The 57,671-nt window shown below is 62.3% G+C and carries 38 protein-coding genes (2 of these 38 running past the window's edge); 20 read left to right on the forward strand and 18 right to left on the reverse strand.

The window, feature by feature from the left end:
• Positions 1 to 338, reverse strand: the 5' portion of a protein-coding gene (locus ACI5KX_RS05785) for a peroxiredoxin (RefSeq protein ID WP_406809728.1). The gene continues 319 nt to the left of window position 1, outside the view; only the first 338 of its 657 coding nucleotides appear in the window; its start codon is at positions 336 to 338; its stop codon lies beyond the left edge, outside the window.
• Positions 339 to 412: 74 nt separating this feature from the next.
• On the opposite strand from ACI5KX_RS05785, the gene ACI5KX_RS05790 reads away from it, so the two are divergent.
• The 5 genes from ACI5KX_RS05790 to ACI5KX_RS05810 are packed head-to-tail and all read left to right on the forward strand — an operon-like array spanning position 413 to position 4,397.
• Positions 413 to 1,345 carry an MBL fold metallo-hydrolase gene (locus ACI5KX_RS05790; protein WP_406809729.1) on the forward strand — a complete coding sequence of 311 codons (933 nt, stop codon included), beginning with the start codon at positions 413 to 415 and terminating at the stop codon, positions 1,343 to 1,345.
• Complete coding sequence (locus ACI5KX_RS05795) at positions 1,342 to 1,791, forward strand: YeeE/YedE family protein (protein WP_406809730.1); 450 nt, start codon at positions 1,342 to 1,344, stop codon at positions 1,789 to 1,791. Before ACI5KX_RS05790 ends, ACI5KX_RS05795 begins: the two co-directional genes overlap by 4 nt.
• A complete protein-coding gene (locus ACI5KX_RS05800) occupies positions 1,791 to 2,204 on the forward strand; it encodes a DUF6691 family protein (RefSeq protein ID WP_406811325.1) in 414 nt (137 codons plus the stop codon). The genes ACI5KX_RS05795 and ACI5KX_RS05800 overlap by 1 nt, the downstream gene beginning before the upstream one ends.
• 2 nt (positions 2,205 to 2,206) lie before the next feature.
• Positions 2,207 to 2,623, forward strand: coding sequence for a TIGR01244 family sulfur transferase (locus tag ACI5KX_RS05805; RefSeq protein WP_406809731.1), 417 nt, complete (start codon positions 2,207 to 2,209; stop codon positions 2,621 to 2,623).
• 16 nt (positions 2,624 to 2,639) lie between these two features.
• The gene (locus tag ACI5KX_RS05810; RefSeq protein WP_406809732.1) at positions 2,640 to 4,397 is read left to right on the forward strand and encodes a SulP family inorganic anion transporter; all 1,758 of its coding nucleotides are present in this window, start codon (positions 2,640 to 2,642) and stop codon (positions 4,395 to 4,397) included.
• A 7-nt stretch (positions 4,398 to 4,404) separates the two neighbouring features.
• On the opposite strand, the gene ACI5KX_RS05815 is transcribed toward ACI5KX_RS05810, so the two are convergent.
• The gene (locus ACI5KX_RS05815; protein WP_406809733.1) at positions 4,405 to 4,761 is read right to left on the reverse strand and encodes a hypothetical protein; all 357 of its coding nucleotides are present in this window, start codon (positions 4,759 to 4,761) and stop codon (positions 4,405 to 4,407) included.
• A 710-nt stretch (positions 4,762 to 5,471) separates the two neighbouring features.
• On the opposite strand from ACI5KX_RS05815, the gene ACI5KX_RS05820 reads away from it, so the two are divergent.
• The 6 genes from ACI5KX_RS05820 to ACI5KX_RS05845 all read left to right on the forward strand — a co-directional run bounded on the left by ACI5KX_RS05820 (position 5,472) and on the right by ACI5KX_RS05845 (position 24,956).
• Positions 5,472 to 18,365: a DUF5801 repeats-in-toxin domain-containing protein gene (locus ACI5KX_RS05820; RefSeq protein WP_406809734.1), complete on the forward strand. Its 12,894-nt coding sequence runs from the start codon at positions 5,472 to 5,474 to the stop codon at positions 18,363 to 18,365.
• Between the two features lie 73 nt (positions 18,366 to 18,438).
• Positions 18,439 to 19,116: an OmpA family protein gene (locus tag ACI5KX_RS05825; RefSeq protein WP_406809735.1), complete on the forward strand. Its 678-nt coding sequence runs from the start codon at positions 18,439 to 18,441 to the stop codon at positions 19,114 to 19,116.
• Between the two features lie 16 nt (positions 19,117 to 19,132).
• Positions 19,133 to 20,533 (forward strand): TolC family protein, encoded by a 1,401-nt coding sequence (locus tag ACI5KX_RS05830; RefSeq protein WP_406809736.1) that lies wholly within the window; start codon positions 19,133 to 19,135, stop codon positions 20,531 to 20,533.
• 33 nt (positions 20,534 to 20,566) lie between these two features.
• Positions 20,567 to 22,702 (forward strand): type I secretion system permease/ATPase, encoded by a 2,136-nt coding sequence (locus ACI5KX_RS05835; RefSeq protein WP_406809737.1) that lies wholly within the window; start codon positions 20,567 to 20,569, stop codon positions 22,700 to 22,702.
• On the forward strand, positions 22,699 to 23,694 hold the full coding sequence (locus ACI5KX_RS05840; RefSeq protein WP_406809738.1) for a cell wall hydrolase: 996 nt from the start codon (positions 22,699 to 22,701) through the stop codon (positions 23,692 to 23,694). Before ACI5KX_RS05835 ends, ACI5KX_RS05840 begins: the two co-directional genes overlap by 4 nt.
• On the forward strand, positions 23,691 to 24,956 hold the full coding sequence (locus ACI5KX_RS05845) for an HlyD family type I secretion periplasmic adaptor subunit (protein WP_406809739.1): 1,266 nt from the start codon (positions 23,691 to 23,693) through the stop codon (positions 24,954 to 24,956). Before ACI5KX_RS05840 ends, ACI5KX_RS05845 begins: the two co-directional genes overlap by 4 nt.
• Positions 24,957 to 24,969: 13 nt before the next feature.
• Here the strand turns inward: ACI5KX_RS05845 and ACI5KX_RS05850 are convergent, their stop codons facing one another.
• Positions 24,970 to 25,896, reverse strand: a complete 927-nt coding sequence (locus ACI5KX_RS05850) for a transglutaminase-like cysteine peptidase (RefSeq protein ID WP_406809740.1) — start codon at positions 25,894 to 25,896, stop codon at positions 24,970 to 24,972.
• A 167-nt stretch (positions 25,897 to 26,063) separates the two neighbouring features.
• Here ACI5KX_RS05850 and ACI5KX_RS05855 point away from each other — a divergent pair, with 167 nt between their 5' ends.
• A complete protein-coding gene (locus ACI5KX_RS05855; protein WP_406809741.1) occupies positions 26,064 to 29,708 on the forward strand; it encodes a hydantoinase B/oxoprolinase family protein in 3,645 nt (1,214 codons plus the stop codon).
• Complete coding sequence (locus ACI5KX_RS05860; protein WP_406809742.1) at positions 29,705 to 30,916, forward strand: Nramp family divalent metal transporter; 1,212 nt, start codon at positions 29,705 to 29,707, stop codon at positions 30,914 to 30,916. The genes ACI5KX_RS05855 and ACI5KX_RS05860 overlap by 4 nt, the downstream gene beginning before the upstream one ends.
• Here ACI5KX_RS05860 and ACI5KX_RS05865 read toward each other — a convergent pair whose 3' ends face one another.
• Positions 30,917 to 32,818 (reverse strand): hypothetical protein, encoded by a 1,902-nt coding sequence (locus ACI5KX_RS05865; protein WP_406809743.1) that lies wholly within the window; start codon positions 32,816 to 32,818, stop codon positions 30,917 to 30,919. It abuts the gene before it with no gap.
• A gap of 338 nt (positions 32,819 to 33,156) precedes the next feature.
• Here ACI5KX_RS05865 and ACI5KX_RS05870 point away from each other — a divergent pair, with 338 nt between their 5' ends.
• Both ACI5KX_RS05870 and ACI5KX_RS05875 read left to right on the forward strand, forming a co-directional pair.
• Positions 33,157 to 35,121 (forward strand): TIR domain-containing protein, encoded by a 1,965-nt coding sequence (locus ACI5KX_RS05870; protein ID WP_406809744.1) that lies wholly within the window; start codon positions 33,157 to 33,159, stop codon positions 35,119 to 35,121.
• Positions 35,122 to 35,150: 29 nt separating this feature from the next.
• On the forward strand, positions 35,151 to 35,426 hold the full coding sequence (locus ACI5KX_RS05875; protein ID WP_406809745.1) for a hypothetical protein: 276 nt from the start codon (positions 35,151 to 35,153) through the stop codon (positions 35,424 to 35,426).
• Between the two features lie 84 nt (positions 35,427 to 35,510).
• Here ACI5KX_RS05875 and ACI5KX_RS05880 read toward each other — a convergent pair whose 3' ends face one another.
• Positions 35,511 to 37,493 carry a serine protease gene (locus ACI5KX_RS05880; RefSeq protein WP_406809746.1) on the reverse strand — a complete coding sequence of 661 codons (1,983 nt, stop codon included), beginning with the start codon at positions 37,491 to 37,493 and terminating at the stop codon, positions 35,511 to 35,513.
• A 124-nt stretch (positions 37,494 to 37,617) separates the two neighbouring features.
• On the opposite strand from ACI5KX_RS05880, the gene ACI5KX_RS05885 reads away from it, so the two are divergent.
• Entirely contained in the window at positions 37,618 to 38,334 is a 717-nt protein-coding gene (locus ACI5KX_RS05885) for a hypothetical protein (RefSeq protein ID WP_406809747.1), read from the forward strand.
• Here ACI5KX_RS05885 and ACI5KX_RS05890 read toward each other — a convergent pair.
• Entirely contained in the window at positions 38,331 to 38,909 is a 579-nt protein-coding gene (locus tag ACI5KX_RS05890; protein WP_406809748.1) for a hypothetical protein, read from the reverse strand. The genes ACI5KX_RS05885 and ACI5KX_RS05890 overlap by 4 nt on opposite strands.
• A 117-nt stretch (positions 38,910 to 39,026) precedes the next feature.
• Between ACI5KX_RS05890 and ACI5KX_RS05895 the strand changes: the two genes are divergently transcribed.
• Complete coding sequence (locus tag ACI5KX_RS05895; protein WP_406809749.1) at positions 39,027 to 39,410, forward strand: thiol-disulfide oxidoreductase DCC family protein; 384 nt, start codon at positions 39,027 to 39,029, stop codon at positions 39,408 to 39,410.
• A gap of 79 nt (positions 39,411 to 39,489) precedes the next feature.
• A complete protein-coding gene (locus ACI5KX_RS05900) occupies positions 39,490 to 40,656 on the forward strand; it encodes an alpha-hydroxy-acid oxidizing protein (protein WP_406809750.1) in 1,167 nt (388 codons plus the stop codon).
• A gap of 8 nt (positions 40,657 to 40,664) precedes the next feature.
• Here ACI5KX_RS05900 and ACI5KX_RS05905 read toward each other — a convergent pair whose 3' ends face one another.
• A complete protein-coding gene (locus ACI5KX_RS05905; RefSeq protein ID WP_406809751.1) occupies positions 40,665 to 41,258 on the reverse strand; it encodes a hypothetical protein in 594 nt (197 codons plus the stop codon).
• Between the two features lie 463 nt (positions 41,259 to 41,721).
• The gene (locus ACI5KX_RS05910) at positions 41,722 to 43,173 is read right to left on the reverse strand and encodes an NAD-dependent succinate-semialdehyde dehydrogenase (protein ID WP_406809752.1); all 1,452 of its coding nucleotides are present in this window, start codon (positions 43,171 to 43,173) and stop codon (positions 41,722 to 41,724) included.
• A 306-nt stretch (positions 43,174 to 43,479) separates the two neighbouring features.
• Between ACI5KX_RS05910 and ald the strand changes: the two genes are divergently transcribed.
• Together ald and ACI5KX_RS05920 are read left to right on the forward strand one after the other, a co-directional pair.
• The gene (gene ald / locus ACI5KX_RS05915; RefSeq protein ID WP_406809753.1) at positions 43,480 to 44,562 is read left to right on the forward strand and encodes an alanine dehydrogenase; all 1,083 of its coding nucleotides are present in this window, start codon (positions 43,480 to 43,482) and stop codon (positions 44,560 to 44,562) included.
• A gap of 146 nt (positions 44,563 to 44,708) precedes the next feature.
• Complete coding sequence (locus tag ACI5KX_RS05920) at positions 44,709 to 45,407, forward strand: alternative oxidase (protein WP_406809754.1); 699 nt, start codon at positions 44,709 to 44,711, stop codon at positions 45,405 to 45,407.
• Positions 45,408 to 45,417: 10 nt separating this feature from the next.
• Here ACI5KX_RS05920 and ACI5KX_RS05925 read toward each other — a convergent pair whose 3' ends face one another.
• The 10 genes from ACI5KX_RS05925 to ACI5KX_RS05970 form a co-directional block, all read right to left on the reverse strand.
• Positions 45,418 to 46,428 carry a fumarylacetoacetate hydrolase family protein gene (locus ACI5KX_RS05925; RefSeq protein WP_406809755.1) on the reverse strand — a complete coding sequence of 337 codons (1,011 nt, stop codon included), beginning with the start codon at positions 46,426 to 46,428 and terminating at the stop codon, positions 45,418 to 45,420.
• A 16-nt stretch (positions 46,429 to 46,444) separates the two neighbouring features.
• Complete coding sequence (gene maiA, locus ACI5KX_RS05930; RefSeq protein WP_406809756.1) at positions 46,445 to 47,080, reverse strand: maleylacetoacetate isomerase; 636 nt, start codon at positions 47,078 to 47,080, stop codon at positions 46,445 to 46,447.
• A gap of 111 nt (positions 47,081 to 47,191) precedes the next feature.
• Complete coding sequence (locus tag ACI5KX_RS05935; RefSeq protein ID WP_406811326.1) at positions 47,192 to 48,370, reverse strand: acyl-CoA dehydrogenase; 1,179 nt, start codon at positions 48,368 to 48,370, stop codon at positions 47,192 to 47,194.
• Between the two features lie 89 nt (positions 48,371 to 48,459).
• A complete protein-coding gene (gene ggt, locus ACI5KX_RS05940) occupies positions 48,460 to 50,271 on the reverse strand; it encodes a gamma-glutamyltransferase (RefSeq protein WP_406809757.1) in 1,812 nt (603 codons plus the stop codon).
• 26 nt (positions 50,272 to 50,297) lie between these two features.
• Entirely contained in the window at positions 50,298 to 52,235 is a 1,938-nt protein-coding gene (gene acs, locus ACI5KX_RS05945; RefSeq protein WP_406809758.1) for an acetate--CoA ligase, read from the reverse strand.
• A gap of 69 nt (positions 52,236 to 52,304) precedes the next feature.
• Positions 52,305 to 52,661: a response regulator gene (locus ACI5KX_RS05950; protein ID WP_406809759.1), complete on the reverse strand. Its 357-nt coding sequence runs from the start codon at positions 52,659 to 52,661 to the stop codon at positions 52,305 to 52,307.
• A gap of 82 nt (positions 52,662 to 52,743) precedes the next feature.
• The gene (locus ACI5KX_RS05955) at positions 52,744 to 53,328 is read right to left on the reverse strand and encodes a helix-hairpin-helix domain-containing protein (protein WP_406809760.1); all 585 of its coding nucleotides are present in this window, start codon (positions 53,326 to 53,328) and stop codon (positions 52,744 to 52,746) included.
• A gap of 123 nt (positions 53,329 to 53,451) precedes the next feature.
• A complete protein-coding gene (locus ACI5KX_RS05960; protein WP_406809761.1) occupies positions 53,452 to 55,080 on the reverse strand; it encodes a vWA domain-containing protein in 1,629 nt (542 codons plus the stop codon).
• Between the two features lie 116 nt (positions 55,081 to 55,196).
• Entirely contained in the window at positions 55,197 to 56,696 is a 1,500-nt protein-coding gene (locus tag ACI5KX_RS05965) for a lipopolysaccharide biosynthesis protein (protein ID WP_406811327.1), read from the reverse strand.
• A gap of 50 nt (positions 56,697 to 56,746) precedes the next feature.
• Positions 56,747 to 57,671 carry the 3' portion of an NAD(P)H-dependent glycerol-3-phosphate dehydrogenase gene (locus ACI5KX_RS05970; protein WP_406809762.1) on the reverse strand. It continues 71 nt past the right edge of the window, so only the last 925 of its 996 coding nucleotides appear in the window; its start codon lies beyond the right edge, outside the window — the gene reads right to left on this strand; its stop codon occupies positions 56,747 to 56,749.

The raw sequence follows: 57,671 nt of genomic DNA on the forward strand, positions 1-57,671 counted from the left end.
AACGTGGGATCTTCGACGATGGGGAAGCGCACTTCGATATCGAACCTGTCGCGGATCATGCGCAGCCATGCGAAATGCGCAAACAGGCTGTCGACCGAAAGCGCCATGAGCGCGCAGTCTCGCATATCGAATTCGCTGGCGGCCTTCGCCAGTTCGATAAACTCGGTGGTACACACCGGTGTGAAGTCGGCCGGATGGGAGAACAGGATCAGCCAATTACCGCGAAAATCGGAAAGCCTCACCGGGCCAACCGTGCTTCGCGCCTCGAAGTTGGGCGCGGTGTCGCCGATCCGTAAGCCTGCGGCTTGAGGGTGGGGAGGGTCGATCGACGCGTTCATGGTTCCAGCGCATAGCACTTGACAGGCGGAAAGCAATACATATACACAATTTATGTAAATAATTGGAGCTCGTCATGAGTGACATTGATTCTGCCCTCAGGGCGGCGTCCGAACAGATTGAGCGCGCGCGCGCCGAAAAGGCGCTACGCCCCTCGATTGCCGGCTTCTTCGACGAGGCTACCTACACCGTGAGTTACGTCGTGCACGATCCCGTGACAGACGAGGCTGCGATCATCGACTCGGTGCTCGATTACGAGGCAGCGTCGGGCCGCACGTCCTATGGCTCCGCAGAGCGAATTGTCGAATATGTCAATTCGAAGAATCTGAAAGTGACATGGCTGATCGAGACGCACGCACATGCCGATCATATCTCCGCAGCGCCGTACTTGCAGCAAAAGCTTGGCGGCAAGCTGGCGATCGGCAAGGAGATCGTTCGCGTCCAGGAAGTATTCGGCAAGCTGTTCAACGCGGGGACCGATTTCGAGCGCGACGGATCGCAGTTCGATCATCTCTTCACCGATGGAGAGACTTTCAAGATCGGTACGATCGAAGGGATCGCTCTGCACGTTCCCGGCCACACTCCGGCGGATATGGCCTTCATTATCGGTGATGCAGCCTTCGTCGGCGATACCATCTTCATGCCCGATTTCGGCACCGCGCGTGCCGACTTCCCCGGTGGCGATGCGCGTCAGCTGTACCGGTCCATCCGGCGGCTGCTCTCGCTTCCCGACGAAACCCGTTTGTTCCTGTGCCACGACTACAAGGCGCCGGGGCGCGACGAGTATGCATGGGAGACGACGGTCGGCCAGCAGCGCCGTGAAAACGTTCATGTGAAGGATGGTGTCAGCGAAGACGAGTTCGTCGAGATGCGCACCACCCGCGATGCGACGCTCGCAATGCCGAACCTCATCATGCCATCGGTTCAAGTCAATATCCGCGGCGGGCGCCTGCCCGAGCCCGAGGATAACGGCGTGAGCTACATCAAGATACCGGTGAACGCGGTATGATGCTCCCCGGCTTTCCCGATGCTGCCCCGCTCGCGGGCGTTGGTGGCGGAATCCTAATCGGCGTTTCGGCTGCGCTCATGCTCCTAGGGGCAGGGCGGATCGCCGGCGTGTCCGGTATCGCTGCGCGTGCCACCGGGCTCAGCGAAAGCAGTATGCCGCGCAGTTCGGCGTGGCTGTTCCTGCTTGGCCTGCCCGTCGGCGCACTGGTCGTCATGCTCGCATCGGGTGGTTTGACCGCGAGCTTCGCGTCGCCGTTCTATCTCGTCATAGCGGGTGTCATCGTCGGCGTGGGCACCCGCGTCGGTAGCGGTTGCACCAGCGGGCACGGCGTATGCGGCATGAGCCGCTTCTCACAGCGCTCGATCGTCGCGACGCTGACTTTCATGGCGACGGGATTTGCGACCGTGGCCGCGATGAATGCGCTCGGGCTGGAGGTGCTGCAATGATGAACCGTGCCATCGTTCCCGCGGTCTCGGGCATCGTCTTCGGTGCGGGCCTCGCGCTGGGCGGGATGACCGATCCCGCGCGGGTGCGCGGGTTCCTCGACCTGTTCGGCGATTGGGATCCGACACTCGCCTTCGTCATGGGCGGTGCGGTGTTTGTCATGATTATCGCCTGGCAGATTCAGCCGCGGCTCGGGCGGCCGCTGTTCGCCGAAGGATTCTCGCTTCCCGACCGCCGCGACCTCACTCCGCAGCTGATCGGGGGAGCCGCACTGTTCGGGGTCGGCTGGGGAATTGCCGGATTGTGCCCGGGGCCGGGCATTGCAGCGCTGGTCATCGAGCCGGCTTCGGCAGCGATCTTTGTTATCGCCATGCTGGCCGGAATGGCCATAGCGCGCATCTTCGAGGGAAATTGAGCATGGAAATCCGGCCCGTAACAGACGATCTTGCGGTTGCGCCCCAGATCCAGCCCGAAGACGCGCAGGCGCTTGCGGAACGGGGTTTCCTTGCCGTCATCTGCAACCGCCCCGACGGCGAAGAGCCAGGCCAGCCCGACGTCGCCAGCATTCGAGCCGGCGTCGAAGCGGCGGGTCTTCACTTCCATCACCTGCCGGTCAGCGGCGGGGCCTTTCCGCAAGCCGCGATCGATGCTTTCCGCGAGGTTCGCCGAGGTACGCCCGGGAAAGTGCTGGCCTATTGCCGCACCGGCACACGCTCGATCACGCTCGAAACGCTCGCGAATCCAAGGGGTCTCAGCGTCGAGGAGCGGCTGGAGAACGCCCGAGCTGCGGGTTACGACCTTTCGGGCCTCACCGACCGGTTGAACGCGCAGTAGTCGCGGCACCGACCGGATGCTCAAACGCTACTTCCCGATCCTCGAATGGGGCCGCACCTATAACGGGGAGGTTCTGACGAGTGACCTGATGGCGGCGGTGATCGTCACCATCATGCTGATCCCGCAGAGCCTCGCCTATGCGCTGCTTGCCGGGCTGCCGCCTGTCGTTGGACTGTACGCCTCGATCCTTCCACTGATGCTCTACGCCGTCTTCGGGACCAGCCGCACGCTCGCGGTCGGTCCGGTCGCGGTGGTCTCGTTGATGACGGCGAGCGCAGCGGGGGCTGTCGCGCAGCAGGGGAGTGCCGAATATCTCGAAGCGGCCATCACGCTTGCCTTCCTGTCGGGGATGATGCTCGCGGTGCTCGGGCTCCTGCGCGCGGGTTTTCTCGCGAACCTGCTGTCGCATCCGGTCATCAGCGGCTTCATCACCGCGAGCGGCGTGCTGATCGCGACCAGCCAGTTGAAGCACATATTCGGCGTGAGGGCAGGGGGTGACAACTGGCCCGAAATGCTCGGTTCCCTGGCTGGGGAGATCGGCGGTCTGAACCTATGGACGCTCGGGATCGGTATTACCGCGACTCTGTTTCTTTTCTGGGTGCGAAAGGGCGCAAAGCCTTTGCTTCAGAAGCTCGGCATTCCGGCACGCGCTGCCGACATGATGGCGAAGGCCGGCCCTGTCGTGGCTGTGGTGCTTTCGATCATCGCGGTGTCGATTCTACGGTTAGAGGACCGGGGGGTCGCCATCACCGGGTCGATCCCACAAGGCTTGCCGCCCTTTGCCATGCCTTCGACCGACTTGTCGCTGATCGAACAATTGTGGGTGCCTGCGCTGCTCATTTCGATCATCGGCTTCGTGGAGAGCGTATCCGTCGCGCAGACATTGGCGGCGAAGCGTCGACAGCGCATCTCGCCCGATCAGGAGCTGATCGGCCTCGGCGCTTCAAACGTCGCCAGCGCCTTCTCTGGTGGTTACCCGGTCACCGGTGGCTTTGCCCGCTCTGCGGTAAATTTCGATGCTGGCGCACAGACTCCGGCGGCGGGCGCCTTCACCGCTGTCGGCATTGCGCTGGCTACCCTGTTCCTCACACCGCTGCTTTACAGCCTGCCGATCGCTACTCTCGCGGCCACAATTATCGTCGCGGTGCTAAGCCTCGTCGATCTCAAGACTCCGCGGCGCCTGTGGCTCTATTCCAAGGCTGATTTCGCAGCGCATGTCGCCACCATCGGTATTACCCTGATTTCGGGTGTAGAGATGGGCGTAATCGCGGGGGTTGCCGTTGGCCTGCTGCTGTATCTGTGGCGCGCGAGCCGTCCGCACGCTGCCATCGTCGGACGCGTTCCGGAAACCGAGCATTTCCGCAATGTCGAGCGTCACCAAGTCTTCACCGTGCCGCATGTCCTCTCGATCCGCATCGACGAGGCGCTGACGTATCTCAACGCGCGCTGGCTCGAGGAATATGTGCTCGAACGCGTCGCAGAGAAACCCGAGCTCCGCCACGTCATCCTGATGTGTAGTGCGGTCAACGAAATTGACGCATCGGGCTTGGAGAGCCTTGAGGCGATCAACCACCGTCTCGCCGATGGTGGGATCGGGCTGCACCTTTCGGAGGTAAAAGGCCCGGTCATGGACAGGCTCAAACGCTCGCACTTCCTGGACGACTTGAATGGCGAGGTGTTCCTCTCCCAATCGCGCGCCTTCGAAAAATGTGTTGCCGACGATGGGCGCGCGCCGGAGTCCAACGATCCCTTGCTCGCCCGGGGAATGATCTAGCCTTTCGTCAGCGGTTCAGTTCGATCCTGTCGGTCGTGGGCACGTAGCGCAGGTCGATGCCCAGTTGTCTGAGTCGCTGAAACGAAACCGGCTGCCCCTCAGCGATCCGGGAAAGCTGGCCTGGCGGGTCTTCCAGACCTCCAAGCAAGCGCTTGACGTCGGACCCGTTGACGAACAGCCGTGCGTTCTCATCGATGGTGACAGTTACGGTGCCGATGGAAGAACCATCTGCAAACAGCGGTTTCTGCACCCTGACCTGGTCTCCGTCCCGCCCGCTAGGTTGTGCAGCAGCCCCGCCGGGATCGGCGAGGTCGAATTCGATTTGCGACAAGGGCAGGTTCGCGGGCTCGTCCCGCGAAGCCATTAATGAGGCAGGAGCTATTTCATCTTGATCGCGGTCTTCTGGATCTGCGCGCGCTTCCGAGACGACAGATGATCGTTCTTCATCGGAAGCCTCGGCTTCCGATCCCGAGCGCCGCGGTCCATCGATCGGATGCGAACCGAGAACGATGCGTTTCGGGACTGCCTTTTCAGAAGCGGGAAGTGCGACCCCAATTACAAGCGCGATCGCTACGACCGCCACGAACCCGGCAAGCCACGGACTGGCTGAACGACTTTCGAAGTCTGGCACCGTTTTGCCCCCTGCAGGTTCCATCCTGTCGTTAACCGCTGTAGTTAACGAATGCGTTTGCCGCTACTTTCCCGCGAATGCCATTTGTTTATCCTAATTGAAAAAGCCTCGCAAAAACATCGACCTTTGCGAATCGTCCGCGAATTGTCCCAAAATCGGTCAGAGCCGCAGTTCGGGAATTTGATCCGGCTCAAGTTCGTCGCGGCGTTCCGCGTTTATGTATGTAAATCAGATTGTTATGTGCTCACCCAGGATTTGGTAAACAAGCTTGTAACCAAAACAGATTCCTGTTCTGATCATTCGATAACAAAAGGGCGTCCGACAGAAGCAGTTGCCGAGTCGCCTTCGCGAGGAATAAATCGGGCCGTAAGCATATGCATTTGCGCAGTCGCGCAAGGCTCGGATCTGTGCTTGCGGCTTAGTGTCGGAATTAACCGACTGGGATGGGCGGCAAGACAATGAAGCTTGAAGACGAAGCCAACCTGGAGCGAGTCCAGGACACCGATCTCGACGACATTGCAGCAGACCAGGAGGCCGTAGAGACTACGCTTCCGGCGCAGCAGGATGTCGTGACCCTTCCACCGGGTCGTACGATCGCCGAGGTGTCCGCCAATGGGCGCGATCTTGTCATCACGCTCGATGATGGCTCGCGGATAGTAGTCCCCGAGGGTGCGATTTTCGTACCTCAGATTATCGCGAACGGTGCGAGCATCCCTCCCCAGACCGTCGCCCAGTTGCTGACCGGTAACGAGCCTGAGCCCGAGGCCGGAACCACGCAGAGCTCCGGCGGCAACTTCGCCGACGATGAAGGCGCGATCCAAGCCGCCTTCGACATCGGCGACCTTCTGCCGTTCACCGACTTCGGGTTTCCGGAGGATCGCGAAGAAGAGATCATTCCGGCCGTTCCAGACGAGGAGCCGGAAGTCGTCATCCAGACGCCGGACAATCCCGCCGGTGTCGAAAACGCTGTCGCAACGGTCGACGAAGACGGTCTGCCGGCACGCGGTGAAGGCGGCGAGGGAGGCCCCCTCGAACCGCCCGGAACTCGCGAGGAAACCGATAGCGAAACAACCAACGGAACGATCGTCTTCGTGGCCGATGACGGTCTTTCTGCGATTCTGATCAATGGCGTCGAAGTCACGACCGTCGGCCAGACTTTCACCTCGCCTTTGGGTACGCTGACGATCACCAGCATCGATCTGGCGGCCGGAGAGGTGGGCTTCAGCTACACGCTTGAAGACAACACGCTGGGCGAGGAAGTCGACGGCTTTTTCGAAGTGACGGTGATCGATGTCGATGGGGACCAGGCGACCGCTTCGCTGAGCATCATCATTGTCGACGACGGGCCGATTGCGGCGGACGACATCGGTATCGTCCCGGCGGGCACCCATGCCCCGATCACCGGCGATGTACTTGCCAACGACGAATCCGGTGCTGACGACTTCCCGACGGACGGCACCGTCACCGGCTTCGGTAACGAAAGCGGCTCGGCAGAGCCCGGCGACACGTTGCAGGGCGAATACGGCACCCTCACGCTCAATGCCGACGGCACCTATACATATACTCGTGACGGCAACACCCCGGGCGGTGTCGAGGAGTCCTTCGAGTACACGATCGTCGACCAGGACGGCACAACCTCCACCGCAATACTGACAATCCAGATCGGCGACGCACCGGACACGATCACCGACGTGCCTCGCGTCGGTGACGGGACCGAAGTCAATGAAGGCGCGCTGCCGCCGCGCGGCGACGAGCCTGTCGGATCGAGCGAGGGGGCCGACGGCAATCCCGACAACGACAGCGATCCCACAGAGTCTACGGGCGCGACGATCAGCTTCAATTCGCCCGATGGTGTCGAAAGCGTCACGCTGAATGGCGTTGCGATCACTCCGGGCAGCCTGCCCCAGACCATTTTCAGCGACGACACCGGCACCTTTGTCGTCACAGGCTACACTTACGATCCGCTAACCGGCGATGGCACGATCACCTACGAATACACGCTCGGTGACAACACATCGGGCGACGACACCACGGTCGATATCGATATCACGGTGACCGATCTTGATGGCGACACGGCGGAAGATACGCTTGTCATCTCGATCATCGATGATGAACCTGCTGCTGAAGACGATAACGAAGGCCAGGTCGAAGAAAACGCACCGATCACCATCGATGTCCTCTCGAACGATACGCCGGGTGCGGACGATGTCGACCCGGCTACGGTGGCGCTGGTTGCAGGCAGCCTGAGCGGCACTGGAACGCTCGTCAACAACGGCGACGGCACTTTCAACTACACCCCGGGGCCTGGCGAGGAAGGCACGGTTACGTTCGATTACAGCATCACCGACGGTGATGGCGACGTCTCGATAGCAACAGCGACACTCGAATTGCGCCCGGATTCCGAGCCAGAAGGCGGCGAAACCGTAGCAACGGTCGACGATGACGGTTTGGCTGGCGGAAACCCTGCCTCGACCACCGGCGATCTCGATGCCAACGCCGACGACGATCCTGCCGACACCAGCGAGGCAAGCTTCACCGGCACCCTGCCGTTCGATGTCTTCAACGACAGCCCGGCGACGATCTCGTTCGATCCGGCGCTTAGCAGCGCGACCGCGACGGTCGGGGTTGAAACCGTCACATACTCGATCAGCGGCAACACCCTGACTGCGACCGTTACCGGTGGTGACCGCGACGGGACCGACCTGTTCACGGTCGAGATCACCGATACCGCGACCGGGGCATACACCGTCACGCTGCTCGATAACGTCCTTCATTCACCGGGTGGCGAAGAAAACGAGGCGTTCGTCTCGATCGATTTCGTGGTGGCGGACTCGGATGGCGATACGACGTTCACCAATCTCGGGATCGTTTTCGACGACGACGCACCGACCGCAAGCGACGATGCCGACGGTCTTGCCGCAGGCGAATACGGCCCTGTTGGCGGCAACGTTCTCTCCAATGACGCGCAGGGAGCGGATGGGGCCGAAGTTACATCGTATTCGGGAGCGCAGAGCCAGCCGGGCACGCCAGGCATCGAAGTCCAGGGTCTCTATGGCAAGCTGACCATCGCCGCCGATGGCACCTACAGCTACACTCGCGATCCGGGCACGCCGGGCGGCGTGACCGATGCGTTCACCTACACGATAACCGATAATGACGGTGACACCGCGACCGCCAGCCTCGTGATCACCATTGGCGATGGTGAAACGACGCTCGACCTTCCGGTCGCAGGCGAGGACGGCACGATCGTCGACGAAGCCGGATTGGACGGTCCTCCCGCGGGCTCGGACGCCGCTTCTGACAGCGAAACCACGCTCGGCACCTTCAACTTCACGGCCGAGGACGGTCCGGCGACCGTGTTCATCGACGGCACCGAAGTGACGACTGTCGGCCAGACCTTCACGGGCACTTACGGCACGCTGGAGATCACCGCGATCAACGCAGGTTCGATCAGCTACAGCTACACGCTCACCACCAACACGTCCGGCGACAACACCTCGGACAGCTTCGTCGTCCGGGTCGAGGACCAGGACGACGATTTCAACGAAGACACGCTCGAAATCGCGATCGTCGACGACGAGCCGACTGCGGTCGAAGACTCGGACTCCGTTACCGAAGATGGTCCGCTGGTAGCCGACGGCAATGTGCTGACCGGCTCAGGCGGCACCGATGTCAATGCGACGGACGGCGTGGCCGATACCGAAGGCGCCGACGGAGCCACCGTTACCGGCGTCGCGTTCGGGATCGCTCCCGGCGATGTGGCGGGCGATGTCGGAACCGGTGTGGCCGGGACTTATGGCGCGATCACGATCAACGCCGATGGCAGCTATCAGTACGTTCTCGACAATCAGAACGCGGTCGTACAGGGCCTCGATTCCACCGAGAGCCTGAGCGAAGTCTTCACCTATACCATCACCGATGGCGACGGCGATACGTCGACGACCACAGTCACCATCACGATCGACGGCGATGATGACGACGTGACGATCAACGGCCTCGCAGTGCAAGGCCCCGATGTCACTGTCGACGAGGACGATCTGGCGGACGGTAGCTCGCCCGATGCCGGCGCGCTGACCCAAAGCAACTCCTTCAGCGTCGACAGCCCCGACGGGCTCGAAACGCTGACTGTAGGCGGTATCGCGATCTTCGGCAGCGGCGTTACCTACCCGGTCACGATTACCGGCGACTACGGCACGCTCACCATCATCTCGGCAACCCCGACGCTCGATCCCGCGGGCGATACGGTGTCGCTGGCGATCGATTACGAATACGAGCTGACCGACAACACGCTCGATCACTCGCTTTCGGGCGAGGATTCGGTGTTCGACCTGTTCGATATCGTCGCGACCGATACGGATGGCTCGGAAGACACCGGCACTCTCACCGTGCAAGTTGTTGACGATGTGGCGACCGCCGCCGCCGATATCGACAGCGTGACCGAGGACGGGCCGCTCGTCGCTGACGGCAATGTGCTCACCGGCTCGGGTGGTAGCGATGCCAACGCGACAGACGGCGTCGCGGACATCGACGGTGCCGATCAAGCGACCGTAACGGGAGTCGCATTCGGCCAGGCACTGGGCGATGTGGCAGGCGACGTAGCCACCGGTGTATCCGGTGCCTATGGCTCGCTCACCATCAATGCCGATGGCAGCTATGAATACACGCTCGATAACGCGAACGAGTTCGTCCAGGGCCTCGATAGCACCGAAAGCCTGACCGAGGTCTTCACCTACACCATCACCGACGGCGATGGTGACACCTCGACCGCCACGCTTACGATCACCATCAACGGCGACGACGACATCGTCGTGATCAACGGGCTGGACCTGCAAGCTCCCGAGCTGGTGTTCGACGAAGACGATCTGCCCGATGGCAGCTCGCCCGATGCGTCGCAACTGACCAAGACCGGCAGCTTCACGGTCGACAGCCCCGACGGACTTAGCACGCTCACGGTCGGCGGCATCCTTGTTTTCGATGCCGGTGCCGTCACCGTTTATCCGGTTACGATCGACGATCCGGTCTATGGCATTCTGACGATCACGGGGGTCACACCGGTGACCGATGGCGATGGCGACGTTGTCAGCGCGACAATCGATTACAGCTACACGCTCGACGACAATTCGCTCGATCATAATCTGTCGGGCGAGGACAGCTTCACCGATAGCTTTGAGGTGATCGCCACCGACACCGACGGTTCGACCGACACCGCGAGCCTCGACATCGAAATCGTCGACGACATTCCCGATGTCGCCCCCAATGGCGAGAACGCGCCGGTCCTCGCGACCGACGACACGGATGTCGAGACCAACGGCAGCGATAGCGCGACCGACAGCTTTGCAGGCCTCTTCACCACGGACTTCGGAGCCGATGGCGCTGCCGCGACCGACGCAACCGCCTATTCGCTCGACATCAATGGCGGCGACGGGACCGACTCCGGTCTCAACGACACGTTGACCGGCGAGAACATCCTGCTGCGTCTCAACGGCGACACGATCGAAGGCTATCTCGAAACTTCGGGCGATATCGCCTTCACGCTGGCGCTCGACACGGCGACCGGCGAGATCAGCCAGACCCAGCTGCGTGCGATCGAGCATGACGACCCGGCAGATCCGGTCGAATCCGGTGCCAGCGCGGCAACCATGGCTGCCGATCTCATCAGCATCACCGCGACGGTGACCGACGGCGACGACGATACCGACAGCGCCAGCATCGATATCGGCAGCTCTTTCACGTTTGAAGACGATGGTCCCGAGTTTGGTGACAACGTCGTGAGCGTAAGCAAGGACGAAGACGACCTCATCGGAGGCGCCGGTGACAGCGCGCCCGGCGACGATGCCGGTGCGCTGGCGACGACGTTCTTCTTCGACGTCGATTTCAACGCGGACGGTCCGGCTGCGGACGAACTCACCGTCTCGCTCGAAAGCGCGACCACCTCCGATCCCGCTATCGGCGCGATCGCGCTGACCTCGGGCGGCGACCCCGTCCTGTTCAGCTGGGACGCATCGACCAACACGATGACGGGCTACACCACCGACATCAACGATCCGGTCCTGACGCTCGTATTCGATCTCGGCACCGGTACGGTTGCCGTGAACGTCCTGAAGCCGCTCGATCATCCGTCGAACGACGCCGATGGCGCCAATGACGGACCGGAAATCGGTTATGAGGACAACATCATCCTCACCTTCGACATCGTCGCGACCGACGGTGACGGGGATACCGTTTCCACGCAGCTCGCCATCGATATCGACGATGACAGCGCGGTTGCGACAGATAACTCGAACGACGTCGACGAAGGCGCTTCGACCAGCGGCAATGTGCTGGCCGACGACATCGCCGGTGCCGACGGCTTCGGCGTCGATGGCGCAGTCGTCGAAATCGCGAGCGTGAACGACACCCTGACCCAATCGACCGTCGATGGTTCGGGCAACCTGGTTCTCACCACTTCGCTTGGCACGCTTACACTCGACGCGACGACTGGCGAATACAGCTATGTCTCGAACGCGAACTCGACCAATGTCGATGTTGACGACGTATTTACCTATACGATCGTCGATGGCGACGGTGACAAGTCGACCGCGACGCTGACAATCAGCGTTACCAATGCGCCGGGCGAGGTGTCCGATAACGATGTGATCGTCAACGAAGCGGGGCTGGCCGATGGCAGCTCTCCGCTCGACGGCAGCCAGATCGACGCCGACGGCCAAATCACGGTCCTCAACGCTACGGGCACGCTCGTCTATTCGCTGGATGGCAGCGTCGCCGGTCCCGGGCCGAACGAGGTCCAGATCGACGGCACCTATGGCACGATCGTGCTCAACACGCAGACCGGTGCATATACCTACACGCTCGACACGCCGTTCACCGATACGGTCGACGAGAATGGCACGAATACCGTCAACGGTGCGGAAAGCTTCACCTATGAAGTGCGCGATACGAACGGCAACCTGATCGGCGATGGCTCGATCGACGTCAGCATCATCGACGACATACCGACTGCCCGCGATGAAGCGTCGCAGTCGATCGCCGAAGACGCCAGCGCGGCCGCCGAACTCAGCGGCAACGTCATGGCCAACGACACCGAAGGTGCCGATGGCGCGACGGTGACTGCGATCACCATCGACGGCAACGAAACAGCTGTGCCGCAGGATGGCTCCGATGCGACGGTCATTACCATCAAGGGCACCTACACGATCGACATGGACGGGAACTGGACTTTCGATCCGAACCCGAACCAGGATCAGAGCACGGGCGATATCGATGCCTCGTTCAGCTACACACTGACCGACACCGACGGCGATTTCGACACGGCGACCCAGCCGATCCTGATCACCGATGGTCAGGACCCGGCGGCGGGCCCGGACATTTCGCTTACTGTCGACGACCAGAACCTCGCGGACGGCTCGACGCCGGGCGTGACCACCGACAGCGATAGCATCGTCTTCACCCCGGGTTCGGACGACATCGCTTCCATCGTGTTCGGCGATGTGAGCGGCTTGGGCGGCGGTCTGACATGGACCCGTGTCAGTGACGTACAGATCATCGGTGAAGACGGCGGACGCCTTGTCGTTACCCTTGATCTTTCGGTTACCAACACCGTGGCAACCGTCACTGCCACACTCAACGACAATTACGACGATCATCCGACTATCGATGTCGACGACCTCGTCGCTCTCGGCGATGTCGATGTGATTGCCGAGGATATCGACGGTGACACCGCGACCGCGACCGTCAGCGTGGGGGTTTCGGACGACTTGCCCTCAATCAGCGCGAGCGACCCCGCGGCCGACGCCCTGCTGGTCGATGAAACCGATCTTGCGACCGATGCAACCGCGGATTTCTCCGCTCTGTTCACTTCGGACGCGAATGCCGACAATCCCGGGACCGTGGGCGGCTACACGCTTGGCGTGAATGCCGGAGCGACGGGCCTCGTCGACACCGCAACCGGCGAAGACGTGGTCCTGTCGATGAACGGCACTGTCGTCGAAGGTCGCACGTCCGGCTCCAACGAACTGGTGTTCACCGTCTCGGTCGATGCCAGTGGCACCGTGACGCTCGACCAGCTGCGCGCGGTCGAGCACCCGAACACCAACAGCGACAACGAGCCGGTCAACCTCGCTGCGGCCAACCTGATCACGCTCAGCGCGACGATCACCGACAGCGACGGCGACACCGACACGGCTACGGCAAATATCTCCGGCGCCATCACCTTCCTCGACGACGGACCGGCGCTGAGCAATGTTGGTCTCGGCAGCTCGGTCGATGTCGACGAGACCGACGGCCTGCCGACGAGCGATACGTCAGCAGCCTCGATCATCAGCTTCACGGCCGATTATGGTGAAGATGGAGAAAACGGCACAGGCTTCGTACTGGTAATCGACGATGCCAATTCGGGCCTCGCGACGGCTGTGGGCGACTACCCGATCACGCTTGTGCAGACCGGTCCGGTTACCGTTTCGGGCATCTACAACGATGGCAGCGGCGATCAGACCGCTTTCACGGTTGCGATCAATCCGGACGGCACCGTGACGCTCACGCAGAATGTCGCGCTCGAGCACCTGATCGATGGTGACGACAGCGCAGGCGAGCACAACGATACGCTCGATCTCGCGGGCAAGCTCTCGGCTACCGTCACGATCGTCGATGGCGATGGCGACAGCGATTCCGCGACGATCCCGATCGGTCAGGCGCTGACCTTCTTCGACGATGGGCCTTCGGTCGCGCTTTCGGGGCTGAACGAGACCCTGACGGTGAGCGATACCGATTTCGGCACCGACGACACGCAGAACTTTGCCGACAATTTCACTTTCGATGGCGGTGAAGACGGTACGCAGAGTACCGATTACGAACTCGCCGTGGTCGATGGCACTGCTTCCGGCCTGTATGAGACCGCGACAGGACTCCAGGTATTCCTGTTCCTGGAAAGCGGGGCGGTCTTGGGCCGGATCGGCGTGGACGCCAATGCGGCGCAGGGCACGGGCCCGATCGCGTTCGTCGTATCGACCGACAACAACGGCAACGTCACGCTTGATCAGCAGCAACCCATCGACCACGCGCTCAGCGTCAACAGTGATGGTTCGACTGCGACGCTCGCCGCTGACAACCTGATCCAGTTGGTAGCCACGATTACCGACAACGACGGCGATACTGCTGCTGCGAGCCTCGATATCGGTGGTGATCTGTTCTTCACCGACGACATTCCCACCGGTGAACCGACGCTCATCGCGACGCTTGATGACGATGCGCTGGGCGGCAATCCTGACGGACCCGACGATCAGGATCCCGACACCTCGAACCTAACCGGTACGCTGGTCGATCCGACCGAAGGCTTCGGCAATGATGGCGGCTCGGTCGCCTTCGACCTCGGCAGCACGCTGCCGAGCGGTTTCCGCCTCGTGGCCGATCCGGGCAGCGATGGCGTGATCATCGAGCAGGAGCAGGGCACCGGCAATTGGGTTCCTGTGGTCGAAGTGGCGCTCAATGGCCTCACCGGCGGCTATGCCATCACCCAGCTTGCCAACATTCTCCACGAAGATGATGTGGCGAATGAAGAAAACGAGGTCACATTCACGCTCCAAGCCACGTTGACCGATGGCGACGGGGATAGCGCGCCCACTTCGCTGACGATCACGGTGGACGACGACACGCCGGTGGCGCTCGCCGTCAATTCCCAGGGCCGCGTCGATGAGGATGGTCTGCCGGGTGGTATTGCAGGCGGCGTAAACGATGCGCCGGGCGAAGACACCGTTGCAACCGGATCGGTCTCAGGCATATTCTCGGCAGGCGCCGATGCGCCGCTGACCTATTCGCTGGACAGCGACACGAGTGGACTTCTGGCGTTGTCCTCGGGAGGGGTGGCCGTCACCTACGCAGTTGCTGGCAATACGCTAACTGCTTCGGCTGGCGGGGCTACCGTGTTCACCTTCACGCTCAATGCAACGACTGGCGCTTGGGAATTCGAGCTTCTTGCTCCGCTCGATCACGCTCCGGGTGGTGGTGAAAACGTGCCGGACATCCGGATCGATTTCCAAAGCATCATCCGTGCCACCGATGCCGATGGTGATACGATCGCCCCTGCCGGGCTGGTTCGGGTTACCGTTGATGACGACAGCCCGGTGGCGAGCAACGACACCAACTCACTGAGCGAAGACACTGCTTCGGTCGGTGGCAATATTCTGACCGACGGAACCGCCGATGGATTTGGCGGCGACGGTCCGGGGAATCCGGCCATCACGTCAATCTCTGGATTCGGCGGACCGGGGACGGTCGGCGGCGTAACCAATGGGGAGTGGGGCACGCTGACGCTCAACGGTGACGGCAGCTATATCTACAATCTCAACACTGCAGCGATGCAAGAACTGGACGACGGCGAGTTCGAATTCGACACTTTCACCTACACCATTATCGATGCCGATGGTGACCCGTCGCAGGCTACGCTGACGATCACCATCGACGGTGCGAACGACGCTCCGGTGGCAGTTGCGGACACCAACTGGACGATCGAGGATGCCGCGTCCGCCATTACTGGCAATGTACTGGCCGATGTGCCTCACCCCGGCGCCCCAAGCGGCACCTTTGCGGACAATGCTGACACCGATGTCGATGTCGAGCAGCTGATTGTGTCAAATCTCGGCATTTACAACGGCACTTACGGTATCCTGACGCTCAGTTCGGACGGCAATTACAGCTATGAGCTCTACTCAGAGGCGCAAAACCCGACTGCCTATGCCGCAGTCCAAGCGCTCGATGAGGGCGACGCGCCGCTGACAGACCAGTTCGCGTACACCGTTACCGATGGCGACGCGACGGATGATTCGACGCTGACAATCAGCATTTTCGGCACCAACGATGCGCCTTTAGTCGGAGTGGACTCGGTATCCGTTTCCGACGAAGGCTTGCCGGGCGGGCTGCCCGATACAGCAGGAACCGTCGACACCACAGACCTGGCCACGGCGAGCGGCTCGATTTCGATTACAGATGTCGATGACACCACCTTTACCGTAACGCTCGGCACGCCGACGCAATCGCTTGCGGTTGCCGATGGAAGTCCGACGGGAGCGCCCATCACATGGTCGCTCAGCCCCGATGGCAAGACCCTGACGGGTACGATCAACGGCGGCGCGGATACCGCAGTCACGTTGGTGATCGACGACAATGGCGACTTCGACGTCACCCTGTCATTGCCGATCTTCCACACCGATCCCGGTGTCGAGGATATCGAAGTCTTCACAGTGGATGTGAATGTCAGCGATGGCACGACAACCACGACCAAGGTTTCGGCCATTGCGGTTGGTCTGGAAGACGACAGTCCGGTTGCGGTCGTTGCTGCGGACCTGACGACTACCAACAATGCGGGTGGCAGCGGGACGGCATTCCTCGACTCCGATTTTGATGTCGACAACAACTTCGGCGGCGATGGCGGCAAGGTGATCTTCACCGCCGACACGATAACGGCACTGGAAGCCCAGAACCTCACCTCAGGCCTGGCGCCGCTCGAATACTCGATATCGACGGACGGAACGGTGCTGACAGCGGTCAAGGCAGGCACGACCGACACCGTCTTCACGATTACGCTGGATCCGGACACTTCGCCCGACCAGTATGTGCTGGACCTGGTCCAGACGATCGATGCGACCTCGACGATCGATTTTAATGACGGCGGATACAATTTCGTCGGCGGCTTCAACTCCTGGACAGGGTTCGTGCCGGTTGGCGAAACGCTGGGGGGCACGCCGGTCGATAATGATAGCCCCGACCTCTTGCTCACTCCGGCAATCAACGGGGGCAATGCCAGCGCCGTAAACAGTACTGCCAATATCGGCGGCATTGGTGGCGGCGCATCGGTCGGCAATACGGAAACATTCCGGGTCGATTTCGTAACCGACCTACGTGGTAATCCGGCTGACACCGTTGGTGGGCAGAACTACGCCGCTGCATCCAATCGCGACCATGTCTTCGACGGGCACTACACCGTCAACGGCGCGACTGCCCTGTTCAAGTCGTCCAGTGGGTCGCAGGTCCGCATTACCGCCTTCGACGATCCGGATGGAAACACGATCGTCGGTGATGGCGTGATCGATACGATTACCGGAATGACCATCTCTTATCTCGGTGTTCCGCACGGCAGCGTCATCATTCCGACGTCCACGCCGACGGACTACATCGTGAATGGCCAGACCTTTACCGTGACACTCAATGGCGACGGTTCGGTCTCGGTCGATGGCATCGCTGGTGCATCGGGCTCGTCGCTGGCGGGCACGGTGATCGGCATCTTCACTGCCGATGGCTTCAACAGTGTGGAATACACCTACGAGTCGGGCGGCACGTTCCAGATCGGCGATTTCGGTGCGACCGCAATCACCAACGATCCGGTGTCATTTTCGGTACCCATCTCGGTGACTGACAACGACGGAGACGTCGTCGGTTCGGACGATCTCGACATCACGCTTAATCCGGCAGCGTCTTCGTCGAGCGTCGCTGCGACCAGTTCCGCAAGCACGCAGCATCTATCGAATTCGATGCTGCTGCTTGACGATCCGGTCGACCAGAACGTGGGCAGCAATTCCGGCCCAGGCAGCGGCAGCAACCTCAACGGCCTGAATCTGCTGCAAAACGATTTGCGCACTTCCGAAATGGCTCTGGTCGCTGCAATCTCGGGCGCGGTTCTGATGGATTATTCGCTCGGCGCTGACAGCACTGCGACGATGACCCAGCATGCATCGGCATCCTATGACTTGATGGTGATCGACAGCGATTTCCTCGCTCCAAGGTTCACCGGAATTGAAGCAGGAGACAGCATCTCGATCCTCGATCATTTCGAAGGTTTCGACGCGGGCGGCGACATCGTCGAGATGGCCGGAATTGGAGGCGAAAGCGCGCTGGCTTCGGCACCCGAGATGATGCTCGGCGTGCAAGCCGAACCCGATACGATCGAGTTGTATCAAGACGGCGCGAGCGGCTTCGACAGCGTCGACCAGTCGGCGTTCTTCACCAACCCGGCGGCCGCAGGCGTTGATCAGGCTATGGAAGCGCTGCTGGCGATCGAGCCGGGTGCGGATGCACTTGCCGGCCTTGCTGCCAACGCAGCGGCGATCGATGGGCTGGGCGAGACCGCAGGCGATGTAATTTCCGATATCGCTGTCGAGATCGCGCTTGAGCAGATGATCGAAGGGCTTACCGACCCTTCAGACGGTGCCGGTTACCTGATGAGTCATTCCGACACGTCTGTCGAAGACCTGCTCAGCCAGTCGCTCGAAGGTTCGATTGGATCCGTCGAACCGCTGGCATTGATGGACTCGCACGCGGATGAAGCTGCGGCGAGCACTGTTTCGGCCTAATCTGGATTGAAAGCCCTTGGGGGGGACCATGCACATGAAAACTACGTTGATCAGCGCGTTAACCATAATTGGAATGGCGACACCTGCTTCGCTAGCGGCGCAGGACCTCAGCCAGGATCTTGCCACCAGCGATACCGACACGCTGCGCGGGGCCATCCAGATGAGATATGATGCCGCACTCGGATTGACCCGCGACAACGCCATTATTGCCGCCAACGACACTCGCTACTTGTGGGCGTCGGAGGCAAAGGTGCAGTGCGCGATCGCGCTCGGCTATCTCAAATCGAGCACGCGTGACGAGACCAGCATCTCGAAGTGCGATTACGCCTATCAGCGGATGCAGGTTGTGACCGAGCGGCCGGCCACGCCTCCACCGACCCGGCCAACACCGCCTCCCCAACCGCAGGTCTGCCAGGACCAGCAGCCTGGCATCGTGTTCTTCGAATTCGATTCCTCGGTCCCGGGCGAAGGAGCAGCCGACACGATCCGCTTCGTGGCTCAAAACGCACAGCGTTGCGGCTGGAACAGCTTCACGGTGGTCGGGCACACCGACCGCGCCGGTAGCGACGCTTACAACGATGCGCTGTCGATGCGCCGGGCGCAGGCGGTGGCAGACCTTATGGTCAGCCTCGGCATTAACCGCAGCCAGATGAGCATCAGCGCCGAAGGTGAAAGCAATCCGCGTGTTCCGACGGCAGACGGCGTACGCAGTCCGCAAAACCGCCGTGTCGAAATCACGGTCAGGCAGTGAGTTGGGGGGAAAACCAATGAAGAAATTCGTAATTCCAGCATTGGCCGGTGCATTGCTCGCCAGCGCAGCCCCTGTCGCTCACGCGCAGGAAGCGCAGGACGTGATCTCGATGCAGGCCGCGATCGATGCAGCGATGCGGGCAAACCCCGAGATCCTGCAGGCGCAATTCAACAAGGAAGCGATCGAGTTCGAGCGCAAGCAGGCCGAGGGGCTTTACGGTCCCCGGGTGGACTTCGAGGCATCGGCAGGCATCCGTCGTCTCGAAAACACCACACGCCGCAATCTCGGTATCGCCAATAACGAGCTCTATCCGCTCGAAGCCGGCATCACCGGCGAATGGACCATGTTCGATTTCGGTCGGCGTCGCGGTGAAGTCCTGCGGCAGGCCGCCCGGGTCGATGGAGCCTCGTTGAGGGTGCTCGAACGCTCCGAGTTCATCGCGCTTCAGGTATCGCGGCAATATCTCGATGTCCTTCTGCAGCAACGCGTGCAGGCGGCGGCAACCGACAATCGCCGGTTCCACGAATTGCTGGTCGGTGACCTTGCGCAGGGCGTCGAGCAGGAATCGATCAGCGTGGCCGATCTCCAGCAGGCCGAAGAGCGCCTTCAGGCGGCGATCGTGCGCGAGGAAGAAGCGAAACGTTCGCTGGTCGATGCGCAGATCTCGCTGCGCTCGCTGACCGGCCTCGATCTCTACAGTGCGAGCCTGCCGCCCGATCTCGCAGCACAGGTACCAGGCTCGCTCGAGATGGCTGTCGGGCAGGCGCGCGTGCGCAATCCGCTGGTGCGCGAAGCCCAGGCAGATGTCGATGCAGCCAACGCTCTGGTGAAGAAGACCGAGGGCGATCTCTATCCGACCATCGGACTCGAAGTTCGGGGCCGCATCGGCGAGGATATCGATGGCTTTGCTGGCGAGACCAACGATGTGCAGGGGCGCGTCGTGTTCCGCTGGAACGTATTCGACAGCGGTATTCGCCGCGCGCGCTTGCAGGAAACCGTGCGTCAGGCTTCGATCGCCCGCTACGCACTGCACCAGCGCCAGCGCGAGGCCGAAGAGGATGTGCGGGCGGCGTGGAATGCGCTGGATACGCAGGGCCGGATCGTGACCGCGCTCGAGCGTCAATCGAGCGTCTCCGACGATCTGCTGCTGTCCTATCGCAGCCAGTTCAACATCGGCCGGCGTTCGCTGCTCGATGTGCTCGATGCGCAGAACACTAGGTTTAACACCCAGGTTCGTCTCGAAACGGCACGCTTCTCGGAAGTCTTCGCGCGGTATCAGATCCTTGCTGCTACCAATAACTTCCTCGACTCGCTCGGGGTTGCGGCGGGTGCCGGCTCTGGCGAGCGCGAGCGCGAGCAGTACGATTACGGGCCTCCGGTAGAGGCCGAATTGCAACGGCGCGTCTATCCCGAATAGGGTGGACGCCGAGACGGGCGGCAAATGAACAGAATGCTGGAACCAACAGAAGGCATCGCGATAGACAGCCTCTCGCTGTGCGTTGCCGAGGTTGCCGCCCGCTTCTCCACGCCGATGTCGCCGATGGCGCTCGCCCAACTGCCGAAGAAGGCGGACGGGCGGCTGCCATGGCACCAGGCCGAAGCCGCGCTCGAGCAGGCCGGTGTCAATTTCGACGCCAAACGGCCGGGCAAGCTGCCGGTGCGTGACGACGTATACCCCGCGCTCGTCGAGCTCTCGGACGAGCGTTTCGTGCTGGTGCTTGAAGCGCGCGATGGCGATCTGCTCGTGTGGCGTCCCGAGATTGCCGAAGACCAGTGGGTCCCGCACGGCGATCTGTCGGGCGAATATGCCGGTCGCCTCTATTCGGTGTTCAGCAATCCCGATCTTCAGCGCGAGGAAGAGGCCCCGTGGCACGCCAAGGCGCGCGGGCACTGGTTCTGGTCTGAATTGCGCAAGGAACGCCGCTCGTTCTGGCCGGTCATCCTTGCATCGCTGGTGATCAACCTGTTGGCAGTTGCGTTGCCGCTGTTCACGATGAACGTCTATGACCGGGTGATCCCCAACCGCGCGGGCGAGACGCTGTGGGTCCTCGCAGTCGGTGTCCTCATCGTCTTCGCGCTCGAATTCGCGTTGCGACGCAGCAGGACTGCGGTGGTCGACCAGATTTCGCGGCGGCTCGACCTCAAGCTCTCCCAGAAGATATTCGGCCGCCTCATGGCGACGCCCTTGCAAGAACGGCAAGGGCACACCGGTGCGCTCGCCGCGCGAGTTTCCGAATATGCGATCGTCCGCGACTTCTTCGCCTCGACCACGGTGGTCCTGATCATCGATCTGCTGTTCCTGTTCGTGTTCGTCGGCGTGATCGCGATCATCGGGGGGTGGCTCGCGCTGATACCGCTGGTGATCATCGTGGCGATGATGGTCGCGGGATACATCCTGCAGCGCAAGGTGACCGAAGCGGCGCAGGATGCCCAGGCCGACTATGGTCTCCAGCAGACCCTGCTGGTGGAATCGCTCGCCGGGATCGAAACTCTAAAAAGCATGGGCGGCGAAGGCGGAACGCTGGGCCGCTGGCATCGGCTTGCCGATGCAGGCGCGCACTCGCAGGAGCGGCTGCGCAACATCAACTCGGTTGCGGTCGGCCTTGCGCAGACCTTCCAGCAGCTTTCGACCGTGTCGCTGATCATCGGCGGCTATTACCTGTTCGCTGCGGGCACGATTTCGATGGGGGCGATCATCGCGATCGTGATGCTGGCGTCGCGATCGCTCGCTCCGGCGGGCCAGATCGCATTCGTCTTGACCCGCGGGCGTCAGGCGACCGAGATGCTGAGCAGCATCGAGCGCTTGTTCGAAGCCAGCGACGAGCGCCAGAAGGGCGGGTCGCTCGCGCCGTCTTCGATCCAGAAACCGCTCATTACGTTCAAGGACGTCCGCTTTTCCTATCCCGAAAGCGGCCAGCCTGCGCTCGACGGGATCAATCTCGAGATCAAGCCGGGCGAGAGGATCGCGGTCGTTGGCCGTGTGGCCTCGGGCAAGTCGACATTCGGGCGCGTGCTTTGCGGCCTTTACGAGCCGAGCGAAGGCGCAGTGCTGGTCAACGGACTCGATGCAGCGCAGCACCGTCCCGATCAGCTGCGCAGCGCGCTACGCTTCGTCGGGCAGGACGCGGACATTTTCTCCGGCTCGATCCGCGACAACATGGCGCTGGGCCGCCGCGAAGCGACAGATGAGCGCATCCTCGAAGCGCTGAAGCAAACCGGGGCAGACCAGTTTCTCGCTCGCGACAGTGGCGGTTTCGAGCGCGCGGTGGGCGAGGGCGGACGGCGACTCTCCGGAGGCCAGCGCTCCTTCCTTTCGCTCGCCCGCGCACTCGTGACGCCGTGCGAATTGCTGTTCCTCGACGAGCCGACCGGAGCGATGGACAGTCAGACCGAAAAGCATTTCGTGGAACGATTGAAAGGTTCTTTGTCCGATAATCAGACACTGGTGATCGCCACGCACCGACCGGCGCTGTTTGCGCTATGTGACCGGATCATCGTCTTCAGCAACGGCCGCGTCGCTGCTGATGGCCCCATCAAGGACGTCATCCAGTCCGCCGGGGCAAGTCTGGAGGGGTTGGCGCAGTGAAACCGGTTTTCGCCCTGATTGCTCGTCTCGGCTGCCTTGCGGCAGTGGGTGCGTTCGCGGCGGCTCCCAGTCTGCCGATTGAACGGGTTTCGAAGGAAACGATCGAGACACAGCTGGGTCCGGCGCTCAGCAATACGCTTAAGGACATGTCGACCGGCGCGGATCAGGAAGTTCTGCTGAGCGGCAACGGAGCTCAGGCCCGCAATTCGCGCATCCCGCTCGTTTCGGGGCAGCTCAGAAGCCTCGCGAACTACACTCCGATCGGTCGCGGGACGGCGCAGTATTCGACCGCGCTCAAATGCCTGACACAGGCCGTCTATTACGAAGCTGCGAATGAAACGCGCGACGGCAAACGCGCGGTCGCGCAGGTGGTGCTCAATCGCATGCGCCATCCGGCCTATCCCAATTCGGTGTGCGGGGTCGTCTACCAGGGCGTGAATGACCGCGTCTGCCAGTTCAGCTTCACCTGCGACGGCGCACTGCTGCGGGAACCGCTCCGGCGTCAATGGGATGAATCGCTTTCGGTTGCGAAGGACGCGCTGGCGGGCAAGCAGATGACCGAAGTCGGCACAGCCACGCATTACCATGCCGATTACGTGGTCCCGAAATGGGCCTACACGCTTTCGAAGCTGCGGGTGGTTGGCACGCATATTTTCTACCGTTTCCCCGGTCGCGCAGGAGAACCACAGTCCTTTGCCGCGCGCTGGAAGCAGGTCGAGAGCATTCCGCAGATCAATTGGGCGCGCTTCAATGCGACGGTCGAAGATGTGCCCGAGATCGAGCCGCGACCCGAGGATACCTGGGTCCCTGGCCTCACGGTCGCTCCCGATCCGACCGATCGCCATGCGACCACCGATGTCGGCGGACGGATCGACACGACCAAGCAATGGCGACTATCGCTTCCCGATCCCGTGAGGGGCTCTAGCGCCTACAAAGAGACGCTCGGCGTACAGGGTGAGAGCCTTTCTGAAGAGGCGGAGATAACCGAATGAGCCGGTTTGGCTTTTGGCAATCGCTCGATGCACCGCGCCGGCTGATCGTGATCGCGGCGGCGGGGCTTGCCGTGTTGATCCTCTGGGCGGCGTTTGCCGAGGTCGATAGTGTGACCCGCGGGATGGGAAAGGTTATCCCGTCGAGCAAGGCGCAATTGGTCCAGCCGGCAGAGCCTGCGGTGATCGAGGAAATCCTGGTGCGCGGCGGGCAGTCGGTCAAAAAGGGGCAGCTGCTGGTGCGGCTCGACGACGCGCAGTCGGCGTCGGAACTGGGGCAGCTACAGACCGAGAACCAGCGCCTTTCGGTGCGGGCGCAGCGCCTTCAGCAGGAAGCCTCGGGCGGGGCGCTCGGTTGCGAGGAAGGTACGTTGTGCGCCGAGGAAAGGCAGCTCCAGCAGGCCCGGCGCGCTGCTGCCAATGCCCGCGAACGTTCGCTGGGCGCCGCAGTCGAGCAGCGGCGGCGTGACCTGCGCGAGGCCGAGGCGACCGTGGATTCGCTGCGCAACAGCGTGCGTCTTGCGCGCGAACAGGTGCAGATGCTCGAACCGCTTGCCAAGGACGGCATCGTCCCGCGCACCGAACTGCTTTCGGCCCAGCGGGAGCTCAACGATCTTCAAGGGCGGCTGTCGGCGGCTCAGCAGGCTGCCGGGCGCGCTTCTGCCGCGATCAGCCAGGCGCAGGCCGATCTCAATTCCGCTCGGCTCGATTTTCGCCAACAGGCGCTCAACGAGCGCAGCGAGGTCACGACCCGGATCGCGGTGAACGAGGAAACGATCCGTGGCGCGGAAGCCCGCCAACAGCGCAACGAGCTGCGCGCGCCTGCCGACGGGATCGTCAACGACGTCCAGATTACTACGGAAGGCGGCTTCGTGAATGCGGGCGAGAAGATCATGCAGATCGTTCCGGTCGGGGAGAAGCTGCTGGTCGAGACCCGCGTGGCTCCCAGCGACATCGCCTTCATCAAGGTGGGCGACCGCGCGGTCGTGAAGGTAACGGCCTACGATTTCTCGATTTATGGCGGCCTCGACGGAGTCGTGCAGCAAGTCTCCGCAGACAGCATTTTCGATGAGGTCGAGCGCGAGGCCTATTACACCGTGGTCATCGAAACCGATCGCTCGGCGATCGAGCGCGCGGGCCAGACGCTACCCATCGTGCCGGGGATGATCTGCGATGTCGAAATCCTGACCGGTCGCCGAACGGTGCTGAGCTATTTGCTCAAACCGGTATCGAAAGCCTTCGATCGCGCCCTGACCGAGCGCTGAGCCTCAAGTCAAATCAGATCTTCCGCCCGTGCACCCAGCGGTCCGAGCCGCTGAAGGACAGGACCGGCAGGTAATCGTGCGAATAGGCGCCATCGAGAATGGTGTCGGTCGCGTTGTCCAGCACAAGGAAGCGATCGCCCATCCGCACAACCAGCAGCGCGTGATCGGCGTTGCGCACCGTGTCGCGGGCGATGGTAAGAAACATGTCGCTGCGTTTGAAACCGGCGGCAGCAAGGAGCTGCATCTTGGTGAGCGCGATATCTTCGCAATCGCCCTTGCCGAGCGCGAGAGTGAGGCGCGCGCCCGCCCAATAGTCGCCGCGACCGAACAGCTTGCGATCGTCGACGAACGCAATCTCGCGATTGACCCAGCTATTGACCGACTGAACCGTCCCCACCGACGCGTCGATGTCGCGCCCGAACTCAAGCCGCAGCGTCTTGGAGACGGATTCGTTGCTCACCCGGCGCCATTGACGGTCGAAACTTGTTTTGCGGATCGCGATTCGAGTTGAGGCGAGGAAGTTCTCGTTGTCGAGTACGGTAAACGCTGCGTCGCGCGATCGGGGCGAAAAGCTGGAGATCTGGCCGAGGCAGGCAGCGCTCGTCGTGGTCGGGGCGATCGCTTGTGCGGGCTCGACCGTCGCAACTGCGGCAGACGTAACTCTCGCCCCCGACTGCTGGAGCCGGATGCGATCGAGCGCGCTCATCTCGCCGCCGAGGATTGCAGCGCTCTTCAGCGCTCGCGTCTCAGGTGCGGTTACAGCCACTGACTGCGAAGCGTTTGCGGGGCATTGCGCATCGACATCGACGAAAGATACCAGCGGGATGCTGAGTATTCCCATCGGGAGGGCAGGCGCAGCAGCGGTTGCGGTCGCACCGGCAAGGGCGAGACCTGCGAGCGACGCGCGCAGTGCCAGCAGAGGTTTGTGCAACTTCGGCATGCCTGCCGGATCACACACTCACTGCAAAAATCTGGTTCGCGAGTAAGGTAAACCGGGATTAACCGTAATCCGCCGGATCGCTGCGCCGGGGGTTTGCATTGCAAACACAGGGTCGGTCGCCCACAAGCGGCGGCACCATCCCCTAAGGGCAACAATCTCGGAGTGACATGGTGGAACGGGCCGGACAGGCAGCTGGCAGATGGGAATTCTGGATCGATCGCGGAGGGACCTTCACGGATATCGTCGCGAAGACTCCGAAAGGCGAATTGCAGACCCGCAAGCTTCTCTCGGTCAATCCCGATGCATATGACGACGCTGCTCTTCACGGGATCCGGCAATTCCTCGAGCTGGAGCCGGAAGCCGCGATCCCTGACGAACAGATTGCCGCAATCAAGATGGGGACTACCGTCGCGACCAACGCCCTGCTTGAACGACAGGGCGAGCCGACGGTCTTCGTCACCTCTCGCGGGTTCCGCGATGTCATTGAGATCGGATACCAGGCGCGGCCGGAAACCTTCGCTCTCGACATTCGCAAGCCCGAGTTGCTGTACGACTTGGTTATCGAGGTCGATGAACGGGTGAGGGCGGACGGCACGATCGAGCGACCGCTCGATCCAGAGCAGGTTCGCGCGGCCATGGAGTCAGCCTACGCTGAGGGCTATCGCTGCGTCGCGATCGCACTGATCCACGCCTACAAATTCCCCGAGCACGAACGGGAAATGGCCGCGATCGCCCGGGCAATCGGCTTCACTCAGGTTTCGGCCAGCCACGAAGTCAGTCCACTCACCAAGATCGTCTCGCGCGCGGAGACGACCGTGGTCGATGCTTATCTGACCCCGATCTTGCGCCGCTATGTCGACACAGTTGCCAGCGCGTTTGAAGCTGCGAGCGAGCCGGGACGGCTGCTGTTTATGCAGTCCTCCGGAGGACTGATCGACGCCGCAAGCTTCCGCGGACGCGATGCCATTCTCTCGGGGCCGGCTGGTGGCATCGTCGGGTGCGTCGAAACGGCCCGGCAGGCGGGTTTCGAGAAGGTGATCGGTTTCGACATGGGCGGGACCTCGACCGACGTCTCGCACTATGCCGGCGAATTCGAGAAGGTCTACGAGACCGAGGTGGCAGGTGTCCGCATGCGGGTGCCGATGCTGCATATCCACACCGTAGCTGCGGGTGGTGGTTCGGTGCTGCGTTACGAAGATGGGCGCTTTCGCGTAGGGCCGCAATCCGCCGGAGCCGATCCGGGCCCTGCGTCCTATCGCCGAGGCGGACCGCTCGCTGTGACCGACATCAATGTCTGCCTTGGCAAGCTCCGGCCCGAGTTCTTCCCACGCATCTTCGGCCCCGGGCAGGATCAGCCGCTCGACGCGGAGGCGGCCCGAACGGGCTTTGCGGATATCGCACAGCAGATTGGTGACGGGCGAAGCGCCGAGGAAGTCGCGGAGGGCTTTCTCGACGTCGCGATCGAGCACATGGCGCAGGCAATCAAGAAGATCTCGACCGCGCGCGGGCATGACGTGAAGGGTTACGTCCTTAACTGCTTCGGCGGCGCGGGCGGGCAGCACGCCTGTCTCGTGGCCGAGCGGCTCGGGATCGGAAAGATCATGCTCCATCCGTTCTCGGGGGTGCTCTCGGCATACGGGATGGGATTGGCTGCAATCCAGACCGAGCGCCAGCGAGTCATGGGCGAGCAGCTCGACGGCGATTTGGAAGGCCGCATCGGCACTGTCGTCGAAGAGCTCTCGAAGGCGGGCGCGGAGGAACTGGCGTCGCAAGGGGTTCGGGAAAGCGATGTCACCTTCCGCGCCTCTGCACTGCTACGCTACGTCGGAACCGATACCACGCTGACCGTGGACCTTTCGGATGCAGCCACCATGAAGCGCGATTTCGAAGCGGCCCACGATCAGCATTACGGCTTCACGGCTCCGGACAAGGCTGTCCTGCTCGATACCCTGGTGGTTGAAAGTAGCGCTCCTGGCGGGGGTGGAGAGAATGCTGCGCCCGGCGAACCCCATCGCTCGCGACCGGAACCGATCGACCGGACGCGTTTCTTCGCCAAGGGCAAGTGGTTCGAGGCTCCAATCTACGACATCGCCACGCTTGGTTACGGTCACAAGATCGAGGGCCCGGCGATCGTTATCGAGGAAACCGGCACAATCGTGATCGAGCCCGGATGGGGAGGGGAATTCGACCGCAACGGGCACCTGATCCTTTCGGCAAAGGCAGACGCGATGGGGCAGGTGGAAATCGCCACCGATGCCGATCCGGTGATGCTGGAAATATTCAACAACCTCTTCCGTTCGATCGCCGAGCAGATGGGGATCATCCTGCGCAACACCTCGCAATCGGTGAACGTAAAGGAGCGGCTCGACTTCTCCTGCGCGATCTTCGACGTCGACGGCAATCTGGTTGCCAATGCCCCGCATGTGCCCGTGCATCTCGGCTCGATGGACGCGACGGTGAAGACGGTTATCGCCAGCGGACAATCGATCGAGCCGGCCGATGCCTTCGTCCAGAACAATCCTCACAACGGCGGATCGCACCTTCCTGACATTACGGTGGTTTCACCTGTGTTCGACGAGCACGGTGAACGGATCATGTTCTTCGTCGCATCGCGTGCGCATCACGAAGACGTGGGCGGCATTTCGCCCGGTTCGATGTCTCCGCATGGAAGGACGATCCACGAGGAAGGCATCCTGCTCGACAATCTGAAACTTGTGGAGCGCGGCGTGTTCCAGACCCAACGGATCGAACAGGCGCTGGGCTCCGGCCCCTATCCGGCTCGCAACATTCCGCAGAATATCGCCGATCTGATGGCGCAGGTCGCGGCCAACTCTGCCGGGGGAAGCGAACTCAGGAAGCTCGTTGCCAATTACGGCGTGGCTGTGGTGCAGGCCTATATGGGGCATATACAAGACAATGCTGAAGCTGCGGTGCGGCGGGTCATCGGTGAACTGGAGGACGGTGAATTCCGGCATACCCTCGATTCGGGCGCGACTATCGCCGTGGCTGTCCGGATCGACCGCGAAAAAGCCAGCGCGGTCATCGATTTCACCGGCACCAGCGAGCAGCAGGACAACGCCTTCAACGCACCGCGGGCCGTCGCCAATGCCGCCGTGCTCTATGTGATGCGGTGCCTGATCGCGGACGAAATCCCGCTCAACGCCGGGTGTATGAAGCCGCTCGATATCGTTGTGCCCGAAGGTTCGCTGCTCAATCCCCTTTTCCCCGCTGCCGTGGTCGCAGGGAATGTCGAAACGAGCCAGGCGATCACCGATGCGCTTTTCGCCGCGCTCGGCCGCTTGGGATCGAGCCAGGGAACCATGAACAACCTCACTTTCGGCAATGCGCGCCGCCAGTATTACGAGACGATCTGCTCGGGGGCGCCAGCTGGCCCCGGTTTCGATGGCGTGGCGGCGGTGCACACACATATGACCAACACGCGCATGACCGACCCGGAAATCCTTGAGCAGCGCTATCCGGTGGTGCTCGACGAGTTTCGGATCGATCGCGGTTCGGGCGGTCGGGGCCAGTGGAACGCCGGGGACGGGATCACGCGCAAAATCCGTTTTCTCGAGGATATGGAGTGCTCTATCCTCTCGGAGCACCGGATCATCGCGCCGTTCGGCCTCGACGGCGGCGAGCCCGGGCGGGTGGGCCGAAACTGGATCGAGCGGAGCGACGGGAGCGTCGAGGAGCTTGGCGGATGCGGGCAAGCTGAAGTCGCCCAAGGCGACCGTATCGTGATCCAGTCTCCGACCGGAGGCGGTGTCGGGCCGGTATCCAAGCGACACGAAGGGGATCGGGCCGGATGATCGAGCGATTGCGCAATATCGGGCCGGGTGCGTTGGTCACCGCCGCCTTTATCGGGCCGGGCACGGTCACCGCCTGCACACTGGCCGGTGCGAATTATGGCTTTGCGCTTGCCTGGGCGCTGGTTTTCGCGACGCTGGCGACCATCGTCTTGCAGGAAATGTCGGCACGCCTCGGTGTCGTCACGCAAAAAGGGCTCGGCGAGACGCTATCGGGCCTGCTCGACGCCACCGTCTGGAAGTGGCCGCTGATCGTCCTCGTGGGTGTGGCTCTCTATGTCGGCAATTCCGCCTATGAAGCAGGCAACCTTTCCGGAGCGGCGCTCGGGATCGCCGCGATTGCGGGAGAGTCCGATACGGCTTTCACAATCTCGATCCTGTCGATCGCGGTGCTTGCCGCAGCGTTGCTGGTGAGCGGCAGCTATCGACTGATCGAGCGCGTGCTGCTGGTCCTCGTGGGCATCATGGCAGTCGCCTTTATCGCCACATTCGCGATTGTCCGGCCCAGCCTTGGAGCCTTGTTCGCGGGGATGGTTACCCCCACTATCCCCGACGGCGCTCTGCTTACGGTCGTCGCGCTGATCGGCACCACCGTTGTGCCGTACAACCTCTTTCTGCACTCGAGCGCGGTAAAGACGAAGTGGTCAGGCGCAGACGATCTCGAAGCGGTGCGCACCGACACGGTGGTTGCAATCGGGCTGGGCGGGGTGATCGCGATCCTGATCCTTTCGACTTCGGCCGCGAGCCTTTTTGCGGCCGGTATAGAAGCATCGAGCGCCGCCGATATGGCGACCCAGTTCGAACCGCTGTTCGGCGCCTACTCGAAATACCTCCTCGGTATCGGGCTGTTTGCAGCCGGCCTGACCAGTGCGATCACAGCGCCGCTCGCCACCGGGTTCGCGATGACCGAAATCCTCAAGATTGGCGGAGGGCAGACCTCGCGCGGTTTCCGCCTCATTGCATTGAGCGTGATCGTAATCGGAGTGCTGCTCTCGCTCACGGGTATCCGTCCGGTCGAAATCATCATCCTCGCCCAATTCGCGAATGGGCTGCTGCTTCCGATTGTCGCGGCCTTCCTGCTGTACGTCGTCAACCGTCGGGAAATTCTCGGCGATTACTCAAACGGGATCGTCGCGAATGTTTTCGGAGTCGGGGTCGTGTTGGTGGCTGCCGGGCTGGGTTTGCGCCTGATCGTTACAGCGCTCGGTTGATCAGGCCGGAACCGTGGTGCGCTTGCCGCTGAAGACGGCCTGCCACGCCTGAATCTCCGCGAAAGTCGTTTCATCGGTCGCGCGCGCCAGATCGGCCAGTTGGCGATAGGTCAGTCGCTCGTCGGGAAGTGAAAGATACTGCCCGATCCGCTCGTCGAGATGCTCGAGCCTCGCGGCAGTCATCTGCGAGATATCGGCGAAGCGGTCGAAATCACCGAAATAGCCGATCGCCGCGAAGGCGCCGCTGATGGTTGGCAGGGCAACGGCGGTGACGGTAAACCATTTCGCGCTTTTGTCGACCAGCGCCGGGTCGATCCAGCCAAGCTGCGCAGCTCCGAACGCTGCGAGATAGGTGGCGACTGCGATAACTGCGACAGCGAACAACCGCTCGGCAAAATGCTCGATCGAGTGGTGCGCATGGCGCAGGCGCTTTGCCTTGGCCAGATGATAGTCGCGCTGCGGAATCACGAAGTGTTCGTGCAGGGCCTTGGCGGCCTTGCGCAGATACGACTGATCTATCCTGCCAGCGGGCAGGCCGAGTTGCCGGACCATTGTCTTGGCATACCATTCGGGCCATGCGCTGCGCAGCCCGGCGGGCCACTCGCCGTTCGGTCTAGCGATGCCCAGAGCATACAGGGCAGGGGCATGGCGCAAATATTCGGCGAACCTGCGCGTCTCGAGCCACCGCCCGTGAAGCCGCGCGCGCTGACCGATGACGGTGTTCACCACGATGGCGAGGAGCAAGGCCAGCTCGATCGCGGCGAATATCCACTTATCCGATGGGCTAACGAGCGGCAGGTACAAAACCCCGGCTACAATGGCGGTGGCACCGAGGAGGAAGTTAACCACCATGCCCGACCGATAGAGGCCCGACAGCCGGGTTGCTATTCCGTTCGCCCAGGCAAATCTCGGTGCGAGGTCTGCTTTCAGTTTCCCGATCCAATCGGACGTTGCGGAATCGCTGCTTGCAGGGGAGATGTCGGCGAGGGCCTGAAGGTATCCGGCTGCGCTGCCCTTGGAGATCTCATCGGGATGCTCGTAGTACTCCGATATCGAAGCCAGCTTGCGGGACCATCGCGTTTCCCCGAAGAACGTTTCGACCCGGCCATATGCATGGCCGAAGACCGAGCTTGTTTCACGCCATACGCTTTCCTGCAACACGGCAAGCCCGGCAGGAGGTCTCGTTTCGACAGGTTCGGGCAGGCTCATGATATGGGACACGAGCTGGCCGATTGCTTCGCTGGGGTCCTCTACCGGTTTGCTGCCGGTCCGCAACAGATCCAGAGTCTCGGGACTGAAGATGATCCTCCAGTGCTCTGGATCTGCGGGATTGAGCCAGATTACCGGCACACCTGCCTCGAGCGCCAATTGAGCGGTATGCCCGGTTCCGCCGGTATTCGCCGTTTCCTGACCGTCCCACACCACGATCAAGATATCCGACTGCTCGATCATGATCCGGCCTGCGAGCTGGGCCCGGCGCGATCCGATGTGAACGAAACTGCCGATCGCCGCAGGATCGTGCGCTGCATCGCAAGACGCGAGGAAAACGGGCTCGATCCTATCGTCTTCATCAGCGAGTTCGAACAACTGCACCGAGGCAGCGAGTTCTTCGATAGCCTCTACCCGTCGCTTCGTCGCGGCATCCCCGGGGGGCGATCCACTCAGGATTGCGCGGGCATCCGCGCCGCTCTCGGGCCGCGAATTGATCGCGCTGTTCAGGGTCTTCCCGAAGGGCAGGGGAGCTACGACCTGCCAATCCCGCGCAAGGGCAGCGTGCGCTGCAATATGGTCTGTCCCGTCGGCCAGCAGGGTCAGCAGTCTGAATTCCCGCTTTTCGTCGTCCAGTCCATGGATCTCGGCCCTGTAAGCAGCATCGCGCAAGGCATCCAACAAATTGCCCATTGCGGTCTGAAGCGCGGCTGGCTTGTCGGGAAACGAGGGGTGCGAGCTACGATGTCCCGTCACGCCGATGGCGAGCAACGGGACCGGTAAGGGAGGAGCGACTGTGCTGCCCGTTGCGGATTGTGCCTTCGAAGCGATCGGGCGTCCCCCTGCTGGCTACCCCTTTGAAGCTTTTTGTTTGCGTAGACCGACAAGAATTGTTCGACAAGCATGGCGTTTGGCCGCTTTCATTTTGATTGGGGGTTCGACACGGCAAAAAAGGTGCGATATCAGTCTGACGGGCAAAAGTGCTGCGAGGCCATGTATCCTGCGAAAAGCACGAGTTGGGGAACAGAAACATGAGCGGCTCCGAGCGGCTTGCTGATGGCGTGATGCAGGGAAGCGATGTCTTCCTGAGCTATTCGCGCGACGATCAGGCAGCTGCGGGCAAGATCCTCGAATTGCTTGAACAGTCCGGGATCAGCGTCTGGTGGGATGCCATGCTCGAAGGCGGCGCACGCTTTCACGAAGTCACTGAATTCAATCTCGAAAACGCAGCTGCTGTCGTCGTGCTTTGGTCGAAGGTTTCGACGCAATCCCACTGGGTGCACGACGAAGCTACGCGTGGGCGAGACAGAGGTTGTCTGATCCCGGTATCGATCGACGGAACCTTGCCGCCGCTCGGTTTTCGGCAGTTCCAGTGGATCGATGTCTCCGGCAGCACCTGGTCGTTGGACGATCCGCAAATCGCAAAGCTTGTCCATGCCGTCGAGGCGAAACGCGGTGAGCTTGATGGAGAGCTTCCAAAATCATCGCCCATGCCCCCGCTTGCCCAACCGGTTGCGTCGGCGTCCGGTCTATCGCGCCGGACCGCATTGATAGGCGGGGCGGGTGCTGCGGCACTTGCGGCCGGGGGGCTTGTCGCGTGGAGTTCTGGCATGTTCGGCGGCGCAGGTTCGAGTCAGCGACTTGCCGTTCTGCCGTTCCAGCTTCTTGGCGATGCAAGCGAGCAAGGATATTTCGTCGAAGGGTTTGCGACCGAAATCCGCTCGCTACTCGCGCGTAATCCGCTCTTGCATGTCGCGGCCAGGGCTTCCTCCAATGCCTTTCGCGAAAGCGAAGCGACCGCTGGCGAGATCTGCAAGAAGCTGGGTGTCGATTTCCTCCTCGCTGGCGATCTCAGGATCGAAGCCGGGCGGATCATCGGCAACGCCGAGCTGGCCGAGGGCGTTGCGGAACGCGTCGTGCGCCCGTTCGATATCGATGCTCCTCTGGACAGTATTCTCGCGCTCCAGCAGCAGATCGCATCAGAGATCGTGCAGGAGCTTTCCGGTTCTGACAGCAGTGCCCTTTCCGGTCGCCGAGTGGGTGGGACAGATGACGTCGCTGCCTACGATGCGTTTCTCCGCGGACGCGAAATGTATGAATCCGCAGTCGACGAAGCTACGGACCGCGCCGCGCTGGCGCAATTCGATGAAGCCATTCGCCTCGATCCGGAATATGCCGCGGCACTTGCCATGCGTGGGCGTGCGCTCACCTTGATTGGAAACCTCTACACAGGACCGAAGGAGGCGGACGCGATCAATCGCGCTGCGATCGAGGCGGCCGAAAAGGCGATAGCGATTGCCCCCGAATTCGCCGACGGTCATATCGTCCTTGGTGGAGTTCGTGCGAGCCGTCAGCTCGATATGGGAGCCGCCCGATCGCCCTATGAACGTTCGAGGGAGTTGGGCGCGGGAGACGCCGATATCCTGAGCCGCTACGCCCTGTTTCGCGCGCGCATGGGAGACTACGCCTCGGCGCGGAATTCGATCGATGCGGCATTGTCGCTCGATCCGCTGAATTCGAGGGTGTTCCGTTTTGCAGGTAGCATCGAATACAGCGCCGGCAATTTTTCCAGAGCGCTCGAAAGTTTCGAGAGGGCTCTCGAGCTGCAAAATCCGCTATCCAGTTATCACTATAATGTCGGCCTGATCCAAATGGCGATGGGAGATCTCGCCGCGGCCAAGACAAGCTTCGAGGCCGACGATCTCTTCGTCTGGACCAAGACGGGCCTCGCGATTGTCGAAGACAAGCTTGGCAACCGTCCTGCCGCCGAAGCGCATTTCGCAGAATTGCAGGCGCAAGAAGGCGACAAAAGCAATTACCAGTACATGCAGATACAGGCTCAGTGGGGCGATATCGACGCTGCACTCTCCGCCATGGACGCCGCATGGGAAATGCGCGATCCTGGGCTCGTACAATTATATTCGGACCCCCTGCTCGAACCGCTTCGCGGCAATGCACGCTACGCGAACCTCGCGCAACGAATGGGGTTCGTCTGAAAGATGGGTCGTTTGAAGGAGGACTGTGTATGAAGAAGACTGCAATATTTGTGGGAGCGGTGGCTGCGCTTGGGCTGTCTGCCTGCAATCCGCCAGCTGATGAGAGCGGCGAAAGCGAGGGCACGATGGCCGCCGAAGATGAGCCTATCGTCGATGAACGCACAGAAGATGGCGACCCTACGGAGGATGAAGATAGCCAGGATCCCGATGATCGGACCGGACCTGACGATCGTACCATTCCCGAAGACACTCAGCCGGACGAGAATGCTCCGACCGGACCCGGGGATCGAGAAGCGGCGGAATAAGCCTCCCTTCCGCAGCTAGAATCGCACCCGCCTTCCCTTACGATATGGGGAAAGCGGGTGTTTTTTTGGGCCGTGCTCCGGTTCTCAGCGGCCGCCGAGTTCGTAATAGCCCCGCGGCTTGGTCCGCATCAGGGTCTTGGCGCGCTCGATCCAGCCTGCGTAGCGTGCGACATTCACATACACCGCAGGCTCTCCGGTAAAGGCACATCCCACACCGCTTGAGACAACACCGACGAGTTCGCGCTCGCGGGCTCCCCTGCTGCTGACCGGCCCACCGCTGTCGCCAGCGCAGCTGTCGCTGTATTCGGGGACGCCCTTGAGGCACAGGATGTCTGCGGCACGATAGGCCGAGAATTCCGGTACCTTCGTGCAATCGCTGGCAGATTGTTGTTGAAGGACCAGCTGCAACAGCCGGTCGGGCTGTGTCTGGCGCGTCCCGTCGGCAGCTTCCCACCCTGTCTCTCCGGGTTTTCTCGGCTTTTCGAAGCCCCACCCTGTCACAGTGAGCCCGCTGATCAGAGTGTATTTTGCGTCGGGATCATCGGCCGGATCGATCGATGCAAGATTTGCGACGCGCGCCAATTGCTTTTGGCTGGCAATCAACTGGATGACTGCAAGATCGACCCTGCCGTTACGCGAAGATCCCTTCTTGTGCTGCACCAGCGATCGGACTTTGAAGGTAGTCCCGCCATACTCGATATGATTGGCCCCCAGCCTGACACGCATCTCCCCGGGATCGTCGAGAATGCAGTGCGCCGCGGTGAGAACGAATCCGTCGCCGAGATAGGACCCCCCGCATTTGTGCGACGAGATGAAATCGATCCGGTTCGCTGCGCCCGATGATGAGCCCGGTGCACGCGGAGCGTAGCGCAGCAATTGCGCCTGCCAAGGACGCACTGCGGAGCTCGCGAAATTCCCCCGTACCAATTCGCGCACAATCGCGCCGCGGATCGAAATCGGGATTACTGCGAAGTCGCCATTCCATTCGTAGGGCAGGGCAACGTTTCTGCCGGTCATTGCTTGGCAGATCGCCCTCTCGAAAATCGGGTTGCAAACATCCGGTGTCGTTTCGGGTCCGGTCCGTGTTTCCCACAAACGCGGATCGATCTGCTCGGGACTTGAAACGACCAACAGTTCGTAATTCCCCGGTGGTAGCCGATCGGCGAGATCGCCGTAGGAGACGGCATAGGCGCGCGGTGGTTGGGCCGAAGCCTCCGCTGAAGGATTCTGATCGTCTGTTTGCGGATCGCCGGAAGGCGAGGGCGTTTCGATTGCCGGAACGACGGGGATCGGTGTGATATCTCCCTCCCGGTCCATGGCCGCGAGCGAGAAGTACCGTAAATTGTCCGCCGGGCTCGAGACCGTGAGGTATATGGGATATCTTGTGCTCGCTTCGTTCGGACCAAGATTGTCTTCAGGCAAAGGACACGAGCCGGGTTTGGACACGCGGTTGCTGAGGCAAACCGAGATACGGCCGGGCTCGCTCGACTGCGCCACCGAGACAAGGCCGGCCCTACGCCGCAATCCGGCAATCCTGCCCGAAAGATCGGCTGCGAAATCCTCCCGCGATGGGTCGCCCAGTTCCACCGGAAGCGGGACATTCGAAGCCCAGGCATGGTGCCGGGCGCTCTCGGTGCTGAAGAATTCCATGACATCTTGCAGCGTCATCGCCCCTTCGACCTGCATCGATCGCGCCAAGGCACGTTGCGGATTTGCGCTCGCGCCCTTGATTTCGAACAGGACGAGATGATCTGGCAGGCTGGGATTGGGAGCGATCTCGTAAGTCGCCACCTGTTCTACGAGGACATTGGGCGTAGCGTCGAGGACCGCCATAACGGCAGCGCGCTGGCTTTCTTCGAGCGCGTCTGAAAGCCGGATTCGCAAAGGTGCGAGATCGGCCGGAAATGCCTTTGGAGGTCGCTGCGACGACGCGTGATCCACGCCGGTCCCGTTCTCGGTTTGCTGGATGATCTCTCCACCGACACCATCGTCCGGGTCTTGCGCCGATACCGCTGTACCTGGCCCGATCAGCAAGACGCACACCATAATGCTCAAGAACCGGATCATTCCCCCAACTCCCCAGTTTTGAACGAAGCTATACCTAGCTCGTCCCCGGCACAAGCAGGTGAGGCCGGAGAGCCGTGGCCGACAGCTGACTGTTGCGCGTATCCAGATCTTCGTACAGGTTCCGATGATGCACCTGTTCGAGGTTATCGTTTATTTCCATGTGGTGGCGGGAACAATCGGCCTTGTCGCGTTCTGGGGGCCAGTTGCGACCCGCAAGGGTTCCCGGCCGCACCGCAAATGGGGCCGTGCGTCGTGCTACGGCTTTGCAGCTGCCGGGACGCTAGCCATCGCGATGGCGCTGCTCTCGCTCTATGGTCCCGAAGAGCGCATCCCCTCGTTTACAGACCGCGAGCTTTTCGCCGGCCTGTTCGGATGGATGATGCTCTATCTGGGCCTGCTGACGCTGGGTTTTGCGGATTATGGCCTATCGGTGGTCAAGCATGCACGTGATCGCGCGGCGCTGCGATCGCCGCGATACCAGTTGGTGATTGCGGCGGTGATTGTATCGGCGCTGTGGTGCGGATATTTCGGACTGCGGGTGGGCCATCCCCTGATGCCGATCGTCGCGGCGATCGGGCTCGTGGCGATGGTGTTGCAGCAGGTCTTCATCTGGAAACCCGGCGACGTCCTCCCGCGTGCCTATGTCGGCGAGCATTTCCGCGCACTCATTGGAATGGGGATCTCGGCCTATACCGCGTTTCTTTCGGTCGGCTTGATCCGCATGTTCCCCGATCATGTGTTCAACCCGCTGATCTGGGCAGGCCCAAGCTCGATTGGCGTGGGACTGATCATTTATTTCACCATCCAGACCAAACCCAAACCGCGACCGGCCAAGGCCTAGCGCAGCGAAATCAGACGAAGGCGGATGCGATCACCGGAGCGCCAAGCAGAATGAAGCACCCGAGCGCTATCCGAAGTCCTTCGCGCACGGCGACGTGGGGCCGTCAGCATCAGCGTTGCGATAAGTGCGACGGCAATCACATATCGCACTACGAATGGCGATCCATCTTCCGTGCGACCGGCGCTTACCGACGGATTGTCGCGCAGGTATTGGACGAGAGCGGATGTCCACGCGTCCTCTTGCCCCGCCGGAACAGGATCCCAGGCGGAGACCATGAATAGCCCCATGCAGTGTCGAGCCGCATCTTCGGATGCTTCTTCGCATGCACGGAAGTTGACATCGAAGCGCAGGCCGTTTGTCGCCGTGGCGGAAAGGCTCGGAGCGCCTTCGGCATCGACGGACCCGATGTGGTTACCAGTCACCACCTTCAGTGCAGGGACGACGCTGTCCTCGTTGATCCGCTCGATCACCTGGGTTTGGTCGATGGAGTCGATCGATGTCGGCTGCGCGGCGGCAGCGCTTGCGACAAGGGCGACGTTCGTTGCCGCGATCCAGCTTGCGATACTGCCAGTCATTTTGATCCCGTCTCCTGAATACATTTCAAATGCGTTCCGCCGACTTCATAGCCTCCAAACGACCGTTGTCACCCGCTTGCCAATTGAAAATGAACGCTGCGTGCGCACATTGGCCACATGAAGGCGCCGCCGAAATCTCCCACACAGGCCAAGGTAAAGATATGGTACGACGGCGCCTGCCCCTTGTGCTTGCGCGAAATTGCCTTGATGCGTCGGCTTGATCGCAAGGGCGCTATCGAGTTCTTCGACGTTGCCGAAGGCGACGATCCTTCCTGCCCGATCGACCAGGGGCGCCTGCTCGAGCGGTTCCATGCGGAAGAGGATGGCAAGATCGTGAGCGGCGCGGAGGCTTTCGCTGCAATGTGGCGCGCCATCCCTTTGCTGCGCCCGCTGGGATTGCTGGCGCGAAACCGCGCGTTTCTTGCCGTGCTCGAATGGCTCTACATCGGCTATCTGCGGGTGCGCCCGCGTGTTCAGCGTATCGCTCGCGCTCTCGATTGAGACCCCGACAAAGCGCTTGCCCCGCAAGCTCGATCTGGTTCACTCTCTTCCGAAACAGGAATTCAGGAGAGAACACCCCATGAGCAACTTCGGCGGCATGCAGAACGAGATCTACAATGCCGGTCTGAGAGGGCACCTTCCGCGCTTCCCGGTAGATTTCGCGACGCTTGAACAGCGCGCGCACGAAGCGCTGGGCCCGATGCTGACCAACTACGTCGCGGGTGGATGCGGCGACGAGCACACGCAGGACATGAACGCTGCTGCCTTCCATCACTGGGGCATGGTTCCGCGCATGATGGTCGACTGCGCCGAACGCGACCTGTCGATCGAATTGTTCGGCAAGACCCTGCCGACCCCGCTGTTCATGGCCCCCATCGGGCTCAACGGCGAGGCGACGCAGGACAGGCATGGCGACTTGGCTGCGGCCAAGGCGTCGGCGATGACCGGCGTGCCCTTCTGTGCCTCGACGCTCTCGAACGATCCGCTTGAGGATGTGAAGGCGGCGTGCGGCGACACCACCGCCTTCTTCCAGCTCTACACCCCCCGCAATCGCGAGTTTGCCGAAAGCCTGATCGGTCGCGCCGAGAACGCAGGCTATTCGGCGCTCGTCGTCACGCTCGATACCTGGGTCACCGGCTGGCGGCCGCGCGATCTCAACGCCTCCAACTTCCCGCAGCTCCGCGGCAAGGTGCTGCAGAATTACTTCTGCGATCCGGTTTTTCGCTCGCTGCTCGACAAACCGCCCGAAGAAGACATGCAAGCTGCCATCATGATGTTCGCGCAGGTGTTCGGGCAGGTGCTGACCTGGGACGACATGAAGTGGTTCAAGGACGTCACCGACATGCCGATCGTCCTCAAAGGGATCTGCCACCCCGACGATGCCCGACGCGCGGTCGATAGCGGGGCGGACGCGATCTATTGCTCCAACCACGGCGGGCGGCAGGCCAATGGCGGGATTGCGACCATCGACTTGCTCGAAGACATCGTGAAGGCGGCGGGCGATGTGCCGGTGCTGTTCGACAGCGGGATCCGCTCGGGCTCCGACGCGGTCAAGGCGCTCGCGCTCGGGGCGAGGGCGGTGGGGGTCGGCAGGCCCTACACCTATGGACTTGCCATCGGCGGCGCGGAAGGGGCGGCGTGGGTCTTGCGCTCGATCCTCGCGGAAGCCGACCTTTCGATGGCGGTCAACGGCTATCCCACGCTGGAGGATGTCCGCGCTGCAGGGGCACAGCGCACCGACCGGTAGGAGTTCTCTCAGCGCCCCCTGAAATTGAGGTAGCCGACAAAGACCCGGTCGCGCCACGGCATGACGATGCTCGAAATCCGGTCCATCGCCGTTGCGAAATTGGAGCCGCGGAAATTGTCGACCTGTTCGAGCAGGCCCCGGAAATCCTGATCCAGGCCGGTCGCGCTCGGGACCGGGCTGTTGGCCCGCAGCGCATTGGCGATCTGGTCGACGATCTGCTTGGGCACGCGGGTCAACCGGCCTTGCCCGCGACGATGCGCCTGGGACGCAGATGATCGCGACGTATACCCCGAATAGGCCATGAAGCCCGTGATCGGCGCGGTCTGCTGCATCCCGGCAATCTGATCGGCTATCGTGGCATCGACGAAGAAGGGAATGACTGCGACCGGTTCGGTCGATCTGATGGAGGGATCGGGGCCGGTGTAGGCTTGGCCATCCTCGTTGTAGCAGGCGTATTGCGTGTTGTTGTTCGCCGCCGCGAGGACGCTGCGATGGTGCATCGAAAAAAGGATGTTCTCGTTGCGCCCCACCGTGAATCCGGGTGCGAAGCAAATCGTGAATCCGGGCACCAATTGCCCGCGTGGAATCCGTGTACCGCCCATCGTTCCAAGCTCCTGCTACCTGACTGGATGCGACCCGCGGTTCTTGTGCTTCGCAACGATGCCAGCGCAGCGGCCCGTTATCTATCCCGCTTTCGAAACCTGTCTGGAAGCAGGCACAGGAAAAGCACGCTTCGGCGTATTTGCAACGCGTGAAGGAATTCCACAGGATTACGGATTCGCGATGTTGACATTCGGGAAAGGAATTTCCGCTATCCGTCAATTCGGACTCAGTTTTCCGCAGGATTCGTGTTAACTAACCTGTAGAAAACAACGCGAATCGGGGACGCGATACATGGAACGACCGACCATCATTTCGAGCGGTCCGGACGCAATGGGCCGGACAGTCTGTTTCGGAGACGAAAGCTCGCGCCGAGCGCGATACGGTCGCATCCGCCCCATGCCCACCAAGAAGACGTCGCTTTTCAACGCTTTCGCCCGGCTGTGGCGTTAACGCCGGAAGCGGTCAGGCCCCTGCCTTTGCGACCGTAACCAGCTTCGTCTCGGTGTAGCCGAGATATCCCTCGACCCCGCTTTCCGAACCGAACCCGCTATCGCCAACTCCGCCGAAAGGCGTTTCGGGCGATCCCACCGCGAAGTGGTTGATCGCCACCATGCCCGCGTGCAGCGCCTTGCCGAGATAATGGCTTTCGTCGAGCGAAGCGGTGAAGGCATAGGCGGCGAGGCCATAGCGCAGCGAGTTCGCGATCTGCACCGCATCCTCGATATCGTCATAGGGAACGATCCCGGCGACCGGGCCGAACGGTTCTTCGGTCATCAACCGGCTCTGGGCTGAAGGCCCTGCAACGATTGTCGGCTGGAAGAAATATCCCTTACCGGCGATGGCGGAGCCACCGGTGACGATTTCGCCTTCGTTGCCGCCGACCGAACCCATCAGGTCCTGCATCGCGGCGACGCGCCCGGCATGCGCGAGCGGCCCCATCTCGACCGCGTCGTCCGTGCTCGCATCGCCGACCTTCAGCTTTTCGGACCGCTGCGCAAATTCGGCGACGAATTTGTCGTAGATCCCGCGCGCGACCAGAAACCGGGTGGGGGAGACGCACACTTGCCCGGCATTGCGGAACTTGGTGGCTGCACAGGCGGCGACGGTGCGTTCGAAATCGGCGCTTTCACCGATGACGACCGGGGCATGGCCGCCGAGTTCCGCGGTGAAGCGTTTGAGGTGCTGCGCTGCGAGAGCGCCCAGTTGCTTGCCCACAGCAGTCGAGCCGGTGAAGCTGACCTTGCGCGTGGCGGGCGCGGTGATGAGATGCTGCGAAATCATCGCCGGATCGCCGTAGACGAGGTTGATCGTGCCTGCGGGCACGCCCGCATCGAGGAAGCATTCGACCAGCATCTGCGCCGAGGCCGGGGTGGTTTCCGCAGGCTTGAGGATGCACGAGCAACCTGCGGCCAGCGCGCCGCCGAGCTTCTTGGCAGGCAGGTTGATCGGGAAGTTCCACGGCGTGAACAGCATGGCCGGACCGATCGGCTCTTGCGTTACGCGCTGTTGCAGCAGGTTGGGGCTGCGCACCGGCACGAGCCTTCCGCCCTGCCGCTTTGCCTCTTCGGCGAGGAAGTCGATCAGGTCCGCCGCGTTGGTCGTTTCGCCCAGCGCCTGTGCGTGCGGCTTGCCCATTTCGAGCGTCATCACCCGGGCGATGCCTTCCGCGCGTTCGCGCAGCAGATCGGCCGCGCGGGAAAGAATGCGGTGGCGTTCGGCGCCCGGCGTTGCCGCCCATTTGGGGAAGGCCTCTTCGGCGGCAGCGAGCGCGGCATCCAGTTGTTCGGCAGAGACCTTGGGACAATCGCCGAGTTTTGCTTCGGTTGCCGGATTGGCCACCGGCATCGACCCGTCGCCGCCATCGGCAACCCATTCGCCGCCGATCAGCATCTTGATATGGGGATAGGCTGTCATTGCTGGGCTCCTTTGTCTCTCACTGCGGTCGAAGGTGACGAAGTTGACACCGTGTCAACCGGCCTTCGCGGTATCAACCCTCTAGAATCGAACGATTAAACGACGAATTCCGAAGTTGACACTGCACCAGATCATTTTTTGCCTCGCGTGCATCCTGCATGTCGTCCCGGATGGCACAGTCGCATCCCGGTAGGAAAGCGGCGGGGCTCGATACCCTTCAAGAATAGTCGCAATTGTATTCGGTTCAATTGAAACTTTGTTGCGCAAGGCGTATGGCGCATCGCGACAGTTCCCCAGGAGAGAATCATGCTTGTCGGCGTACCCACCGAGATCAAACCGCAGGAATTCCGTGTCGGCCTCACCCCCGAGGCAGCGCGCGAATACATCGCATCCGGGCATCAGGTGATCGTCCAGAGCGGGGCGGGTCTCGGCATCGACAAAAGCGATGACGATTATCGCGCGATCGGTGCGGAGATCGTCGACAGTGCGGAGGAGGTTTTCGCCCGCGCGGACATGGTTGTGAAGGTCAAGGAGCCGCAACCGAACGAATGGGTGCAGCTGCGCGAAGGCCAGATCCTTTTCACCTATCTCCACCTCGCGCCCGATCCCGACCAGGCGAAGGGCCTGATGGACGCGGGCGTTTCGGCGGTCGCCTACGAGACGGTGACCGGTCCCGGTGGCGGTTTGCCGTTGCTCGCTCCGATGAGCGAGGTTGCGGGCCGCCTGTCGATCGAAGCCGGGGCGCATGCGCTGCGAGCCAGCAATGGCGGGCGCGGCACGCTGATGGGCGGCGTGCCCGGCGTGCTACCGGCCAAGGTCGTCGTCCTCGGCGGCGGCGTGGTCGGCACGCAGGCCGCGCGCATGGCGGTGGGGCTGGGCGCCTATGTCGAGATTTTCGACAAGTCGCTCCCGCGCCTGCGCCAGCTCGACGAGATGTTCCAGGGGCGTGCCAGCACCCGCTATTCGACAGCCGGCACGATCGAACAGGCGCTCGCCGAAGCCGACGTGGTGATCGGTGCCGTGCTGATCCCGGGCGCAAGCGCTCCGCACCTCGTGCCGCGCGAAGACCTCAAGCTGATGAAGAACCGCGCGGTGCTAGTCGATGTCGCGATCGATCAGGGCGGGTGCTTCGAAACGTCCAAGCCGACCACGCATGAAAACCCGACCTACGAGGTTGACGGGATCATCCACTATTGCGTTGCCAACATGCCCGGCGCTGTGCCGCTGACCTCGAGCTACGCGCTCAACAATGCGACGCTGCCGTTTGGCCTCGCGCTGGCGAACAAGGGCATTGCGGCGTGCGATGAGGACCCGCACCTCAAGCCGGGCCTGAACGTCCATCAGGGCAAGATCGTCAACGAAGCGGTTGCCGAAAGCTTGGGGTTCTGATCGTTGCAGGAAAGCGTACACAAGCTGCACCGATTTGAATTGAGAAATGCGCCGCGATACAGCATATCATTCGGGCCGACGGCGGCTTGGTCAGGGCGTCCGACATAGGGTCGGGTAGAAGGGGCCTAGCCACTTGAGAGTGTCCCATGCTACAGCTCGATTCCCGTCCCCTCGTTCGTCAGGTTCGCTCCGACGTTGACCTGCTCGCGCATGTCGAACCGACGACCCGCAGCGACAAGATCGCCTTTGCGTTCGTCAAGCTGCTGCGCTTTTTCGCCGATACGTTCTTTTCCAGTCGCTACGGTCACCGCGCCGTGGTGCTAGAGACCGTCGCTGCCGTTCCCGGCATGGTTGGCGGGCTTTGGCAGCATCTCAGTGCGCTCAGGAAGATGCGCGATGACGAAGGCTGGATCCGCACTCTGCTCGACGAAGCCGAGAACGAGCGGATGCACCTGATGACTTTCATCGAGATCGCGCAGCCAAGCCGGTTCGAGCGCGCTCTGATCGTCGCGGTGCAGCTGATCTTCTACAACTTCTATTTCTTCCTCTACCTCTTCGCGCCGCGCACTGCGCACCGCGTCGTCGGCTATTTCGAGGAAGAGGCGGTGATCAGCTACACGCAATATCTCGCCGAGGTCGATGCAGGCCGACACGAGAATGTGCCCGCGCCGCAGATCGCGATCGATTACTGGCAATTGCCCGGCAATGCGCGGCTGCGCGATGTCATCATCGCGGTGCGGGCCGATGAGGCCGAGCACCGTGACGTGAACCATTGCTTCGTCGACATGATCGACGAGCGCCGCGATCAAACCCGCGAACCGCGCCGGTCGCTGGCGGAGTATTAGGGCTGGGTGCTCAGGCCTGCACGACCTCTTGCTCGATCGAACCGAAGATCGAGTGGTTGTCGGCGTCGCGCATTTCGATCTTCACCGTATCGCCCGGCTCCATGAACCGGGTGCTCGGCTTGCCGTCGCGGATCGTCTCGATCATGCGGATTTCGGCGATGCATGAATAGCCGAGCCCGCCATCGGCCACCGGCTTGCCGGGGCCGCCATCTTCGCCCTTGTTCGAGATCGTGCCCGATCCGATGATCGAGCCCGCGCACAGGCTGCGCGTTTTGGCGGCGTGCGCCACCAGCTGCGCCATGTTGAACGTCGCATCCACGCCGACTTCGGCGCGGCCGAAGGGCTCGCCGTTGTAATCGACCATCAAGGGCAGGTGTATGAGATTGTCCTTCCACGCATCGCCCAGTTCGTCGGGCGTCACTGCGACGGGCGAGAAGGCGCTCGCCGGCTTGGACTGGAAAAACCCGAATCCCTTGGCGAGCTCGCCCGGGATCAGGCCGCGCAGGCTCACATCGTTGACCAGCATGATGAGCTTGATGTGCTTTGCCGCATCCTCGACGCTGACGCCCATCGGCACGTCGTCGACCACGACCGCGACTTCGCCTTCCATGTCGCAGCCCCATGCGGTGTCGCCGAGCGGGATGTCGGCGCGCGGCGGCAGGAAACCGTCGCTGCCGCCCTGGTACATCAGCGGATCGTGATAGAAGCTTTCGGGCACTTCGGCATCGCGCGCTTTGCGCACCAGTTCGACGTGATTGATGTAGGCGCTGCCATCGGCCCATTGGTAGGCGCGGGGCAGGGGGGAATGCGCCTGCCGCTCATGGAAACGCTCGCACGGCACCGCCTCGTGCTCGACATCGCGCGCCAGCACTTCGAGTTCGGGTGCGACCCGCGCCCAGTTGTCGAGCGCGGCCTGCATCGTCGGAGCGATGTAGCCCGCGGCGCAGCAGCGGGTGAGGTCTTTCGAGACGACGACGAGCTTGCCGTCGCGGGTTCCATCGTTGAGCGTTGCGAGTTTCATGAGGCTTCAGCCTTTCTTATTCCGGGTTGTCTGCTTGGTTGTTTGGGTGCGCGCGCTGGAATTCGGGAAGCGCGAGGCAAGCGGTTTCGATCCGGCAGATGTGCGGGCTTTCCGACAGGTCGTAGTGGAACCGCCGCGCATTGTAGATTTGCGGGATCAGCACTGCTTCGAACATGCCGGGACGATCGGTCAGGAAATCGCCCGCATCGAGCTGCTTCAGCCGCTCTTCCACCGGTCCGAGCGTGCGCTTGAGCCAGTGGCGATACCAGTGATCGATCACCCGTTGCGGGTGGCCGAGCGGGTTCTTGAGATACTTGAGCACCGGCAGGTTGTTGATCGCGTGGATTTCGGTCGCGATCGCATAGGCGAGCTCGCGCACGGTGTAGCGGTCCTCGATGTCCGAAGGCAGCAGCGGCTTGTCCGGATAGGCCTCGTCGAGCCATTCGAGCAGCGCCATCGATTGCGCACGGTCGCGCCCGTCGGCCTCTAACATCGGCACGCTGCCGAACGGATTGCGGCTGGTGAAATCCTCGCCCTTCTGCTCGGAAGTGAGCAGGTTCACCGGCACGTTCTCGTAATCGAGTCCCTTCAGCTCCAGCGCGATGCGGAGGCGATAGGAGGTCGAGCTCCGATAGTAGCCGTAGAGTTTCATGGTGTTTTTTCCACGTGGTGCCGGGCCGCCCGCTCCCTCCACCCTTCCACCCGGATGGTATCCCGGCAGGCTCCGGGTGGAAGGGTGGAGGGAGCGGGTGGCTTGGTCATATCAGGCAAACGCCGCAATGCCCGTGATGGCACGGCCGAGGATCAGCGCGTGCACATCGTGCGTGCCTTCGTAGGTGTTGACCGTCTCAAGGTTCACCGCGTGGCGGATTACCTGGTATTCCTCGGAAATGCCGTTGCCGCCGTGCATGTCGCGCGCCTGACGTGCGACATCCAATGCCTTGCCGACATTGTTGCGCTTGACGATGCTGATCATGTCCGGCGCGAAGCGGCCTTCGTCCATCAACCGGCCGACGCGCAGGGACGCCTGCAGGCCGAGCGATATGTCGGTCATCATGTCCGCCAGCTTTTTCTGGAACAGCTGAGTCGCGGCCAGCGGGCGCCCGAATTGCTTGCGGTCGAGCCCGTATTGCCGCGCGGCGTGCATGCAGAATTCCGCCGCCCCCATCGCACCCCAGCTGATGCCGTAGCGCGCGCGGTTGAGGCAGCCGAACGGTCCCTTGAGCCCCTGCACTTCGGGCAGCAGCGCGTCGGCACCGACCTTCACATCGTCCATCACGATCATGCCGGTGGTCGAGGCGCGCAGCGAAATCTTGCCTTCGATCTTGGGCGCGGAAAGCCCCTTCATCCCCTTTTCGAGCACGAAGCCGCGAATCCCGCCGCCATGTTCTTCCGACTTCGCCCAGACGACGAAGACATCGGCGAAGGGCGAGTTCGAAATCCACGTCTTCGACCCGTTGAGGACATAGCCGTCGCCGTCCTTCTTCGCGTGCGTTTTCATGCCTGCGGGGTCGGAACCGGCATCGGGTTCGGTCAGGCCGAAGCAGCCGATCAGTTCCCCCGAAGCGAGGCCGGGGAGATACTTCCGGCGCTGTTCTTCCGAGCCGAAAGCATGGATCGGATGCATTACGAGGCTCGATTGCACCGAAGCCATCGAGCGATAGCCGCTGTCCACCCGCTCGATCTCGCGCGCGATCAGGCCGTAGGCGACGTAGCTTGCGCCGACCCCACCATATTCTTCGGGGATCGTCGCGCCGAGCAGGCCCGCCTGGCCCATCAGCGGAAAGAGTTCAGGCGCGTCCACTTCATCGCGAAACGCCTCGATCACGCGCGGCTGAAGCTCGGACTGCGCGAACGCATTCGCCGTATCGCGGATCATCCGCTCGTCCTCGGTCAGCTGGCTTTCGAGGTCGAAGGGGTCTTCCCAGTTGAATGGCACCATTTCGGCCATTGGTTACTCCTGAAACTAATTCATCATCCCTCTCGCAGCTTGCGCCACGAGGGGCAAGGGGGTGTGCGGCAGCGCGGGGATCAGTAACCCTGCGCCTGACCGTCCTTACGCATTTCGGTCGCTCCGGTGTAGACGCCATTCTCGGGGTCGCGGGCGATCGCTTGATAGCCGCCGAACATGACCCCGTTATCGACCACGCGGACATTGTGCCCCATCGCTTCGAGCGCCGCGACTGTTTCCGCCGGAATGCCTGGCTCGACATTGAGCGTGCCAAGCGGATCTTCGGCTGGACCGCTCAGCGGCTCGGTCGGCTGGCGACCACCGGTGTGATTGATCCGTGCGGCATCGCCCGCTTCCTGCAAATTCATGCCGTAATCGACGATGTTGATCAGCACCTGCACATGGCCCTGCGGCTGCATTCCGCCGCCCATCAGGCCGAGCGTCATGTACGGCTTGCCATCCTTCTTCACGAAAGCGGGAATGATCGTCTGGAACGGGCGCTTGTTCGGCTCGTAAGCGTTGGGATGCGCCGGATCGAGGCTGTAAAGCTCGCCGCGATCCTGGAACATGAAGCCGAGCCCGTCGGGCGTCATGCCCGAGCCCATGCCGCGATAATTCGACTGGATCAGGCTCACCATCATCCCGTCCTTGTCGGCAACGGTCAGGTAGGTGGTGTCGCCTTCACCCTCCAGCTTGGGTTCGACCTCGATCGTTCCCGGCTGAAATTCGGGCGTCGCGCGGGTCGGGTCGATCAGCGCGAACCGCTTCTTGCCGTATTCGTCGGTCAGCAATTCCATCGGGAACGGGTAGAAATCGGGATCGGCATAGAAACGCGCGACATCGGCATAAGCGAGACGTTTCGCCTCGGTGATGTAGTGGATGACTTCGGGGCTGCCGCGCTCCCATTGGGTGAGGTCGACATTCTTGAGGATGTTGACCATTTGCAGTGCCGCGAAACCCTGGCCGTTGGGGGGAAGCTCGCACAGTTCGTAGCCCTTGCGATAGGTGACGCAGGCGGGTTCCACCCATGTGCTCTCGTGGCTGGCGAAGTCTTCGAGCGAGTAGGCGCTGCCCTGCCGCTGGAGGTAATCGACCATCACCTGCGCCAATTCGCCTTCGTAGAAGGCGTCGCGGCCTTCGCGCCCGATCGTTTCGAGCGTCTTGGCGAGGTCCGGGTTCGTGAAGATTTCTCCGGCTTCGGGCGGTCCATCGGCGAACCACGTTTCGCGGGCATTGGAGAAGTCGAACGGGCTTTCTTCCAGCACGCTTTCGAACCGGCGCAGGTTTCCTGCGAAGTATGCGCCGATGATGGGAGCGACCGGGTGGCCTTCCCGGGCGTATTTGACCGTTGGCGCGAGAATGTCGTCCATCGGCATTTTGCCGAAGCGGTCGTGCATCGTGAACCACGCATCGACTGTGCCGGGGACGGTGACCGGAAGCGGGCCGAAGGCGGGAATGCTGTCGCTATCGCCGATCTTCGCCTTGAGCTGATCGAGCGTCTGCCCCTTCGGAGAGCGGCCCGAACCGTTGATACCGTAGAGCTTGTCGGTCTTGGGATCGTAGATGATAGCAAACAGGTCGCCGCCGATGCCGTTGCCGGTCGGCTCCATCAGCCCGAGCGCCGCGTTGGCGGCGATGGCTGCGTCGACTGCGTTGCCGCCGTCCTTGAGTACATCGAGCGCGATTTGCGTCGCCAGCGGGTGGGCGGTCGCAGCCATTCCGTGCTGCGCGTGGACCGGGCTGCGGCTCCAGATCGCGCCTACGGGCCTGCCGCCCGCGCCGATCTGCTCGCCGACCGGACGCGCTTCCTCGGCGTTGCTTTCGCTCTCCTGCGCATGGGTAGGCAGCGCGAGCAGGGTCAGGGCGGCGCAGGCCGCGACAAGCTTTTTCATTGGGTCAGTCCTCGGAAATCCGGATTTCACTTGGGTCGATTGGCGAGCAGGTCGTCGACCACGGCAGGGTCGGCGAGGGTCGATGTGTCGCCGAGATTGCCGGTGTCGTTCTCGGCGATCTTGCGCAGGATGCGGCGCATGATCTTGCCCGAACGGGTCTTGGGCAGGCCGGGCGCGAATTGCAGGACGTCGGGCGTGGCGATCGGGCCGATTTCCTTGCGGACCCACTGCACCAGTTCCTTGCGGAGGTCGTCATTATCCTCGACGCCTTCCATGGTCGTGACATAGGCGTAGATGCCCTGTCCCTTGACCTCGTGCGGCATCCCGACGACCGCGGCTTCGGCAACCTTCTCATGTTCGACCAATGCGCTTTCGATCTCGGCGGTTCCCATGCGGTGGCCCGAGACGTTGATGACATCGTCGATCCGGCCGGTGATCCAGTGGTACCCGTCCTCGTCGCGGCGGCAGCCGTCGCTGGTGAAATAGTACCCGGGATACTGGCTGAAATAGGTCTGGAAGAAGCGATCGTGATCGCCATAGACGGTGCGCATCTGGCCCGGCCAGCTATCCGTGATGACGAGCGCGCCCGCCGTCGCGCCTTCGAGCATAGTGCCCTTCTCGGGATCGACCAGCGCGGGCTTCACACCGAACATCGGCTTCGACGCGCTGCCGGGCTTGAGGTCGGTCGCGCCGGGGAGGGGGGTGATCATCGCGCCGCCGGTCTCAGTCTGCCACCACGTATCGACGATCGGGCAGCGCCGTTCGCCGACGACGCGGTGATACCAGTCCCACGCTTCGGGATTGATCGGCTCGCCGACCGATCCGAGCAGCCTTAGCGAAGAGCGGTCGGTGCGGGTGACGTACTCGTCACCTTCGCGCATGAGTGCGCGCAAGGCGGTAGGCGCGGCGTAGAAGATCTCGACCTTGTGCTTGTCGACCACCTGCCAGAAGCGCGAGTGATCGGGATAATTGGGCACGCCTTCGAACATGACCTGCGTCGCGCCGTTGATGAGCGGGGCGTAGGCGACGTAGCTGTGCCCGGTGACCCAGCCGACGTCGGCGGCGCACCAGTAGACCTGGCCTGGCCGGTAATCGAACACGTATTCGTGCGTCATGCTGGTCCAAACCGCATAGCCGCCGGTGGTGTGGAGCACGCCCTTCGGCTTGCCGGTCGAGCCTGAGGTGTAGAGAATGAAGAGCGGGTCCTCCGCGTCCATCACCTCGGGTTCGCACTCGGCAGAGGCGTCGGCAATGGCATCGTGCCACCACACGTCGCGCCCGTCCTTCATGGCAACATCGCCGCCGGTGTGGCGGTAGACGATCACGGTCTTCGCCCGAGCCTTTTCGAGCGCGGCGTCGACATTGGCCTTGAGCGGAATGGCTTTGCCGCCGCGCAAGCCTTCGTCGGCGGTGATGACGATATCGGATTTGCAGTCCTCGATGCGCCCGGCGAGCGCATCGGGGGAGAAGCCCGCAAACACTACCGAATGCACCGCTCCGATCCGCGCGCAGGCGAGCATGGCGATCACCGCTTCGGGCACCATCGGCAGGTAGATCGTCACCCGGTCGCCTTTGGTGACGCCGTGCGCCTTCAGGACATTGGCGAATGCGCAGACCGCGGCATAGAGCTCGCGATAGGTGAGGGTGCGACCGGGTGTATCGGGGTGATCCGGCTCCCAGAGGATTGCGGGCACATCTCCGCGCGTATCGAGATGCCGGTCGAGCGCGTTGGCGCAGATATTGAGCTTGCCGCTGAGGAACCAGCCGATGCGGAAATCGGCTTCGTGGTAGCTCACATCCTTGAGCGTCTGCCACGGTTCGATCCAGTCGATCCGCTGCGATTCCTCGCGCCAGAAGCCCTCGGGATCGTCCACCGAACGGGCATACATTGCGTCGTACCTGGCCGGGTCGATCTTGGCTGTGCGCGCCCATTCCTCGGGCACGGGGAATATCTCTTGAGTCACGAATGTCTCCTGTCTCTCTTCGCAGAAAGACTAGGGGCTGGGGGCGTCCGAGAAAAGCGCGGACTTGCCTCAGGCGGCGTCGAGCACCTTGTTCATCGCCTGGATCATGTCGGCTGGCGGACAGGGCTTCGCGAGCGTGGTCGCGCCCGGGAACTGGGCCTCGACCTCTTCGCTCGAATGGCGGCCAGAATGGAAGATGATCGGAACATTCTCGTCCGCGAGCTTCTGCGCGAAGTTGAACACGTTGCCGTCGTTCAACTGGATATCGAGGATCGCGAGATCGGGCTTCTGCTTCTGGAAAGCGAGCATCGCATCCGAGATGCCTGCGTGGGGCCCCTGGACTTCGAACCCGGCTTCCTCAACGGTATCGCAAAGGTCGAACGCGACGATCATTTCATCTTCCGCGACCAGAATTCTGTGACTCATGCTGTCCTCCCAACCCGGACTTATTTTTCTGATCCCGGACTGAGTGTGTAACACAGCTTGGACAATTATGTTCCTATCAAGATCACTTATTCTGGCCGAATCTTTCCGAAAAGCCCTCTGAATCGCCCGCAGCGAGCAGTTTTGCCTGCTCGACCCACTGATCGCGCTCGATCCGGCCCGAAAACCGGCCGAGTGTCGCGTCGATTCGTTCGATGTCGGAAGCGGTCCAGGCGGCGATCTGTTCGAACCGCGTGACCCCCTGTTCGGCGAGCATCGTGACGAGCTTCGGTCCGACGCCCTTGATCTGTTTCAGGTCGTCCGCTTCGCCGGTAGGAGCCGGAGCCGGAGCCGGAGCCGGAGCCGGTGCGGGTTCGGGCATGGACGGGGTGACACTGGCGCCGGCTTCCGCGTCCGCGGAGGCTCCGGCAGCGGCGATCGTATCCGAATTGGCATTGGCCGATGTCTGCCCGATATCCTGCGCAACCGAGCGCGGGGCATCGATCAACGCCTGGTTGCGCCGGGCGCGCTCGGCGCCTTCATCGAGCACGTCGCCCTTCGTCTGGTCCACCACCTTGGTCCGGCGCCCGCCGAAGAAAACGAAGGCGAAAACCACGAGGAGAACGGCGATGGCGACGAGGATATAGGGAAGCATTTGAGCAAGCGTCATGGAGGGTGGCCTCTGGAAAAGGAGTTTGGTTTCGGCGGCCCCTTAGCAGCGGCAATCGCGCATGCAAAAGGGCCGGTGACCGCTTAACGGACACCGGCCCGAATGGTTGCAGCAAGGCCGCGATCAGCCGCCGGAGCGCATTCCCGCAGCGAGCGCATTGAGTTGCAGGAACTCCTGTCGCCAGTAATTGTCCTGGCTTCCGGCAAGCGCGCCGATATCGTCGTGATCGAACCCCATCATCAGCTCGTCGCCGCGCAGGACCTGGCCAAAGGCCGCGACCGCTGCGGCGAAGGCAAAGTCGCCTCGCGGGCTGCGTGCCCCATTCAGATCATCGGCATAGACGATCGTATCGATCAGCCGCGAGGTGTCGCCATCGGGCAGCTTGTAACGCAGCTTGACATGCGCGACTTCGGGAAGCCGCTTGTGCATGTTCGCTTCGGGGAACTGGCCATACCGGCGTGGCGCGATCCAGCCCTTCGTCCCGGTCGGCACGATCTCGTAAATCGCGGTAACCTGGTGGCCCGCACCGATATCGCCCGCATCGACCCTGTCGTTGTCGAAATCCTCTTCGCGCAGGATGCGGTTCTCGTAACCGACGAGGCGATACTGGCTGACATGCGCCGGGTTGAATTCGACCTGGATCTTCACGTCCTTGGCGATGGTGAAGAGTGTGCTCGACATCTCGTCGCCCAGCACCTTCTTCGCTTCGAGCGCGCTGTCGATATAGGCGTAGTTGCCGTTACCCTTGTTTGCGATCTGCTCCATCATCGCTTCGTTGTAATTGCCGGTCCCGAAGCCGAGCGTGGTCAGCGTGATGCCGGTGTCGCGCTTTTTCTCGACCAGTTCGACCAGCGCGTCGCGGTCGGAAATTCCCACATTGAAATCGCCGTCGGTGGCAAGGATCACGCGGTTGACGCCGCCCTCGATGAAATTGTCCTCGGCAATGTTGTAGGCCAGCTGGATGCCAGCGCCGCCAGCAGTCGATCCGCCCGCGGAAAGCTGTTCGAGCGCGCGCCGGATCTTCCCGGTGTCGTTGGTCGGCTCGAGCACAAGGCCCGCCGCGCCGGCATAGACGACGATCGAGACGCGGTCCTGTTCGCCCAGCTCACCCGCAAGGCCGGAGAGCGCAGTCTTGACTAGCGGCAGCTTGTCGGGCGCGCCCATCGAGCCCGAAACGTCCATCAGGAACACGAGGTTCGCGGGCGGGCGCTCTTCCGCATCGATATCGTAGCCGCGCAGGCCGATGCGCATCAGGTAGGTGTCCTCGTTCCACGGCGTCTTCGCGATATCGGTGGTGACGGTGAACGGCTGAGAACGGTCTGCGGGCTTGTCGTAATCGTAGCGGAAATAATTGATCATTTCCTCGGTCCGCACTGCCGCCTTGGGCGGCATCATGCCCTGGCTGAGGAACCGCCGCGTGTTGGCATAGGCGCCGGTGTCGACATCGACCGAAAAGGTGCTGACCGGTTCGGTGCTGGTGAGCTTGACCGGCGATACCTCCTCGCCGTCATACTGCTCGCGGCCGGGATCGGTGGGGACGACGACGGGCGGGATGCCGATCATTCCGCGCCTGCCTACCGCAGCAGACTCGGCATTCGCGAAACGCGAAGCCGTGACCTTGAGAGGCGAGGCAGCCGCTGCAGGGGGTGGCGGCGGTGGGGGAGGCGGTGGCGGCGGTGCCGCTTCGTATGAGGCGCAGGCCGCTACAAGTGCGCTCAGGATGGCAACGCCCGCGAGGTTTGAAAAACGCATTCTCGATCTCCCCGAATTACCCGGGGACGAGATTTTGCCGAGGGCCGTGAATAGCGACTGAACGCCCTGTAGGGGCGGTGAAATGTTGGTCTTTTTTGGCGGATAAGCACCGGAAATCAAACGGGTTTGACCGGCTCCGGTGGCGGTTCGGCGGGAACAACATTTTTTCGGAAAAGCACCTTGTCCGCATCATCGAAACCGCGTTTCCAGATGACGATCAGGTAAGTGCCCAGGATCGCCGGAACGCCGAACAACAGCTCGGCCCATTCGGGCAGCAGGGTGAACAGGAAGCCGACCACGACCGCCGGACCGGTCGCCCACACCAGTGCCCAGCGCCAATTCGAGACGGGCGCTTTGAGCAAGGTCTTGAGCACGAGCGACTTGACGAGGCTCGACACGCCCAGCGCGACGAACAACGCCGCCGCCGCACCTGCCGCCATGAAACCTTCGCCGAGTTCCAGGTGCCGCGCGAGCAGGATCAGCGCGACCGTGAGCACAGCCTGCAGCGTGATGATCCCGACCGAGATTGCGAGGTTCCGCTTGCGCGCGATGTAGACGAGCACGCTTTCCGACACGACCGCCATCGAGGCCACGACCTCCGCCGCGAGCAACAGCGCGAGCGCGCCGGTGCCGCCGACGATCGCGGGGCCGCCGAGACCCATCACCGCCTCGCCGGGAATCGCGATCATCAGCGCAATGCCGAGCTGCAGGGCGATGATCCAGAAGCCCACCTGCCGCACCTGCGCGGCGATCGCCTCCATGTTGCCGATCTTGAGATTCTTGGTGATCACCGGCGACAGGATCGGCTCGAACGAGGATTTGAGCTTTTGCGGCAGGCTCGCGATTTCCTTGGCGAAGAAGTAGATGCCGACGGCGGCGGGCGTGGTGAACTGGCCCAGGAGGAAGACGTCAAGCAGCCGTGTGCCACGTTCGATCACGTCAGCCCCGACGAGCGGGAGCGAGCGCACGGCCATCTTGCCGAGATAGCGAGGACGCGGACGCCACGCCTTGGGCAGGCTGTAGGTTCTCAGGAACGACCACAGCGCGACCAGCAGCGCGGCGTAGATCGAGGCGAGAAAGGCCAGCGCCAGTCCCCCTTCGCTGAGGCCGGGCACGAAGAACAGCGCTCCGACCGCGATCGAACGGGTCCACGGCTCGACGACGGCGCGGGCGCGAACCGTGGTGGCGATATCGTAGCGATAGGCCTGCGCGGCGAGCAGGATCTCGGTCAGCGCAAAGGCGGGAATCGCCGCGACCATCCACATGTCGAAATCGCTGCTCGTGCCGCTCGGGAAGATGATGACCGGGAAGACCAGGAGGATCGCCATCGCCGCCAGCGATACGATAAGCGAAGCCAGCATCCCGTCGAATACGAGGTTCGATTGCGGCACGCCCTCTTCCTCGGCGCCTTCGGTCAGGCGTTGCGCGAGGCCGCGCTTTTCCCCGAGCGCGCAGATCAGCGCGAAGATTTCGATGATGACGAAGGCGGCGGCGAAGCGGCCCATGTCGTCGACGCCGTAGAGGCGGTAGCCGATGAACAGGAAGGGGATGTTGCCGAGCAGACGGATGACGAAGCCCAGCGTATTGGTGCGACCGCCCCTGGCGAGCGTCGCCATATCGTCGCCGCCCTTTGCGGGTTCGGGTTGTGCAGGTGGCGTCGTGGAGCTCACGCGTCGGATTCCTGCTCGGCCTTGAGCGGACGGGCGAGCAATTCGGCGACGACGTCGCGCGGCGGCTGGCCATCGAGGATGGCGTTCACCGCCACGGTGATCGGCATGGCGATGCCGCGCTCTTCGGCGAGTTCGGCAAGCACCGGAGCGGTGTGGGCACCTTCGGCGACTGTGTGGCGGTCGGCCATCAGTTCGGCGGCGCTCTTGCCTTCACCCAGCGCCTTGCCGAGCGAGAAATTGCGGCTCGAGGTCGAGGAGCAGGTGAGCACGAGATCGCCAAGGCCGCATAGCCCTGCGAGCGTCTCTGCCCGCGCGCCGAGAGTTTCGCCGAAGCGCAGCATCTCGGCATAGCCGCGCGCAATGAGCGCGGCGCGCGCGTTCTGGCCGAGCTCCAGCCCGTCGACCACGCCGCAGGCAATCGCCAGAACGTTCTTGATCGAGCCGCCGATCTCTGCGCCGGTCACATCATCGGTGTAGTAGGGGCGGAACGCGGCGCGCGCGATGGCAGGAGAAAGGCGTTCCCACTGTTCGGTGCCGCCTTCACAGGCGAGCGTCACGGCGGTTGGCAGCCCGGCGGCGACTTCGTGCGCGAAGGTCGGGCCGGATAGCACCGCGATCGCGCTGCCGGGAGAAGCCTCGCGCGCCACATCGTTCATCAGCCGCTTGGTCCCCGCCTCGATACCCTTCGAGCACAGCACCAGGTCGCGCGGGGCCTGCGGAAGCTGGCCGAGGACCTTTCCGAGCACCTGTGCGGGCGTGACCGAGAGGACGATATCGAGCGCGCCAAGTTCGGCGAGATCTCCCGTTGCACGGATCGTCGCCGCGAGTTCGGCGCCGGGCAGGTAGATCGGGTTGCGGCGCTGCGAATTGATTGCTTCGACCACTTCCGGTTCGAATGCCCACAACACCACAGTGCGTCCG

Origin of the sequence: Erythrobacter sp. GH1-10 (genome assembly GCF_045363165.1) — a bacterium.
Taxonomy (GTDB): Bacteria; Pseudomonadota; Alphaproteobacteria; order Sphingomonadales; family Sphingomonadaceae; genus Erythrobacter.

Coding starts and splice junctions, on each gene's coding strand:
- ACI5KX_RS05845 (WP_406809739.1), top strand. CDS start 23,691: ATGAGCCGGTTTGGCTTTTGGCAATCGCTCGATGCACCGCGCCGGCTG.
- ACI5KX_RS05795 (WP_406809730.1), top strand. CDS start 1,342: ATGATGCTCCCCGGCTTTCCCGATGCTGCCCCGCTCGCGGGCGTTGGT.
- ACI5KX_RS05895 (WP_406809749.1), top strand. CDS start 39,027: ATGAAGGCGCCGCCGAAATCTCCCACACAGGCCAAGGTAAAGATATGG.
- ACI5KX_RS05820 (WP_406809734.1), top strand. CDS start 5,472: ATGGGCGGCAAGACAATGAAGCTTGAAGACGAAGCCAACCTGGAGCGA.
- ACI5KX_RS05890 (WP_406809748.1), bottom strand. CDS start 38,909: ATGACTGGCAGTATCGCAAGCTGGATCGCGGCAACGAACGTCGCCCTT.
- ACI5KX_RS05935 (WP_406811326.1), bottom strand. CDS start 48,370: ATGGTGCCATTCAACTGGGAAGACCCCTTCGACCTCGAAAGCCAGCTG.
- ACI5KX_RS05905 (WP_406809751.1), bottom strand. CDS start 41,258: ATGGGCGGTACACGGATTCCACGCGGGCAATTGGTGCCCGGATTCACG.
- ACI5KX_RS05855 (WP_406809741.1), top strand. CDS start 26,064: ATGGTGGAACGGGCCGGACAGGCAGCTGGCAGATGGGAATTCTGGATC.
- ACI5KX_RS05800 (WP_406811325.1), top strand. CDS start 1,791: ATGAACCGTGCCATCGTTCCCGCGGTCTCGGGCATCGTCTTCGGTGCG.
- ACI5KX_RS05870 (WP_406809744.1), top strand. CDS start 33,157: ATGAGCGGCTCCGAGCGGCTTGCTGATGGCGTGATGCAGGGAAGCGAT.
- ggt (WP_406809757.1), bottom strand. CDS start 50,271: ATGAAAAAGCTTGTCGCGGCCTGCGCCGCCCTGACCCTGCTCGCGCTG.
- ACI5KX_RS05805 (WP_406809731.1), top strand. CDS start 2,207: ATGGAAATCCGGCCCGTAACAGACGATCTTGCGGTTGCGCCCCAGATC.
- ACI5KX_RS05960 (WP_406809761.1), bottom strand. CDS start 55,080: ATGCGTTTTTCAAACCTCGCGGGCGTTGCCATCCTGAGCGCACTTGTA.
- ACI5KX_RS05810 (WP_406809732.1), top strand. CDS start 2,640: ATGCTCAAACGCTACTTCCCGATCCTCGAATGGGGCCGCACCTATAAC.
- ACI5KX_RS05910 (WP_406809752.1), bottom strand. CDS start 43,173: ATGACAGCCTATCCCCATATCAAGATGCTGATCGGCGGCGAATGGGTT.
- ACI5KX_RS05950 (WP_406809759.1), bottom strand. CDS start 52,661: ATGAGTCACAGAATTCTGGTCGCGGAAGATGAAATGATCGTCGCGTTC.
- ACI5KX_RS05885 (WP_406809747.1), top strand. CDS start 37,618: ATGATGCACCTGTTCGAGGTTATCGTTTATTTCCATGTGGTGGCGGGA.
- ACI5KX_RS05955 (WP_406809760.1), bottom strand. CDS start 53,328: ATGACGCTTGCTCAAATGCTTCCCTATATCCTCGTCGCCATCGCCGTT.
- ACI5KX_RS05835 (WP_406809737.1), top strand. CDS start 20,567: ATGCTGGAACCAACAGAAGGCATCGCGATAGACAGCCTCTCGCTGTGC.
- ald (WP_406809753.1), top strand. CDS start 43,480: ATGCTTGTCGGCGTACCCACCGAGATCAAACCGCAGGAATTCCGTGTC.
- ACI5KX_RS05850 (WP_406809740.1), bottom strand. CDS start 25,896: ATGCCGAAGTTGCACAAACCTCTGCTGGCACTGCGCGCGTCGCTCGCA.
- ACI5KX_RS05875 (WP_406809745.1), top strand. CDS start 35,151: ATGAAGAAGACTGCAATATTTGTGGGAGCGGTGGCTGCGCTTGGGCTG.
- ACI5KX_RS05825 (WP_406809735.1), top strand. CDS start 18,439: ATGGCGACACCTGCTTCGCTAGCGGCGCAGGACCTCAGCCAGGATCTT.
- ACI5KX_RS05920 (WP_406809754.1), top strand. CDS start 44,709: ATGCTACAGCTCGATTCCCGTCCCCTCGTTCGTCAGGTTCGCTCCGAC.
- ACI5KX_RS05865 (WP_406809743.1), bottom strand. CDS start 32,818: ATGGGCAATTTGTTGGATGCCTTGCGCGATGCTGCTTACAGGGCCGAG.
- ACI5KX_RS05790 (WP_406809729.1), top strand. CDS start 413: ATGAGTGACATTGATTCTGCCCTCAGGGCGGCGTCCGAACAGATTGAG.
- ACI5KX_RS05880 (WP_406809746.1), bottom strand. CDS start 37,493: ATGATCCGGTTCTTGAGCATTATGGTGTGCGTCTTGCTGATCGGGCCA.
- ACI5KX_RS05925 (WP_406809755.1), bottom strand. CDS start 46,428: ATGAAACTCGCAACGCTCAACGATGGAACCCGCGACGGCAAGCTCGTC.
- ACI5KX_RS05860 (WP_406809742.1), top strand. CDS start 29,705: ATGATCGAGCGATTGCGCAATATCGGGCCGGGTGCGTTGGTCACCGCC.
- ACI5KX_RS05965 (WP_406811327.1), bottom strand. CDS start 56,696: ATGGCGACGCTCGCCAGGGGCGGTCGCACCAATACGCTGGGCTTCGTC.
- maiA (WP_406809756.1), bottom strand. CDS start 47,080: ATGAAACTCTACGGCTACTATCGGAGCTCGACCTCCTATCGCCTCCGC.
- ACI5KX_RS05830 (WP_406809736.1), top strand. CDS start 19,133: ATGAAGAAATTCGTAATTCCAGCATTGGCCGGTGCATTGCTCGCCAGC.
- ACI5KX_RS05815 (WP_406809733.1), bottom strand. CDS start 4,761: ATGGCTTCGCGGGACGAGCCCGCGAACCTGCCCTTGTCGCAAATCGAA.
- ACI5KX_RS05900 (WP_406809750.1), top strand. CDS start 39,490: ATGAGCAACTTCGGCGGCATGCAGAACGAGATCTACAATGCCGGTCTG.